This is a genomic window from Chlorogloea sp. CCALA 695 (assembly GCF_003003885.1).
Lineage (GTDB): Bacteria > Cyanobacteriota > Cyanobacteriia > Cyanobacteriales > Chroococcidiopsidaceae > Aliterella.
In genome coordinates this window covers 57,366-115,036 of the sequence record NZ_PVWN01000002.1, presented here as the reverse complement: position 1 = coordinate 115,036, position 57,671 = coordinate 57,366, and the positions used below count along the sequence as shown (strand labels likewise).

The following is a 57,671-nucleotide window of genomic DNA, read 5'->3' as shown; positions in this document are numbered from 1 at the left end:
GATTTGAGTTAACTATTGCTGTAACTGTATAACAGTTGGAGTCATTAGGATTACCAGAGAGAGTGCTAGAGGCATTTAAATCAGCGCCGTTATATATTTCTGTGTCAACCCCATTTACACGTTGCACCAGCTTAAAAGTTGCTCCACTAGCACCCGTCCACGTCCAAGCTAAGTTGAAGGTATCGGTGTTAGATCGCGTCCCCGATAGAGTCAAGGCAATATTAGTTGTACTACTAAGCCTAGAAACAGCTTTGCTGGCAATATTGTAAGCCGTTGCATTGTTGCCTCTACCACGCAAATAAAGGTCAATTTTTAGCCCTTCGGTACAAGCATAAAAGCCGCCACTACCAGAAAGTACGGCGGGTGGAGTGCAATTGGTAGGGTTGATATCAATATCAGAAATAGCATCAACAAAAATATCCTCAGCTACAGGGTTGCTACAAGGGTCTATAGTGCCTTTATTGTTAGGGATACGTCCGTAGCGGTGGATTGCTTGGGGGTCTAGCCATACCCCAGTATTGGCACGAATATCGTAGACAACGCGATCATAGTTGCTAGGCGCAGGCGGCGCTAACCCTGCATTTGGGCTACCAGCAGGACAAACCCCCGGAGGATCGCCCGTGGGTATTTCTAAATATAAAACCATATTGCCATAATTGCCTAGATCGGCAAGGTTCAGCCCAGAACTTGCCACTACATCATTAACGGTGACTGTTGTGCCATCAGCAACAGTAGTAGCTGTAGAATTGATTTTTTGTGCCATGCGGATTTCATTAGTCAAAAAATCAAAGGCACGGTTGAGGTCAACTTGTCTCTCAATGCTGGCTTCTGCTCTATTATTCATAGTCAAAATCGTTACTATACCAAAGCCAGCAATGCCAATAATAATTGTGCTAATTGTCATGGCTACTAATAATTCGATTAAGGTAAAGCCCCGATCGCGTTTTTGCCAGTTGGCTACTTTTTTTAATAACTTAAATAGTTTATTTTGCATCTAGTTAATGACCTAAGTTAATTTGAATTTAAAGAAAAAATAATTATTTTTCTAAGAGGCAGTACAAATACCTTCTTTAGTAAGTTTATAATTTTTCTTAATTTTGCCTGTGTAATTACCTATTCTGGTTAATCCTAGGGTATTAGATATAGCAATACATTTTTTAGTTAGAGAAGAATTATTGGCTATGGAAAAAACAATTTTGCCACTAGGATCTTTTGTTGGCTGGGGAGATTGCCAACTCATCTCCAAGTATTTTGTTTCTACTTTTGAAGATTTAATATCGTCTGGTTCGTCCAAGTCTTCGAGGATAAATTCGGCTGTTCCCAAAATACCAAAGTTGATTTCAACAGTTTTGTCAAGGGAGCTAGGCTTTTTACTTATATTAGTTGCCAACGCTACCCGCTCAGGCAAATTGCGATCGCCACTTAAGCAATAACCTGTGACTTTGCGCTCTGCGATACTTAAACCAATAGTACAAACTTGACTTCTCCGAATAGCCTCTCTTTGTCCTGTTTGCAAGGCCGATCTTACTTCAGTAACGGCATTGTTTAGATTTGCTTTATCGACAAGACCAATAAAACTAGGAATAGCGATCGCACTTAAAATTCCCCCAATTAAAATAATTACTAAAAGTTCAATTAAGGTAAAACCTAAAGTTTTTTTACGGGCATTTAAAAACGGCATTGGCTATTACCTCTGTACTAATAGTTACGATCGCTGCGCCACCATTGGCTGGCGCAACAGTATAATTTAGAGTCAGCAATTTAAACGGATCGAAAGAATTGGTATAATCTGCGGTACGTGTCATTGTAAAAGTTGTACCACCAATGCTTTTTGTACCAAAGTTTTTCGGCGTACCACCGATGCCGTGAGGATCTTCAAGCAAGCCCGCCGCCAGCCCAGAACTTGCTACGGTAGCATTGCATTTTAGCGAGTAGGGGGTAGCATCATGCTCGTATCCTTGGGCAATAAAAATCGTCTGTTCTAAGTCTTCTTGAATCCAAACTACTGCGCGATCGTATTGTTCGGCACGGGCTTTAAAAATAGATGCTATTACCATTAAGTGCATGGCAATTCCCAGAAACATGACTATTATTAGCATTGAAACTAATACTTCAATGAGCGTAAAACCTTTTTGATATGACTTTTTTGATGGCAGCATTTATTGTTGTTGTCGCTGCCAAGTTTTTACACTACCAAACTTTTTACTTCCAGGGAGACCTGTACTATTGGCAACATCTGACAGACTAGATATATCATCAGGTACAGCTATACCAAGATCGCTATCTGAATTATTAATAATTTCTTTTGCCCACACAACTCCATCAATATTTGAATTAAGATTACTTGGGCAACCATTGCCAGAACCCTCTAGCTGCAATTCGCCTTGGGGAGCATAGAAAAAAGCATTTTGAATACAAGCAGTATCTTTAATCTCTGTTTTATCGTTAGTAGAAATGATAATCCTCAAATCACCTACTCTTGGTGGTATGCCATCAGTGCGGACATTGCGGATCAGTGAATTTTTCTCAATTCTTATAGAGCCGTTAACGTAGATATAAACTGCTCCAGCAGTGGTATCAACCTCTACAGTTTTATTTTCTTTAAGCTGTATCTTTATTGCTTGATAGTAGCTAATCCCGTTTTTTGAGCCAAAAAGTTTCAAATTATAGTTAAGATTGCCTAAGTAATTTGTGCCTTGAAAAATGTAAGGAAAAGTAGGATTTATTTTGCACGCAACTATTTTTCCCTCTATATTATCGACACTATCACCATCATTAGGATAATCATCGTTACCAGATATAATGGCGTTTAAATAATCCGGTCTATTAGCATCGCCGGGAGCAGCAGATGCTATCAAGCTAGTATTAGTAGAAAAGGCAGGATCGTAGTAGACATTGCCATTGCTGCCAGTCACATCCCGCCCTCTCAGTTCCATTTTTTCAAAGGCAACAACACCAGGAAAATCGCCAGCAATTGAGTCAACGGTTACGATTACTTTAATCAGTGAAACTGAGGTTTTTCGTTTGCCCTCTATTAATAAAGTGCCAGTACCATTAGTATTGTTATAACGATAGGCTTTGAGCGTATAAGAGTTGCCATTACCAATGATGCCATTGTAGGTAGCATCAGGAGTTTCTGGAGTCGCACCGCAGGAGGCAACACTGCTTGCATTTGCCCACTCATCTACTAAAGTATTTTCTTCGTCACCATTATTTAAAATCCCATCGACTCCGAGATAAGTTTTATTAGTTTTGGGATTTATAGAATCATAATTTCTTGTTAGTAGTACACTATTATTAGCTTTAGTAAGTTGAGCCAAAGTTCTAGCTATACCTCCTTCCGCTACCGTTAAACTTCCCCCACCAGCAGTTTGCTTGCGGGCGATCGCATTAAGGAGAGTTTGTTGGGATCTAGCAACGGCTGCTACTCCTACTAAAATCATCACAGTTCCCATTGCTAAAGCAATCGGGAGAACAAAACCGCGATCGCTAAAAGAGTTTTTAAAAGCTAGTTTTAAACTATTCATATAGTTGTGTTGAGAAAGGCGATCGCTCTAAATCTCAGTAATTACGCTGGTTTTAGGCGATTGACGCAAAGATTTTGTACTTAAATCAATCAAGGTTAACATGGTTATTAGCGATTAGCCTCATTTTTATGGCTCCCGATGGCGCTAAAGTAATACCGCGACGTATAGGCTGCACTAGCTTAGTTTCAGCTAAATTCATTTGCCATTGCGATAAAACTTTTGCTAGTACAAGTTTCATTTCAAACATTGCAAACGCCATACCAATACAACGCCGATTGCTACCACCAAAAGGTAAAAACTCGTAAGGTGAGAATTGACGCTCTAAAAAACGTTCTGGTCTAAACTGTTTTGGTTCGGGATAAATATCCTCTCGGTGATGGGTTAAATATATACAAGGTGTTAATTGTGTCCCCTCAGCAAAGTCATAACCCATGATTTGCATGGGTGCTTTTAAAATGCGCGAGAAGGTAAACATTGCTATGGGATAAATTCGCAAAGTTTCTTGACAAACCGCCGTTAAATAAGGCAGTTTAACAACTACATTAGGATCGAAATTAGTACCAATAGTAGTTAGTTCTGCTAATAACTTTGACTTGACGTTTGGTAACTTATGAATCCAGTAAAAAGCCCAAGCTAAAGCTGAGGCTGTAGTTTCATGTCCTGCAAATAACAAAGTCATTAATTCATCGCGTAGTTCTACATCTGTCATTGATTGCCCATTTTCATCTTTTGCAGACATCATTAAGCTTAAAATGTCTTCGCCAAAAATATTATTATCAGTTTTACGGGTTTCAATTTCATCATAAATTAACCGATTTATTGCTCTTCTTTGGCGGACAAATTTACCCCAAGGACTCCAAGCACCTAAATCTTTTTGTAGTGCAGGGACAAATAACAAAGTAGAACTTAGGGGCGAACCTACCGCATCTAAAATTGAACTCAAAAGCTTTCTAAGTTGTTGAAATCGCTCCGTTTCATCTAAGCCAAATACGGCTCTTAAAATTATTTTTAAAGATATTTCTTGAGTAGCCGATCGCACAGAGAATATTTCACCAATTGGTTGCTGATTCATAACTTGTTCTGTAATTTCACAAATTAGCGTTCCGTAAGATTTCATGCGATCGCCATGAAAAGGCGGCGTAAGCAATTTGCGTTGGCGTTGATGGCTACTTCCATCTAATAGTAGTAACGAATAATCACCTACTAAAGGATGTAAGATTTGATTTGCTATTCCAGAATCAAATAGATTAGGATCGGCGGTAAGTATTTGTTGAATTGCTTGGGGATGGCTAAAAAGGACAAAAGGACGAAAGCCACTTAACTTAGAAACGAAAACATCGCCGTATTCTTTAGCATAGGCATCTAAACGCTGGGTAGGACGTGCGACAGCTTCTAGCAATTGGATAAATTGTGGTGAACTAGGGCCATTAATTACTTGCATAAATGTTTGAAAATTTGAGACTAAACGATCTTATAAGTTTTGCTATCAAAAATTACTAGCTAATTTTAAAAGCTGATAGAAATAATCAATACATTATTCGCCGAGTGCGGGACTAATTGAACTAATAAGCAAAAGTAAAGTATCTGAGCAACAGCACAACTGTAGAATAAACGTTAAATAATTAACTAAAAGGAAAGTAGACATGACGGCATCGACCCAAGAAATAAAAGTGTCAATTCCAGATTTTTGTCAAGGAATTCAGTATTTTGGCGAAGAATTGCCAGAATTTGAGACTTATGGCAAAGAATGTGCGATCGCTCCTAATCAAACAGCCATTACCGATCCAAAATCCCCCGATGCTGTATTTCAAACCTTACTTGCAGCAGATGCCTTGCGTTATCTAACATTGCAAGTTACAGCCAGCAAAGCATCAGGACATCCAGGAGGCTTTGCAAGTCAAGCGGAGGCTTACGCGGCTTTAGTTATGCTAGGGCATAAAAATATTATTACTGAAGTCGGACATCACGCCCCCGGTTTTTACAGCGCGATGTTTTTAGATAAATCTCTAGAAGACATGGGAATTGTCAACGTCCAACAATTGCGCGACAGATACCGCGAAAAACACGGGCTTTTAGGTCACTTGTCGGGACTTATCCCCGGCATTCTCGCCCCCGCAGGCCCGTTAGGACAAGGACAACACTTTGCCATGTCTGCGGCTAAACTGCATAGAGATAAGCTATTTCCCTTTACTGTCGGCGATGGTGGCTTAGGGGAGCCTTATATTGTAAGTTCGATGGCGCACTTCCACACCGCTTACCCTGATGTTACTAACTTTTTGCCTGTTTTAGTCTGGAACGGTTTTAGCCAAGAACATCACAGCATGGTTTCGACGAAATCGAATGCAGAGATGATTGCTTATTGGCAAGGTAACGGCTTTGAAGAAGTAATTTTAGTTAATGCCAAAGACTTTGACGACAAAAATCAACCAGGAGATTATGTTGATAGTACGGCTTTCTCTTTCGAGCATCGTTTAGAATTCACCAAAGCGGTACTTGTAGCCGCCGATAGCGCCGCTAAATTGGCTTTAGGGGGCAAATTAACGGTAATGATTATTAAGCAGCTAAAGGGCGCGGGAGTCCACGCTAAAGGGGCAAAATCTCATAACCTCTATGCCATGCACACTCTCGATAATGCAGACATTATCAATGCCCTAAAAACCCGTGCTTTAACCCCGGCGGCGTGGGAATTGGTGCGCAACAACTTTGAACGTTCTGGGGGTGGCTCGGCGGGGCGCACATCGGTTACAGAATCGGTTTATGAATTATCAGAATTGGGTGAACTGGGTTTAGAAGAATACTCTGTAGGTGGTGAGCCAAAAGTAGCTACAACTGCAATGGGTAAAATTGTGGGGATGGTGGGGAAAAGCGATCGCAATTTTATTGTTGCTAACGCTGATGGTAATGAAGCGTCAGGTATTGCCAACATTAACCAAGCTTTAAAAATTGTCCATCCCACTACCGACGATTTGTACAATCAAAACCCTACAGGGCAAGTTTATGAGCCTTTAAGTGAAGATGCTTGTGCGGGTTTAGCGGTGGGCTTATGTTTGATGGGTAGCCGGACTTTGTGGTGTTCTTACGAATCTTTTGCAATCAATGGTTTGCCCATTATGCAGACTGTAACTCAAGCGATGGCAGAATTGCGCCGTCCAACACCATCAATTGTTACTTTATTCACTGCGGGGGCTTTAGAGCAAGGGCGTAACGGTTGGACGCACCAACGCCCAGAAATTGAGGCTTATTTCGCCGCTATGATGCGAAATGGCAACGTTTTTCCTGTATTTCCCCCAGATGCGAATAGTATTCAAACTTGCTACGAGTGGGCGCTATCTACTAAAAATAAAGGGATTGTAATTACTGCTAGTAAGTCACCTTTACCGATTCGGACTACTTTTGAGCAAAGTAGACAAGCTTTAACCAAGGGCGCGATCGCACTACAAGACGTAAAAGGCACTAAAACTGTAGTATTTGCTGTAATTGGCGATATGGTACTTATGCCAGTTTTTGAAGCAGCGACTTATTTAGAAGCGCAAGAAATAGGTGTACGCATTGTCTCAGTTGTCAATCCTCGTCGTCTCTATCGTCCTACTGATTTAGCTTGGGATAGTTGCAGCGAACCAGATGGAGACTTTTTAAGCGATGCAGGATTTGAGGAGTTATTTGGCTGTGATGCCCTGATTGGCGTAACTGCTGGTGCAAGTGGAATGCTAGAACCAATTATGTTACGCAGCAACTCAAAGCGCGATACCTTTGCTTGGAAGCGGGGAGAAACTACCGCAAGTCCCGCCGAGCTGATGGCGTTTAATGGTTTAACGGCGGAAAACTTAGTTGAACGCGCGATGGAATTGCTTGGTTAGACTGAATATATTATGCCCCTACCTATAAAAAAGTATAGGTAGGGTTTATTTAATTGCTAAAGCAAAGTTTAATTATGAGTACAAAAATTGTCGAAAAAGTTGCTAAAGAACAGTATTTTGTTTTACCAGGCGATCGCAATTGGCAGCAATTTAAGGCTATTGAAGACTTAATGTCAGAAGTGCCAGGGTTGCGGATATCTTACCTTGATGGTTGTATAGAATTTATGACAATTAGCGAACAGCACGAACTCATTAAAAAAGCGATCGCTATTTTATTAGAAGCTTACTTTTTATACCTGAAAATTGAGTTCATTCCTGTAGGTAGCGCCACTCGTGCATCGGAAGTTAAAAGTGCTTCTTTTGAACCCGATGAATCCTATTATTTGCATGAAAAGAAGGAACATCTAGACTTAGCACTTGAAGTAGTTATAAGTAGTGGTAGTTCAAAAAAACTAGAGAAATATAAACGTTTTAATATTTCTGAAGTTTGGTTTTGGGAAAATAATCAACTTTCTTTATACCGATTACGTGACGATAATTATGAAACTATCTCGCGTAGCGAACTTTTGCCCGAATTAGACATAGACTTACTAGCGCGTTGCGTATTGATACCTTCACGACTTGAAGCAATGACACAGTTTATGGCTGGTATCACACAATAGTAAGCTTGAGTCTTTTACTAAAAAATACGAATTTTATTGACTAAATTTACTTTCCTTATAGCTATTAATTCTAAAATAAGTCCGTTTTGTAGTATTATTTATTAGCATGAATAATTAAAATATTCCCTCTTAAACTTATGGATGTTTCTTAGGAAAGAAGCAATAACTTGGTTTTGCTTGTAAATTTAATTGGGCGTTAGTAGTAATTACTAAAATTTTCTTTCCGTAACAGACAAAGGAAAATCGATGGCAAGTTCTATAGAGTTTAATTTATTTGCGCCACGCAATCAGCAAGCGGCTTTAATTGGCTCTTTTTCTAACTGGGAAGACGTACCAATGGAAAAAGGCGAAGATGGCTACTTTCGCACTAAAGTAGATTTGGCGGATGGAGTCTATCAATATAAGTTTCGGATTCAAACAAAAAGTCCGCAGTTTGAAGCCGATAGCTGGATAGATGTTATCGATCCTTACGCTACAGATGTGGATGACGAAAAGAAATATGCTTTAGTTAGGATCAAAGGTGGCGATCGCATAATCGATACCTACGTTTGGCAACACGACGATACACCATTGCCAGAAAATAAAGAATTAGTTATTTACGAACTGCATATAGCAGATTTTACAGGCGGTGAAGTAGATAGCGATCGCCAAGGAAAATATACAGATGCGATTTCTAAATTAGACTATTTGCGCGACTTAGGTATAAATGCAATTGAATTAATGCCCGTCAATGAGTATCCCGGCGATTATAGTTGGGGTTATAAAGTTCGTCACTTCTTTGCTACAGAGTCTAGCTATGGAACTACTGAAGAATTAAAGCAATTTATTGATGAATGTCATGGTAGAGGTATTCGCGTAATTATGGATGGTATTTATAACCATACTGACGAAGAATGTCCTTTAATGCAGATAGACCGAAATTACTGGTACTACGAGCATATGCACTACCCCGAAGATCCAGCAAATCATTGGGGGCCAGAATTTAATTACGACAACTACGACGAAAAGCTAGATGTTAAACCAGCTTGGAAGTATGTAGGGGATATAGTACGCTTTTGGGTGCAGGAATATCATATTGATGGGATTCGCTTTGATGCGGTGCGCCAATTAGCTAACAATGAATTTCTCGAATGGGTAGCTCATCAATCAAAGAAAAATACCGCCGATAAGCCCTTTTACAACATTGCCGAAAATATCCCTGATACCAGTACCATTACGGCTCCTAAAGGCCCTTTAGATGCTTGTTGGCATGAGAGTTTTCGTTACTTTATCATGCCTCATATTTGCGGCGAAACTTTTGAATTAGATAATCTCAAGCAAGTTTTAGATCCTAGACTACAAGGTTATGCAACCGCTATAAATGTAGTCAATTATTTAGCTACCCACGATCGCCAGCGTACCATGAGGGAATTAGGCGATCGCGGTATTTTTGATCGGGCAGCTTTTACAAGAGCTAAATTAGGCGCAGTATTGCTAATGACGGCTGTTGGCGTACCGATGTTGTGGATGGGAGAGGAGTTTGGCGAACACAAGCGCAAAAGTGAAACTGTAACTCAACCAAAAAAAATTGCTTGGCCGTTGTTAGAAAGAGAGGAAAATAAAGATTTATTTGCTTACTACCAGCAATTAATTACCTTACGCAAAGAAGGTAAAGCCTTGCAAAGCGACAACATTGAATTTTTCCACGAAAACCCAGAATCGAGAGTTTTTGCTTACAGGCGTTGGGATGATTCGGCACATGAAGTAGTTGTAATTATTAATTTAGGCGATCGCACTTTTGATACACACATAGTTCCTAATTTTCCGACGGGGGAATGGCGCGAATGGTTAGAATCGTCAGAAGTCAAAATTAGTAATGAAGGCTTAACAGTAGACTTACCAGCCTATACAGCAAAGATATTTGTAAGCAACTAACTAGAGCTTGGCATAGTTAAAGCTTTACTATCAAGACTTACGCCCAGATCCCCCAACCTGCTTAAAAATAGCTCTTTTATTTTCCCCCCTTTTTCAAGGGGGATCAAGCTTTTAAAGTAACAATTTACAACATGGCGCTCATTTGTTCTAAATTCAACACTTGGGCTAATTCTTCCTCTGTCATCAAATTGCGCTCTTTAACAATTTGCCGCAAAGATTTACCTGTTTCCAGTGATTCTTTAGCTACGGCGGCGGCGTTTAGATAGCCAATGTGAGGGTTTAAAGCGGTAACTAAAGCAAGACTACCTTCGGCGTAACTTCGACAGCGATCGCCATTAGCAGTAATTCCGACAATACAACTATCTGTCAGCGCCGCAATGGTATTACCCAAAATCTCAATCGAGTGGATTAAATCGTAAGCAATTAGAGGCATCATGACATTTAATTCTAATTGTCCTGCTTGGGCCGCTAAAGAAACCGCATTATCGTACCCCATCACCTGAAAACATACCATTGCTGTCATTTCTGCCATTACGGGGTTATATTTCCCTGGCATAATTGAAGATCCTGGCTGTACGGGTGGCAATTGAATTTCTTTTAACCCTGTTTTTGGGCCAGAATCCATTAAGCGCAAATCGTGGGAAATTTTAACCAAATCTTGAGCTAAGTTGCGAATTGCCCCCGAAACATTGACAAAAGGAGCCATACTTTGCATTGCAGCCATCATGTGAGGTGCGCTTTGCAGTGGTTGATTAAGTAGTTCCGATAACACTTCAGCGACGCGCGTTTTATAATCAGGATGAGTATTTAAGCCCGTACCTGCCGCACTGCCTCCCAATCCTAACCGGGTTAAATCTGTTTGTGCCAATTCTAAGCGGGTTTTGTGTTCAGTAAGGATTTGCGCCCACGCCCGGAAACTTTCGCCTAGTCTTACGGGAACCGCGTCTTGTAAGTGAGTTCGACCCGATTTGACTATATCAATAAATTCTTCAGCTTTAATATGCAGAGATGCGATTACTTTATCTAAAGCTGGGTATAAAGTGCGCCTTAGTGCCAACAATCCACCAATCCTAATCGCTGTAGGAATTACATCATTAGTAGACTGTCCGTAATTGACATGATCGTTGGGGCTAACTCTTTGATAATTGCCCTTTTCATCCCCTAAAATCTCCAAGGCGCGATTACTCAATACTTCGTTTACATTCATGTGGTGAGAAGTACCCGCCCCAGCTTGATAAATATCTACTACAAATTGATCGCGCAGATCCCCTCTAAGTATCTCCTCCGCCGCCTGGACAATCGCCTCAGCAATAGGTTGAGGTATACAGCCAAGCTCACCATTTACAAGGGCTGTGGCTTTTTTGATCGTTACGCAGGCATCGATATAAGTAGGTAAAGGTTTAATTCCACTAATTGGGAAATTCTCTATTGCTCGTAAGGTTTGGATGCCGTAGTAAGCACTACTAGGAATTTGTCGTTCGCCCATCGAATCGCGTTCGACACGAAACTCAATAATTTGTTGATTGATCTTCATCATTTTTTGGGAACTTTAAAGGTAATATCAGTCTTAGGTATGATGCCAAATATTATGATGTTAAAACCCAGCTTAGAAGCAGAATTTCTGTTTCACAAAGGATTACACCAAGTCAAGGCAGAAAAGTACGAAGCAGCGATCGCTAGTTTTACTCGCGCCTTGAGATATAAACCCGATTATAGCGAGGCGTTGTCGCAACGAGGTTTTGCTTTGGGTAGTTTAGGAAAACACAAGGATGCGATCGCAAGTTTTGATAGAGCATTGACAATTTGCCCCGATGCTTTCTGCCTGTGGCACAATCGCGGTATCGCCCTAGGTAAGTTGGGGCGCTATATTGAGGCAATTAATAGCTTTGAGCGAGCTTTAGAATTTAATCCTGATAGTCCTACAGTGTGGCACAATCGCGGCATTACTTGGAGTGAGTGCGGTATGTTTGAAAAAGCTGTTGCTAGTTTTGATCGAGCTTTGCAATTACAACCAAACGCTTATTGGGCATGGTACAACCGAGGTACAGCCTTAAAAAATTTGCAGCGTTACGAAGAAGCTTTAAATAGTTTTGATCGCTCGATTGAGTTTAAACCTGATGGCTTTTTAGCTTGGTATCACCGGGGTTTAATTTTAAGCGATTGGGGAAAGCATGAAAACGCTGTAGCTAGTTTTCACAAAGCTTTAAAAATTCAGCCAGAATGCGATCGCACTTGGTACAACTTGGCGTTATCTTTGGGAAAAATGAACCGCTACAATGATGCGATCGCGGCTTTCGATCGAGTATTAGAGTTAAACCCCAACGATTATTGGGGATGGTACAACCGAGGATTAGCTTTAGAACAGATAGGGCGCAAAGAAGAAGCGAACATTAGCCATAATAAAGCGATCGCAATTCAAGCCCAACAACAGCTAGAAACTTAAGCAAATCTAGCTTTCCATCAAAAATAGCCGCACGGGATCTAAGTATACAAGCCAAGGAAAAGGACGATCTTTTAACACAGCCCACTTTTCTTTAAAAACTTCTGCTTGCAGATGATAATCGTTAAGTTGAGTGGGCGAATTGTGTAGTTTAAGATAAATTGTCATGCGGTGGGGCGTTTCGCTCGTTTGGACAACCCAGCAAGGAAAGGTGTTTACAGTTGGGGTATCTGTAAAAATTAGTTGATGGGCGCGAATGCCTATATGTAGTGGATTAGAAATAGCCTTGGTTACGTACAAAGTACAATCCCAATCTATTGCTCGAACTTTTTGAGGTGAAATAACCTGAGCGCGAGAAAAGTTTTTACATCCGGTAATTTGAGCGGTGGTAAAGGTACGGGGATGCTCGAAAATGCTTTCTTTACTCTCATACGCCGCCGTTTTGCCTTCAGAGAGTACCAAAAGATTTTTACAAACTCGATAAACTTCTTCTAAATTATGGGTAACAAATAGCGTTACACCTTGGTAGTTATTCACAATCGCTATTAGCTGTTTTTCTAGTTGGCTGCGGAGGTGAGTATCTAAAGCTGAAAATGGCTCGTCTAATAAAAGTACCTCTGGTTGCATTGCCAAAGCCCTCGCTAAGGCTACTCGTTGCTGCTGTCCCCCCGATAAGTTCTTGGGATGGCGTGTTTGTAGTCCTTGCAGGTGCATTAGGGTTATTAGTTCGTTTACGCGCCGATTTCGTTCTAGAGGGGATAAGTTTTGTAGCCCAAAAGCAATGTTTTGAGCAACATTTAGGTGGGGAAACAAGGCATAATTTTGAAAGACAAAACCAATATGGCGATCGCGTACAGGTAAGTTAATTTGTTTTTGCTCGTCAAATAGCACTCGTCCATTAAGTACAATGCACCCCTTATTAGGCTTTTCTAACCCAGCGATACAGCGCAAAATCATACTTTTACCCGCGCCTGAAGCCCCTAATAATCCCAGGGGATAATTGTCAGCAGTAAAGCTAGTTATCAAAGTATAATTAGGCAAAGATTTTTGGATATCTACAAGCAAATTATTTTCACTTCTTTTAAAACTAAGAATCTGAGGAGTTAAATAATTTCTCTCTTGATAGTGGGGAGAAGTTTTAATTATCTCTGGCAAATCTGACCAATAATTTAATCCAAGCGTCGCTATTAGAGAAATTGCCACAATTACTACTATCCATAGCAAAGCGCTATCTATTTCTCCACCTTCGGCGGCAAAAAATATCGCAATAGGGATAGTTTGAGTTTCGCCGGGAATATTCCCCGCCAGCATCAAAGTTGCCCCAAATTCGCCCAAAGCACGAGCAAAAGTTAAAATTGTTCCGGCGATAATTCCTGACTTGCTTAGAGGTAAAGTTACTTGCCAAAATACTCGCCACTCGGATGCGCCTAAAGTCCGCGCTGCTGCAAGCAAGTTTGTATCTATTTGTTTAAATGTGCCTAATGCCGTTTTATACATTAGCGGGAAAGCAACTACAATAGCTGCAATTACAGTTGCATACCAAGTAAAAATTACTGTAATTCCCAAGGGTTGCAATAGTTGCCCTAAACCATTCTTGCCGAGTATTAATAATAAGAAAAAGCCTACTACTGTAGGAGGTAAAACGAGCGGAAGCGTAAGTAAACCATCGATTAAATTTTTACCTTTGCCGCGATAGTTAAATATCCACTGCGCCGCCGCAATCCCTAAAAAAAATGTAATTACTGTAGCTATAAAAGTAGTTTTAAAAGATATCAAAAGGGGAGATAAGTCTAGATTCATTGGATGGATGGTTTGTTAAATCCATATTTTCTATAAATATTATTAGCCTCCCTACTCAACAAAAAACCTGTAAAAATTCTAGCTTGAGCAACATTTTTACTGCTTTGGATAACTGCAACAGGATAAATTACGGGAGAATGAGATTTTACGGGAGCGATTGCAACAATTTTTACTAAACTTGACTGTTTAGCATCAGTAATATAAACAAAGCCTGCGTCAACATTTTCTGTTTCTACATAACTTAAGACTTGACGAACATCTTTAGCAAAAACAAACTTCGATTTAGTAGTTTCAAGTATTTTAAAATAACTTAAAACTTCTTGAGCATATTTTCCCGCAGGTACGCTTTTAGGTTCGCCTAGAGCAATTTTAGTAATGCGATCGCCCTTTAAATCTGCAAAGCTAGAAATCTCCTCGGCATTCTTCGGGACAATCAATACAATTTGATTGCCTAAAATATTTTTTCGAGTGTCAGTAATTAGTAATTTTTTACTTTCCAAAGCATCCATTTGTTTAGCAGCAGCAGAAACAAATATATCTACATCTGCGCCTTGCTCAATTTGTTGCTGTAAAGCTCCAGAAGCACCGAAATTGTAGTTAATTTTTACGTCTGGCTGAGATTTAGCATACTCTTGTTTTACTTCTTCTAGCACATTTCGCAAACTAGCCGCCGCCGATACAGTTAAAGAGCTTGATTGCTTTGGAGTGCAGCTTATTAGAAAGATAAATAGTAAGGCGATCGCGCCTAATTTAATTAGTGTAGAAACGTTGCAATGCAACGTTTCTACAAAGGTTTTTCGACCGCGTAAAATCATTTTATACCTAAATTCAGAACGCCAATTTTTGCAACAAACATCAATTTTTAATTGCAACTATACGCAAGCGGCGATAATCGGCAAACCAAGTAATATTTTTATATAATGTTGGACGCAACTGTTCTTCTACATTAGCCAAAATTCTAGCTTGCGTATCTTCAGAAAAAGCAGCTAATACACTATTTCTAAACATTTTCAGCCAATTAACCATTCCGCTTTCTCCATTTAAAGGAGTTAGCCGATCAAATAATGTCGCAAAAGTCAACTCAAAACCCTGTTTTTCTAATAAACTGCTATACTCCGCAATACTGGGAAAATAGTTAGGATTTGACACTTTCTCAAAAGCAGAACTTTCTTGACAAATTGCTCGTTCTAGTGCAGTTTGAATAGAATTAATATTTCCCTTTCCGCCAAATTCTGCCACAAAACGCCCCCCAGGTTTAAGCGACTTCCAAACCCCTGCAATAACTTTTTCTGGTTGCTTAATCCAGTGCAGCACAGCATTAGAAAAAACTGCGTCAAATTCTCCTGTAAATTCTAGGTTTATTGCGTCCATAACTGCAAATTGTAAATTAGGGTAATTTTGACGTGCTTGCCAAATCATCGTTTCCGCACTATCAACCCCTAAAACTTCCGCACCACAACTAGCAATGTGCTGAGTCAGATGTCCTGTACCGCAACCAATATCTAGGATGCGCTCTCCTACTTTTGGCGATAATAATTCAACGGTTTCTGTAGCCAGTGAAGAGACAAATTTATGCTTAGTATCGTATAAGTCGGCATTCCATTGTTGAACATTACTATTCATGTTGTTCTATGGGTACACATCTAATTTATGTATATCAGAAATGCGGTAGAAGCCGATTTAAGGGCGATCGTTACTATCTATAATTCTTCTATCCCTGGTCGTCTAGCAACGGCGGACTTAAACCCCGTATCGGTGGAAAGTCGCCTAGAGTGGTTTTATCAGCATTCTTCTACTAGCCGCCCAATCTTAGTAATGGAAACAGACAAAGTTATTCTAGGATGGCTGAGTTTTCAATCATTTTACGGACGACCAGCCTACCAAGCAACGGCAGAAATTAGTATTTATGTTTCCCCAGTCTATCAACGTCAGCGCGTGGCGTACAAGCTGCTAGAGAGCGCGGTTTCTCTTAGTCCCAGTTTAGGATTAAACACCCTTTTAGGTTTCATTTTTGCCCACAATCAGCCCAGCATAAAATTATTTGAGCTATTTGGCTTTCAAATTTGGGGACATTTGCCTCAAGTAGCCAATTTAGACGCAATTGAGCGCGATTTATTAATCATGGGTCGTAAAATAACTTAAAATAACTTAACAGAAGTTCTTTTTTAACTGATTACCTGTTTTAATTGCTGATTGGGGGTGTTGCTCCCCAGCTATAACTTGTGGTGGTTCACTTCAATTTGAAGCTTCTGTTAAAGCTAATATTATCAGCCAAGGACTTGAAAACAGGGACTTGCTTAAGGTGTTTTTTAGGGATTCATGACTACATCAGAAATCAATTTTCGGACACTACCATCTAGGTCGGATCTGACTCTCAAAGATATTATCAAAACTTTGCCCAAAGAGTGTTTTCAGCAAAATCAGCGCAAAGCCTGGTCAAGAGCGCTTGTAAACGTGCTGATGGTGGGCTTAGGCTATGCGGGACTTGCCTTAGCTCCTTGGTACTTCTTGCCTTTATTCTGGGTATTTACAGGTACGGGGTTAACAGGATTTTTTGTAATTGCTCACGATTGCGGACATCGTTCTTTTGCAAAACGGCGTTGGGTAAATGATTTGGTGGGGCATATATTTATGATGCCGTTAATTTACCCTTTTCACGGCTGGCGAATTAAGCATAACCATCACCATGTTTACACTAATCACCTGGAACAAGATAACGCCTGGCGACCAATTACCCCCGAAAGATACGAAGGTTGGGGAAGTTTTAGACAGTCAGTGTTTCAAGGATTTGCCAAAAATCGCTTTTGGTGGGTAGGATCTATTGCTCATTGGGCGGTAACGCACTTTGATTTGTCTAAATATCAGCCCAAAGAACGGTCTGATATCAAGCTTTCCGTTACGGTTGTAGTAGTTTTTGCAGCGATCGCTTTTCCCTTACTGTTTGCAACTACAGGTCTTTGGGGTGTAGTCAAGTTTTGGCTAATACCTTGGCTAATCTACCATTTCTGGATGAGTACCTTTACTTATTTTCACCATACAGCGTCGGATGTACCGTTTATGGAAGATAGTAAATGGCTTGCTGCGATCGCGCAATTATCAGGTACTATCCACTGCAACTATCCACGTTGGGTAGAATTTCTTTGTCACGATATCAACGTCCACGTACCCCACCATATTTCTACGGCGATTCCGTCTTACAATTTGCGGATGGCTTATCGCAGTATTCAAGAAAATTGGGCGGCGTATTTGCATAATGAATGTAATTTTTCTTGGGCTTTGATTAAAGACGTTACCGATAAATGTCATCTTTACGAAGAAAAAGATTGCTATCAATCCTTTTCGGAGTATCAGCAATCTAAGCGCTAAATCTGGGTTGTAGAGACGTTGCAGTGCAACGTCTCTACATTATTTGTGCCTCGATTTGTCTAACTACAGTCAAAGCCGAATAACTAACCCCGGCGGTTCCTTCTCCAGGATGAGTAGAATCGCCCACTAACCATAGATGCTTAATCGGGGTGCGGTTAGCAAAACCAAAAGGGCCAAAAGTAGGCACTCTTTGCCCAATTCCACCCACAACGCCCAAGTCACGGGCGGTATACCTGGCAAAAGTGCGGGGGGTTGCAGCTTCTTGAAAAGTAATTGTTTCGGGGGTGAGGTGGAAAAATTGAGCTAGTTTGGCGATCGCTTTTTCTGTATATTCTTGCTTCATTGTCTCGTAATCCCCACTCCACCAAGGGTTAGGATCTACAAAAGAAGACGCGATAATCGTTGCAAATCCATCGGGGGCGCGTCCATCGCCGGGGTGACTAACAGAAACAAATAAAGAATTATTTTCACCAATAACTCCTTCCTCGTCGTAGAGAAATTGCAAGTGTGGCGGACAATTAGCCGGAATCGCCTCTTGTTTTACACCCAAATACACAACAAAAGCCCCGGATGCTTGGGGGAGTTTTTCTACGCGGCGAGTGTAACCAGTGGGCGCATTTTCACCTAGTAGCTGTACCAAGTTCTGCACCGTGACATTAGCAACTATTTCATCGGCTGGTTGCGTCCAAACTTCACCATTTTTTTGATTGCGAATAACTACACCCGTAGGTTTACCATCTTTTAGTTGGATGCTTTCAACGGTATGACGCATCAACAGCTTACCGCCATCTTGTTCTAAAGCTTTTACTAATAAGTCACTCAATACCTGCATACTACCTTGCAAGTGAAACAATCCTTGGGGCAACTGCGAAACGTTTAACGCTGTTGCAGCGTACAGTAGCGCTGTTTCTTCCGCGTCTACTTGAGAATAAAGCTTGAGTTGCAAATCTAGAAAAGTTCGCAAACGGCGATCGCTTTCTAGTCCACAGCCCCGCAGCGCATCTCCTACAGTCATAAAGGTATAGGGCAAGGTAATCAAAGTTCCAGGGCGTACAGCCTGCGTTAGCTGCCACAGATCCCACAAATTCCGGGGAGGTAGTACCGGATCTCGCCCTTGAAACGCCCAACTAGCTTTAAATAAATCCTCTAACAATTTCCAAAAATCTTGACTACCGGGAAACTGTCTTAACCTTTCTTCTTGCCACTTTTCCCGGCTTCTCCATACATTAATTGGTTTGCTTTCCCCCGGTAAATATACCGCACAAGCTGGATCGCAGGGTGTAGACGCGGGTAAATCTATTTCTAATTCGGCAAATATACGATGATGAATCCCGCCAGGTTCTAAACCCGCTACTTGAGTTGCACCTACATCAAAGGTAAAGCCTTGACGTTTAAAGGTAGAAGCACAACCCCCAGGAACTATAGCTTGATCTAAAATTATGACTTCATAGCCGCGATGTGCTAGTAATGCCCCCGCCGTTAAACCGCCAATTCCCGCCCCAATAACGACAATGCGGGATTTATTACTTTTTGCTGGGCTAGGCATAGATGAATTATGAAAGCGTACTTTACATATTTTAATATTAATCTATATAGAATAAAAAGTTCCCAGCCAATTAATTATTAGATATTTCAGCAGTTGCTAAGATTAGAGGCAATTTTATAAAGCACTCGGTTATCTTGAAAACTAAGTTAACTCAAGCTAGAAAATTAAAGTTAATCTTAATAAAGCAATGGCGATAAATTTTGCACTTTCACAGGTTTAAATATGGCGAAGTTTCAATATGAAGGATATTGCCAAGGAGTACCTACAAGTTTAGTCAAAGAAAAATTTGGAGATGCCAATGTCTATGCCCAAGATGCTAAATCGATACTAACAAAAGCTAGTGGATTTATATCAGCTTACGATTTTACACTCAATCCCTATCGGGGTTGCCAATATGGATGTAGCTATTGTTATGCGGCGGCATTTAGTCCCAATAGTCAGATGCGTCAAGACTGGGGTAAGTGGGTAATTGTTAAGCAAAATGCGGCAGACATCTTAGCAAAAGAATTGGATAAATGGTATCAGAAAAATCCAGATAAGCCTCCTACTATTTATATGAGTAGTGTTACCGATCCTTATCAGCCAATCGAGTCAAAAACACAAATAACTCGCCAGTTGTTAGAGGTAATGCGTGAATATTGCCCCATACTTGTAATTCAAACTCGCAGTCCGATAATTATTAGAGACATTGATATTTTGCAGAGATTTAAGTATTTGCGGATCAATATGAGTGTTCCTACAGGTAGTGAATCTGTGAGAAAAGATTTTGAACCGCGATCGCCTAGTATTAAAGCTAGACTTAATGCCATAAAAGCAATCAGACAAAGAATCGATCCTTTAAAAGGCTATCAACCAAAAATTTCTATTACAATTACGCCTTTGCTTCCTACATTGCCATCTGATGAAGCCGCTTTTATTGACAAGCTAAAAATTGCTGATAGAATTGTTATTCAAGAATTTCACGCCAGTCATAGCCGCTCCCTTGTAGCAGGAACTCGCAAGGAAGCTGAAGAAATCAAGCAAAAATACTCTTGCTGGTATAACGACGAGCAATTAAGCTATATAATGTTCAAAGAAAAATTACTATCTCAACTTCCAGGCGTAGAAATTAAAGAAGGTAAAGAAGGATTTGGTTATGAGTAATCCGCTTACTAATTGGTTGCAAGGTCGCAAATTTAGGGCCGCACTTAATCAAAACAATATTCAAGTAGCTCAAGAATTATTAGAAAACAAACAAAGAGTAGGAGCAAAATTATCGCTTTTAGAAAAGGCTTTTAGAGATAAAACTCAGTCAGAAGAAAGTTCAAAAAACTATGAAAGAGAAGTCCTTGTTCTGCGCTCTCAAACAAGCCAAAATTTGGAACTTATTGAGCAATTGACTACTAAATATAAGCAACTTGAACAATCTATAGAATCTACACATAATCAAGTAAAGCATAAAGAAGAAGAATTTATTTTAATTCGACAGAAATTAAAAAACCTCGACAGAGAAAATGGTTCGCTTCAGAAAGAGTTAGCAATATCTATTGAACAAATAGAAGGTTTAGGCAACCAATTAAAGCATAAAGAATATGAAGTTATCTTGATTCAACAACAACTAGAAATCCGTAAACAAGAAAGCAGTTCAGTTCAAAAACAATTAGAAATATCTAGGCGGCAAACCGAAGATTTGCACGAGCAAGTAAAGCGTAAAGAACAACAAGCTATCTCAATTCAACAGCAAATAGAGGCTTATAAGCAAGAAAAACAGGTTTTACTTAATCAAATATCTAAACCGTTAGTTGATAATTCATTACTCGCTCAAAATAAAGATTTCAATGATTCAGTAAAAGCTAAATTTAAGTTTAACGAAATTAACGATAAATTGCTGCAATGTACTGGTATTGATAAAGAAATATTTTATGATTTAGAAGAAAATATTGTTAATTATTTGAAAGCGCAATTTGAACTTTATACGCCACAAGAAGAACTAAAACAACATTTAATAGGCACTTACAAAGATATTTCTTCGTTACAAAACGGTCGAGATCCCGAATACAACTCTTATTTAACTCCTCATGTATATTTTATGAGGTATTTTTTAGAAGGAGTATACAGTGCTTATTTAGCTTGGTTTTTAGTCTATGAATCTAAATTACTACAGACTAAAGTTAATATTTTGGATATTGGTGCGGGTTCTGGGGCAATGATTTATGGATTATTTTCATTGTTTAAAAGTGCTGGCAATTTTACTACATTGCCTGAAACCCATGTTTCTTACTGTTCTTTAGAGCAACAAAATTTATTACAGCATCACGGGTTAGAGTTTTGGAAACAATACATCGAAAAACAAAATATCAGTGCTGTTAATACCTACTACCGATTTAAGACAATTGATTTATTTAGCTATGGCGATAATGGCAATGAAAATAGAGAACTTCCTAATAAGTTTTTTGATTTTGTTGTAATTTCCCATTGTATTTTTGCAGATGAAAAACAGAGAATAAAATCCCATCAAGTGTATAAAAAAATATTTAGCGAAAGCCTGAAGGACGACGGATATATATTGATAATTGTTCAAGGAAGAAGATTGTTTCAAGCGTATAGTCGATATCAAACGGAAAATCAGGATCAAGAAGAGAGGTTAGTTAAAGATTTTATAAATGAGTTGGGTTTAAAGCTTGAGTGGTACAAATATATGACATCTACAGGTAAAAGAATACCTTCAGGAACTAACTTCGGAATTTTTGCTAAGGAAAATTTACACACACAAACACATATGAGTGTAATGCTACGTAAGTATTTGAATCAAGGACACGATTTACATTATGGATTGGATGATTATGCGATTTTGGCTAAAAAAGAATTATAGTTTTAAATTGCCAGGTGCTGGAGATTAATAACAATTTGTATACTAGCCTTATCAACCTTGGACGATACCCGCAGAAATTTAAGGTGACACCGCCGCACATACAGAGCTATTTTTATGAAAATTCCGCAAACAGTGGAAGCATTGGAAGAATTAGGTCGCGTTCAATTATCCAAAAGCTTTTTTATGCGGGAGTTTCTTTATTCAGAGATTTCTCAAATAGAAAACATTATTAACATTCCCGAAAATCCAGAACTTGCGATCGCCTCTGGCAAAAACTTATGTGAAAAAGTATTAGAACCAATTCAACAGCAGCTAGGAAGAATTAGCATTCGTTCGGCTTATCGTTCGCGGGAAGTGAACAATAAAGGCGCAGAAAAAGAATATAACTGTGCAAAAAATGAATCAAACTATGCAAAACATATTTGGGATGTACGAGACGCAGACGGTTATATGGGCGCGACAGCTTGCATTATTGTCACTTCGTTTATACCTTACTACGAAAAAACAGGAGATTGGACGGCTTTAGCTTGGTGGATTTGCGATCGCATTCCAGATTACGCCGACTTGACATTTTTTCCTAAATATGCAGCATTTAATGTTAGTTGGCATGAAAATCCAACCTATCCTAAGTCTATCTATAGCTACATAAAAGATCCGCACACCAATAAAAAAAGCGGATATTTAACAAAGGAAGGGATGAGCAATTTTACAGGTGATCATGCAGAGTTTTATCAAGACTTTATCAAAGGTCTGATAATCTAAAGCAAAATTATTTAATTGTGAGATAAGACAATTTTACCAGCCGCCGAACAAGGAATTATTTGTATTACCTTGTGCCAATCCTTAACGAATACCTTTATGCCTATCTTCGTTATCCGCCTAGATAAACGAACAGGTAATGTTTTTATTTTGGCTGGCGATAACATAGAGATAGAAATTTATCGCAACGGCTAGAGGAGGTTCTGAGAATGAATCCTGACTTTACTACAATGATTAAAGTGGAACTCCGGGCTTATGTAGTTGCGAATCCGGGCGATCGCTCTGCATTTTACGCCTTTGTTGATCGCTTTACAGCTAACTTATCCTCAGAAACCTTTACTTTACCTCAATCGCCCGACGAATTTGAGCAAGTTGCAAAATTAGTTAAACAGAAAGTTGAACAGATGAAAAAGAAGTAAGGTAATTATTGTGGCAAACTTGTTTTTCTAATGCTAATTCCAAATGCGGAGAATGCAATAGTAGATATTCGCAAGCTGCGCGATTATTGCCTGAATCCTGAGCATGATGAAGGAAAACACAAAGCTTTATTGTTTTCAAAAGTATTTGGAATGACGGCGGAAGATGCTGAAGATTTGCGCCAAATTATTCTAGAAGCTGTCAAAACTCATGAGGCTAAATTAGGGCGACAAGATGAATTTGGACAACGCTATACTCTAGATTTTAGGCTTGAATGGCAAGATAGAAGGGCAATCCTTCGTAGTGGCTGGATAATCGAACAGGGGTTTGATATTCCCAAATTAACTACCTGCTACCCTGTATAACTTTTGAGGTATAAAACTATGACAGTAAAGGAAATCAAATTATTAGATGTAGTTGCACTTACTGTTGATGTTCCCGAAGACAACTTGTGGCGCGGACAGGTTGGTACAGTAGTGGAGATATTAGCTAATGGCAATGCTTTTGAAGTAGAATTTAGCGATCGCAACGGACGCACCTACGAATCAATGGGTTTACGTTTAAATCAAATTATGGTTCTGCGTTTTGAGCCAGTATCTCCTAACTCAACCCCTGAAATGGTTACAGCGTAAGCATTCTACCTTTGCCATCTCAATATTTTTATTGTGAATAATTCTTGGAATGTTGAACAAAAATCTAATAACTGGCATGGCAACCTTAACTTAGTTTATGCCCAGCATCAGGGAAAAACTCAGATAATTCACAGTCAAATGAAAGCGCCGCTAAAAGTACAGCGCCCGTTTTATCCAGAAGGCGGGGTTTGCCATAGCGTAGTGTTGCACACGGCAGGGGGAATTGTGGGAGGCGATCGCAATCATCTATCTTTTCATCTCCGGCCCAACGCCCAAGCCTTAATTACAACCGCTACAGCAGGTAAAATTTATCGTAGTGATGGCTTGCAGGCAATTCAAAGTATGCAAATGCAAGTAGATACTAATGCTTGCTTAGAATGGTTGCCTCAAGAAACAATTGTATTTGATGGGGCAGTTTATCGGCAAGACTTGCACATTGAATTAGCACCAGGCGCTAAATGGTTAGGTTGGGAAATTACCCGATTTGGACGCACAGCTAGGGGGGAGAGGTTTTTAACTGGCGATTGGAAATCTTTTACAGAAGTTTGGCAGCAAGGCTTACCATTGTGGATAGACAGGCAATGGCTACCTGGGGGAAAAAATATTATTGATAGTCCTCATGGTTTAGCCAGACTTGCAATAGTGGGTAGTTTAGCTTGGATTGGGCAACCTGTAGAACCAGAAATAGTAGAGAAAGCAAGGGTTTTGTTTCCCAAACATAGTAGTAGCCAAGCAGGGGTAACTTGCTTACCCACAGGCTTATTGTGTCGTTATCGTGGATCTTCTACAACAGAAGTGCGAAACTGGTTTACGGAAGTTTGGCAGTTATTGCGATCGCACTATTTAAACCGATCTATTTGTCCGCCTAGAGTTTGGCAACTATAAAGAAATTATGCACCTTACACCCCAGGAAAAAGACAAATTACTTATTTTTACGGCAGCTTTAGTAGCCGAAAGACGCAAGCAAAGAGGTTTAAAGCTGAATTATCCCGAAACAGTGGCTTATCTTGCCGCCGCTATCTTAGAAGGCGCTAGAGACGGGCGTACAGTAGCAGAACTAATGAGTTATGGCACAACTTTATTAACACGAGACGAGGTAATGGAAGGAGTGCCAGAAATGATCGCCGATGTACAGGTAGAAGCTACTTTTCCTGATGGAACAAAATTAGTTACCGTTCATAATCCAATTTTGTAGCTTCAAACAAAGTTATGATTAAGGGCTAACTCTGGTTCGATTAAGCTGCGAGTTTCGTCATCCAGCACTTTGATTAAACGGTTATAAATCTCCTGTGCTTGTTGGGGAGAATCGCCAATACTTGTGACTCCAAGCTTGCCAAACTCCGAAAGGCAACCCATTAAGTGAAAAACTGTCCCAGTTTCTGTACCAGAGTCAAAATGCAGCCTGTGAGTAGCGATAATATCCATCAAATCATTGGGTAATAATCCCTTATAGCGTTCTTTTTGGAGGTTATCTGTTGCCGTGTAATATTTTTCGCGTCCTTGCTGGCTGTAAAATAATCCTGTAGAAAGGTCGTAACGTCCATTTGTTAGCAATTTTAAAGTCATAAATGGGTGAGTAGTGCCGCCTTTACGCAGATTAATTTCAATTGCCTGAATATCCCACTTATCGCCATCATTTCCAGGATGACGGACGGCAATAAAATCAACTCCAAATCTCTCTAATGCGCCTTTTGCTGCTAGTAGTCTCCCAACTTTCAACCCCAAGTCTTGAAGGCGCAAACGGTAAGCAATATCTGCGGGAAAACGGCAACCTAGATAAATTTGCCCGTCGGGGCCTCCTAAAATTTGGTCGTGGGTAGATAATATTTCTACTTCCCCATCGGGAGTTATTCTACCCTGAACGCTAGGACTTCGCTTTTCTTCGCCTTCGATAAATTCCTCAACTATTGCCCCTATTTCAGGAATCCGCCCCGAAAAATTATCCCAATTTTCCGATTTCGCTTGAAAGCGCATTTGCTGTAACTGCTGCTTGATTGCTGCTGGCTTTTCGATGGGATCAGATATATTTTGAATTGGTCTTAAATCAAATAAAGCATTAGCTTCGCCAGAAATTCCTTCGTTGAGTTTAACTACCAGGCGTTTCAATTGCGGCTTTTTTTCCCATAGTTCACCAATAGCTGAGACTAATTCCTCTACATTCCACAGGCTTTCGTTAGTGCCGTCTGGGTAAGGAATGCCACTTTCGGCAAAGATTTGTCTGCTACCGCTTTTTGTTCCCCAAATTTGTAAGCTGGGATCGCAACCATACAACGGTACGCCGATTTGTATAGATAAATCTCGCTCCCAAGACGAGGAGTTGTAACAAATCATAAAAGATTTTCCGGGGCGTAAAGCCTGACGTAGCCGCGCCATTAATCGGGGGCGTTCTAAGATTTTTTGGGTTAGGGGTTTGTGGGAAGAATCGTAAGTAGAAAGTAATAATAAGCGATCGCGCGCATGAGAAAAAGGTATCCCTGGTAATAATTGCAAATAGTAATCTACAACACTGGGATGCAGAGGTTGAGACGTAATATAAATTAGCCGCGTGCGGGGATTTTGCAGGCGAATCAAGGAAAAAAGTAGCCTTTCTTCGTAGTGGTGAACGCCGTCAATTTTTAGTAATTCCCGCCGATCTAAACTCAAGGAAGGAATTACTAAAATATCCCCATCACTGCGATCTAAGTCCTCTACTGTGTGCCAAAATTCGCGCAAATTTGCCTGCAACTGGCGAAATTCTAATTCTTGTGCTGATAAAAGAGAACTATCTATTATTTGCATCGCCTCAGTCCTGCCACGATCGCCTACCAATGAGATTTTACTGTGGCTACTGAGGCTTGCAACATACCTCTAGAGAACCATTGACGGAATGTCTTTCTTTATCTAAATAACTGTACCATCCTTGATTACAGCATTTTTTAGTACCACAACAATGCCACTACGAATGTAGAAACCCTGACTTTCTTTCTCGGCTTCTTGGACGCGATCTTTATTAATTATCTGTACGTCGCAGCCAATCCGAGCATTTTTATCAATGATCGCGCGGCGAATGGTACTATTTGCGCCGATTCCTAACGGAATTTGTGTACTTTCATGCTGAGATTTCTCCTCAGCAAAGGGTTGATAAAAATCCGCTCCCATAATTAAAGTATCGTCAATGGTACAACCTTCTTCAATGCGCGATCGCACTCCCAACACTGAATGCTGTATTCGACACCTTTTTAAAATACACCCCTCGCCAATAATTGATTCTGTCACCTGGCAATCTAGCAGCTTACTAGGGGGCAAATAACGCGAACGAGTGTAAATTGGGGCTTCCTCATCATAAAAGCTAAATGGGGGGTCGGGTTGCTTTGTCAGCGCCATATTAGCGTCATAAAACGCTTCAATCGTCCCGATATCTTCCCAATAGCCATTGAACAAGTAGGCTTGAACGTTAAGATCCTTTGCCGCCGCCGGAATAATCTCTTTACCAAAATCGGTTTGAGTCAAAGAGGATTTTAATAAGTTAATTAAAACTTGTTTTTTGAAGACATAAATCCCCATCGAAGCAATGTAGGGTTGTTGCTGCGCTTGTTCTTTAGTCAAGCCCAAGATTGTTGTATCAACCTGCATTTGCCGCAAATCGTCACCTTTGGGCTTTTCGCTAAAGTCGATTATGCGTCCAGCGTTGTCAATTTTCATCAACCCAAAGTCGGAAGCCAAACGTTCAGAAATGGGAACAACCGAAAGCGTGATATCTGCCCCGGTTTCGCGGTGGCGTTGCACGAATAAGCGATAATCCATGCGATAGAGATGATCTCCTGACAAAATCAGGTATTCGTCAACATCCCACTCCTCTAACAGCCAAATATACTGACGCACCGCATCGGCTGTACCTTGAAACCAATTCGGGTTTTCTGGAGTTTGTTGGGCGGCTAACACTTCCACAAATCCATCGGTAAAGCCCGGAAAAGTGTAAGCACGCGCAATGTGGCGATTAAGGGAAGCAGAGTTAAATTGCGTCAGTACATAAATTTTGTAAAGTTCTGAATTGATGCAATTACTAACAGGAATATCGATGAGGCGATATTTGCCTGCTAACGGTACGGCGGGCTTGGCGCGTTGCTTGGTGAGGGGGTAAAGCCGAGTGCCTGCACCGCCCCCTAAAATGATCGATAATACTCTTTTCATAAAAAACTGCTCTTACTGCCAATCAACTCCCAAGTTTAGTTTCTGACTGTGTGGAGCAGTTGGCAAGGGGGGAGAGAAATTTAGTATTTGTCAGTATTGAATAAACTCAGCTATTGGCGGCTTTGGGGTAGGCAATCCGCTTGTGGTGAAATTGCAACCAAACTTCAACAAAAATTTCGGCAATGCGAGACATTTGGGCGCGGGTTAATCCAGAATTTATCATTTGATTATCTTGCCAGCGCGATCGCAATATTTTATTAACCATTGCTAAAGCTTCTTCGTAAGTTGCCTCTTTAAGACTTCGTAACGCCGCTTCGCAAGCATCAGCTAACATCACAATTCCAGTTTCGGGGGATTGAGGAATTGGCCCATCGTAACGAAACTCTCTTTCGTCAACGACTATACCTGACGGGTTATCTACCTCAGCTAATTGCTGGGCTTGGTGGTGAAAATAAGCAACTAAAATCGTGCCTTGGTGTTCGGGAATAAATGCCCTAACAGCTTTGGGTAAATGATATTTCCGCGCCATTATTAAGCCTTCACTGACGTGCTTAATAATAATTTCTGCACTCAACCAGGGATTATTAATTTCATCGTGCTTATTTGGGCCGCCCCTTTGATTTTCAATAAATCCTTGGGGATCGTGTAATTTACCAATGTCATGATAAAACGTACCTGCTCTTACTAACTCTACATTTAAACAAAGTTCCTTAGCGGCGGCTTCTGCTAAAGTTGACACGAATAAAGTGTGTTGAAAAGTGCCAGGAGCATTCGTTGCTAGGCGTTTTAAGAGCGGTCGATTGGGGTTGGCAAGTTCTGCTAAACGAATCGGCGTTACTAGGTCAAATAGATACTCTAAATAAGGGCTTAAGCCGATCGCTATAATACTCCAAGCCACCCCCGAAAGCCCCACTAATCCAGCTTGTTGCCAATCGTACCAACCAATATTAGTGTGATTAATAATCAAATCTACGAGCAAAAATGTAATTGCTTCGACTGAACCAACTGCAACACCGAGTAAAGCTAATTCTTCGCGCGATCGCATTTTTCCGGCATAATTACTAGCAAGTAAGCCCCCAACCGCCCCTGCCAGCAAATACTCTATATTAATTCCCAAGCTTGCGGGTAATAGCACTATTACTAAAGCTATCACCGTAAATCCCAAGGAGGGAGCGTAAAAACTGCCTAAAAGCAAGCCAATTGCTGGCAAGCTGGTATAGTTGAATCTTAAAGTTGTGATTAAAATTGTACTCAAAGTTAGCAGCATAACTAAAATGCGATCGCGCTGCTTTAAAGTACAACCTAATTGTCTTTTGATTAAGACAAAAACCCCCAAACAACCCGTTACAAAAGTTCCTAGTTGTAGCAAGCTGTACCAGCGAATTTCTCGCCGACTCAAATCAAAACGATCTAGCAATAAAAAGGCTGCATGGTCGATTTCTTGCCCAGCTTTGACAATAGTTTCCCCTTGCTGCACTTCTAATGTTATGGGGTTGACAGAAGACGCGGCTTGTTCGGCTTGATATTTTGTTTTAGCAACGTCTTCAATCAAGTTTGGCTGCAAAAGGTTAATAAGTAGTGCTTTTACCCACGATTGAGCAGTTTTTGGTAAGGCACTATTAACATCAGGGGATTTCAGGTGTGTATCTACGGCAGTTTTAATAATATCTGGCGGTAGTCCTGGGGCAATTCCTTGAGTTAAAATCCGATCTTTGCTGCTATTGATTGTCGTTTGAGTTTTTTTCCATTCCTCCTCTGACAATTCCAGCACTAACTTGTCAATATTTCTAGGATTAAGGGCAAGTTTAGTTTTTGCTTGGGCGTATTGCTGCCGAATTTGCGTAATTTTATTAATTAATTTAGTAACATTTTCTGGTGAACGCCAACTCAAGGCTTGCAATTCTATGATTGCTTCGGCTGTGGAGTTATTTGCTGGGGTACTGGGCTTGTTTTTACTAGCTAATTGGGCTTTAAAAGTTTCTACTACTAATTTCCACTCCCATTCTGGGCAATTACGCAAATAACGTTGCGCGGAAATTGACAAAGTTGATGTTTCGACAAACGGAAAACTCCCAGCTATCCGTCGACTTTCGTTACTGGCAACCAGGATTTGTTGAAGCTGGGCTTCAACTTGTTGATTTACGACTTCGTTAATTTTTAATATAGGCGAAGCAACGGTACGGGCGGCTTTACGTTCGGCTTTTGTTGTTTCAATATCTTCTACACTTATGCTGTAAGGTGCGGTGATTGTCTGCGGCGCAATTGTACCTATAGCTAACCTTGGCTGATTATAGAATCTATGTCCTAAAACTGTAGTAAGTGCGATCGCAGTTAAACAAAAAATGGCTATAGAATGATACTTTTCTAGCCCCCTCCATAGTTTCAACCCTGATTTAATCACAGAAAACCCACCATCAGCCAATTTTTTTGTTTTTTGGCTGGCGGATGTTTGGCAAAACAACTCTTTTTGGCGTTTAGGCTTGGGAAAATCAAACAAGCGCAGCTTTTTCATTAACTACATTGGCTACAAAGTAAATAAAAAAACAATTTTCGGTGCTTTCCATCTAATTATCTACCTGTTGCGGATTCTCACGGGCCAATTTACAACTCTTTAAATTGTCTAACGCGAACGAATAACGCGGGGTGCAGCAACCGCCGTAGATAGTAGTTGGGCTTTGCTGTCGTACACTCCTGACCATACAGCAACTAAATCCTCGGATAATTGTAACATTTCTGCCCTTGGGCTAGTTTGCGAGTCGGCAACTATTTGCCAACTACTAGGAATATTGGCGGCGCTGTTGTAAGCGCCCGATAGTGCGCCCACAATTTCACTACTGGTAAAGGGCGATTGAATACTCCTTTTTACACTGAGGTTAATATCTTCTACGGTACTCAAAAAATAATAAAATGCTAAAGCCACAGAGTTTGTAACGCTACTTCCCTTAGCAATTATAGTTTTCTCTATCCCTGCTTTTTGCTCTAATAAAGTCTGCACTTGTTGCAATGCGTCAGTTAACTCTGTATTTGGCGCGTCTATAAAGCTAACTATTTGAGGAATTAACTTAGTGGGGTAAAGTTTTTCTGTCAAAGCTTGGGCGATCGCATACCCAATTGCTAATATACTTTCTTGAATAACTGGTTCATACTGCCAAATACTAGCTACAGATAGCAAATTTGAGCGCAAGTTAATTTTGTTATCGTGATAAAAAAGTGCCAATGGTAAAGTTGCTACCACTGCTTGCAACGGTGTTAATTCTAGGATTAAAAGCTTTTTTAGCCAGCTTTGCCGCTCAAATCTACCCAATTCTATCAAGCTTTGCGCCCCTGGAATTATTACTTTGGCGATCGCAGTAGAGTTTGATTGGCTGGGATTAGTAATTGTCTCGGCTATTGTTGCGCCTAATAAAGCACCGTGAAATCGGCTAGTTATTGAGTAGCGCATAGAATTAAATTACTAAACGTTGTAAGCAGCGCTCATTTCTTGCTGTGCAACTAAATGATGAATCAACGCCTGCAATCCTAAACGATAACTTTCTGCGCCAAACCCGCTAATTTGTCCAATAGCGACGGGTGCAATATACGAGTGATGGCGGAAGGCTTCGCGCTGATAAATGTTACTCAAATGCACTTCTACAGTAGGCAATTTAACCGCAGAAATTGCATCTCTAATTGCTATGCTCGTGTGAGTGTACGCCCCAGCATTAATTAAAATTCCTTGCTGTTCGCTGGCGTTATGAATAGTATCAATTAGTACGCCTTCATGGTTTGATTGCACCGCAAATACTTTCGCCCCTAACTTTGCAGCTTCTGCTTCTAAGGAGCGATTAATTTCATCCAAAGTCACAACGCCATAAATCCCTGGTTCGCGTTTCCCCAAAAGATTTAGATTTGGCCCATGCAGCACTAAAATACTAAACAGATTTAATGTCAGCACAATATTAAACTAACGACGACGATGGCGATCGTTAACAGGAATGGGGATAAGTTCTGGTTCTGGCTCCGCTTCTGGCCCTAACAAAGTTTCTATCAGCTTACGCGCCCAGTCTTTTAAATTTTCTAGTACCTTTTCAATGTAGTCCATTGAGCCAGTTGCTCCTACAATATCTGTTTAGTTTTCTACTGTACGTTAAAAATAACGAAATCTTGCGATACATTATATTGTCTTAAGCTTATATGCGACTCTAGAGCAGATTCATCCTACTAAAGAAAGGTAAATAAATTTAAAACTGAGTATTTTTAACATTTCTACATATATCTTAAACCATTGTGACCCATTACGTTGTTAATAGTTGCAGGCGCAGACAATCGAGGGCGCTACAAAGGCTGAGGTGACGAATCAAAGGGCGGTCTTTTGTTTGCCCGAAACGAAATTCAAAACTTTTGACTGCGCCATTTTCTTTGGCTACACCGATATAAACTAGACCTACAGGTTTATCATCGCTACCGCCATCGGGGCCAGCAATACCCGTAATACTTAAGCCCCAGGTAGTACCCAGCAGATTTTGAACTCCCACCGCCATTTGCTCGGCAATAACGGCACTCACAGCGCCTTTATGAGCCAAATCTTGACTGTCGACTTTGAGCAAATCAGTTTTTACCCGATTGTGGTAGGAAATTATGCCACCAAGAAAATATTGAGAGCTTCCAGATACAGTAGTTAGCATCTGTCCTAAGCCGCCGCCCGTGCAAGACTCCGCCACGCTGAGAGTTTGACTAGAGGCAAGTAGTAACTGTCCCACAACTGAAGCTAAGGTGTCATCGTCCGCGCCAAAGTAATGTTTCCCAGCAATTAGCTTTAACTTTTCGGCTACAGGCTGTACTATTTCCTGTGCTTGGGCGATAGAAGGAGCTAAAGCCGAAACCCGCAACTTGACTTCTCCCATACTGGCATAGGGCGCAACGGTGGGATTAGATAGGTCAAAAAAGGGCGCTACTTTTTCAGCCAAAGCCGACTCGCCAATTCCCCAAAACTTTAGAGTTTGGCTGTAGATAATTTGTTGTCCAAAGCCGAGACTTTGCAAGTAAGGTACAGCGCTTTGAGTCCACATCTGGTGCATTTCTGAAGGTACGCCAGGGAAGGTAAAAATAATTAATCCCGCTTGGGGTTCCCAGATGACTCCAGGGGCAGTGCCGCTCCCGTTGGGCAAAATCTTCGCACCTTGAGGTAGTAGCGCCTGCTTGCGATTGCTAGGGGTCATCAGGCGATCGCGTTGGGCATATTTGTTAGTAATATCGGCAATAATTTCGGGATGCTCTACTAAAGCTACACCAAAAAAATCTGCTAAAGTTTCGTGGGTAAGATCGTCAGGGGTAGGGCCAAGTCCACCAGTAAAAATTAGCACTTGGGCTTCTTTTGTAGCGTCTTCTGTCCTAGAAATCGCAATTTCTACAACTTGCTTAATTCTGCTAGGATTATCGCCAACAACCGTTTGATAGTAGTGACTAATCCCCAGAAGTGCTAATTGATTAGCTAAAAACTGAGCATTACTATTAAGTATGCTACCTAGCAATAACTCTGTTCCCACACAAATTATTTCTGCACTCATAAATATTTTTTAGCTTAATTACCAATTCCCAATTCCCAATTCCCAATTCCCAATTCCCAATTCCCAATTCCCAAGAGACGTTGCATTGCAACGTCTCTACAGTATTTAAACTAGGGCAGGTACAGGAATTGTCAGGTGGGGATACAAGGGAAAACGATCGCATAATGCCGCGACTCGAATTAGACAATCTTGAGCTACAGTTTCATCTTGAGGATTAAGCAAGCGATCACTAATTATATTGGCAATCTCGGTAAACTCAGTTGCTCCCATGCCTCTAGTTGTCATTGCTGGCGTACCTAGACGCAAGCCGCTAGTGACAAAAGGCGATTGTGGATCGAAGGGAACGGTATTTTTATTAGCAGTAATATTCACACCACTAACTAATCTATCGCCCTCTTTGCCAGTCATGCCGATGCAGCGCAGATCAACCAGCATCAAATGATTGTCCGTGCCATTAGAAACAATTTTAAAGCCTCTATTTTGCAATTGTGTTGCCATAGTTTGAGCATTAGCAATTACTTGCGCCGAATACGTTTTAAATTCTGGCTGCAAAGCTTCGCCAAAAGCTACCGCTTTCCCGGCAATAACGTGTTCTAAAGGGCCGCCCTGAGTCCCAGGAAAAACGGATTTATCAAACTTTTTGCCCAATTCTTCGTCGCCCGTAAAAATAAAACCGCCTCTAGGCCCGCGCAAAGTCTTATGAGTAGTGGTTGTAACTACATGACAATGAGGCAGTGGGTTAGGATGCAGCCCAGTAGCTACTAAGCCAGCAATATGAGCAATGTCTGCGAGTAAATACGCGCCTACTTCGTCAGCTATTTGTCTAAACTTGGCAAAATCTATAATGCGCGGATAAGCCGAATAACCACAAATTAATAGTTTGGGACGATGTTGCAGGGCTAATTCCCGGATTTGTGCGTAATCTAGCTGCTCAGTTTCTTGGTTAACGCCATAGTGACAAGCTTTAAACCACTTTCCCGATACGTTGACAGGAGAGCCATGAGTCAGGTGTCCGCCATGAGACAAGTCCATACCCATAATTGTATCTCCAGGCTCTAGCAGCGTCAGGAAGACGGCAAAATTAGCCTGCGCTCCTGAATGAGGCTGCACGTTGGCATGAGCCGCGCCAAATAGCTGTTTGGCGCGCTCAATAGCTATTTGTTCAATTTTATCTACATACTCGCAACCGCCGTAGTAGCGCTTCCCTGGTAAGCCTTCGGCGTATTTGTTCGTCAGTACCGAACCTTGGGCAGCAAGTACCGCCGATGAGGTAAAGTTTTCACTAGCAATTAGTTCTAAATGGTCGCGCTGACGTTGGAGTTCTTCGTTGATTAAATTGGCGATCGCGCTATCAGTTTGGGCAAGAATATCTAAGTTATTTAGGCTCACTTTGGGCTATCCCTATAAATTTCACAAAAGAATAAATTTTTTAGCAAGGTAAAAAGTAATTGCCATCAACTACCGCTCTGCATTGCCGAATAATTCATCATAACCTGTTAACTTGGGATGTTTTGGGCGATTACTTCATTAAACTATGTATTTTTTCTCACAATCTGTTATAAGTAGTAGTCTAAAATAGAATTGACTGAAATCAAGGCACTTACCGGAGAAATTAGGATGTTAATGATTTTGATGGAAAATCAAATCCTTGCTCCTCAGCAGGTTTGTCCAAGTTGTCTACTTGCTGATCGCACGGGTCAACCCCGTTGGAGTAAGGGTAAATTGCGTTGCGGCCTTGCAATTAGCAATTTTGCCATTGAGCAACCAGAACAGTATCAGTGTTTGATGGGTTTTCGCGTTGCCAATATTGAGTAAAGCTCCTTAGTATCTGCGTTATCCTAAAATTATTAGACCTAGTTTCAGGAGAACGCAACAATGAGTTTGCGCGGATCTACAACAATCAAAGAGCGAATTTTTGCTTGCTTACCTTATTTGCTACCCTTAATTGAAGGATTAGCTTTTGGCACTTATCTATTTCAACAAGTTCCGGCGCTGGGTTTAGCCTTTACGCCCCTATTCCCGTTGATTCAAATCTATACAAGCGTTCCTTTTGCTGGCTTAATCGTATTTTTTGCCTTGTTTTTCTTAGTAGTCAGAAACGAATCTATTGCTCACTTTATTCGTTTTAATACAATGCAAGCAATTTTGATCGATATTGTTTTAGTTTTGTGTAGCTTTGGCTTACAAATTTTTGGGGCTAGTTTTGCTGGCGAAATCCTCAGCAATACAGTATTTATCGGTTTAGTTGCAGCCGTTGGTTATTCGGTCATTCAGTCGGCTTTAGGGCGTTATGCGGAAGTTCCAGTAATCTCGGAAGCAGTTTATATGCAGGTGCGCTAACTAATAACTGTGGCAGGAGCAACTACAGTGTTTTCTAAGCGCCCAATGCCTTCAATTTCTACACGAATGCGATCGCCTATTTGTAATGCTCCAACTCCCGAAGGCGTACCCGTAAGGATTACATCTCCCGGCAGTAGCGTCATAATCTGACTAATATAGGCAACCAAAAAGTTAGGCGAAAATACCATCCGCTCAATGGAAGTTGATTGTACAGGTACTATATTGTCGTTAAGAAAAGTTTGTAAAGTAGCGGCGGCGTTTAACTCGCGGACAATCCAAGGGCCCAAAGGACAAAAAGTATCAAAACCTTTAGCCCTCGTCCATTGGTTGTCTTTTTGTTGCAAATCTCTGGCGGTGACATCGTTAGCAATGGTATAGCCCCAAATTTTATTATCAGCTTCTTGGGGAGTACAGTTTGATGTGCGATCGCCAATTATTAGCGCCAACTCTCCCTCGTAGTCTACCCTTTGAGATTGAGGGGGATACACAATAGCTGTAGAAGTAGAAATAATCGCTGTAGATGGCTTTAAAAATAACAAAGGTTCTTTGGGGACAGGCGTACCCATTTCGGCGGCGTGGTCTACATAATTTTTGCCGACAGCAACAATTTTTGAAGGCGCGCAAGGAGCTAGAAGTTGATAGCACTCTGGTGCTAATTCTAAGTCCATCGGTTGTCCTTGCAACCAGGGGGGAGCGTCTAATACTTGAACATTTTGGTTAAGTTGCAGCAAACCGTAATAAATTCTTCCCTGCAAGTCTTGAACTCGGACGTAGCGTTGCGCCATAAATCATCTTCCTACTTAAAGGTTAGTTTTAATTGTTTAGTCATAAACTTGCCTATTTGATTATTTACTTTAAGAGTCAATCAACTTACAATATGCCACTAAAGTTGATAATTACTTAAATTCAATATTTTAGAGTGCAATCTGATAGAATAGAAAATCCTTGTTGCTTTATTAGCGTTGAAGCAGCCAAATTGTCCATAAGGAGACTAAGACCTGTGCAGATCGTTTACGAAACAATGTATATTTTGCGTCCCGACTTAAGAGAGGAGCAAATAGAGCAAGCTGTTAACAAATATCAAACCTTTATTCAAGATCAAGGTGCGGAGCAAATCGAAATCCAAAATCGGGGTAAGCGTCGCCTTGCTTACGAGATTGGCAAGCAAAGAGAAGGCATTTATATTCAAATGAACTACCAGGGGCCGGGAACTGTAATTGCTCCCTTAGAGCGCTCAATGCGGTTAAGTGAAGAAGTCATCCGCTACTTAACTATCAAGCAAGAAGTTTCCGAGAAATTAACCCCTGAAGACGATGAGGTTGAAGGGGAAGAATAACCGCTCTTTGCTAAACCAATAGTTTTCAAAGGCAAAAGATAAATCTTTTGCCTTTCAATTCCCAATTAAATAGTTTACTTAGGCAACTAAAACAGCTTTTTCAACTGTTGCTTTAGCCGCAGCACAGGTATCAAATATTTCAAATACTGAATCTAGTTGAGTTAATTCAAAGATTAGCTTAACTGAAGGTTGCAAGTTACATAATACAAGTCTACAGCCACTTGTTCGAGCATTTTTTAAGGCTCTTGCTAGAGATATTAACCCCGAACTACTCATAAATTCAACTTGCTCTAAGTTAACAATTAAAAGCGTTTGAGGATTAGTGGCTAAATTTACTAATTGCTTTTCTAAAGCTCTACCTCCCTGTGTGTCTAAGCGTCCCTGTGGTTGAACCAGAATTGATTGATATTGCTGTGTATTATTCATAACTTTTACCTAATAGTTAATATATTCAATGAGACTAATCTTAGCTAAATCGAACAAAGTAATCTTTCTTACAACCGGGCGATGTAGTAATTGACGACTAACAGTTAGTTTGTTTAACAAACTAATAAAACGTAATTAAACTTTCCAATGATTTAACAGAACTACGAAAATAATTTGTATGCTGTTAAAACGCATTTTTACAATTAGGTAAAATAGACGGAGCTATAAAGAGTTTCTCGGGGGTAACTGTAAATGTTTTAAGCCTCTGTATCAATTACCTTAATGTAAACATACCCCTGAAGCTAAGTCAGTAATTTCCGATGTGTTTATTGAAACTTTATCGCTGTAAGGAGCTTTTGTAAAGTTTGTGTAAAGAAAGCAAGCTCCGTCTCTGTTGAATTGCCTATTACTTTGGAAGCATAAGCCACCGAAGCAGTTTTGGAGCCAATTTCAAGATTTTTTTGTCTATGTTCTTACTTACAAAAAAAGTTGAAAGGATGAGTGCGATCGCACTTACTGATAATTAAGTTTGACACTCTCGATCGAATCGCGCCAAGATAAAGAAAGGTAAAACTTTGTAAAGGCAGCGAGTGAATGTTGGCTGAAGTCATCTCACTAGAAACAATCCAAGACATTGCTCAACATTACGGCTATTGGGCGGTTTTCGGGGGAATACTTCTAGAAAATCTTGGTATTCCTCTCCCTGGCGAAACCGTCACCCTAGTAGGAGGGTTTTTAGCAGGTAGCGGTCAATTAAGCTACTGGTTTGTATTGGGTAGCGCTATTTTGGGGGCGGTAATTGGCGGTACGTGTGGTTACTGGATAGGAAGGTATGCGGGATGGTCATTTTTGCTCAAACTCGGTAAGTTTCTCCGTATCCCAGAAACAAAATTAGAACAAATTAAAGCTCAGTTTAGTGAAAATGCGGGTAAGGCGGTATTTTTTGGACGTTTTGTTGCTTTACTTAGAGTTTTTTCGGGTTTACTTGCGGGAATTGCCGAAATGCCTTTTGGACAATTCTTTTTGTATAACCTTGTGGGTGCGATCGCTTGGGCTTCAGTAATGGTAACTTTAGCGTTTTTTGTCGGGCGAGTTGTTGCTTTAGAACAATTAATTGCTTGGGTTGGTCAATTTACACTTGTAGCCTTTGGCTTGGTTGCGGCTTGGCTGTTTATCCCGCCTTGGCTAGAAGCTCGTAAAACTAAGGAGTTAGAAAGTGGAGAGTAGAGGCGCAACTTACGCCTCTACAGGTTTTTAGGAGTTTTGTTGCGACCAAATTCGCGTTGGTAGTCCCCAAACGTAGATAAAGCCTTCGGCGGCTCTATGATCGAATTTGTCATCGGCTCCGTAGGTGGCTAAATCGGGGGTATACAGCGATTGCGCGGAGGAGCGTCCAACAATGGTGGCATTACCCTTAAATAGCTTGATCCGGACGCTTCCAGTTACTCGCTCTTGAGTTTTTTGGACAAAGGCATCTAAGGCAGATTTTAAGGGACTGTACCACAGCCCGTTGTAGATAATTTGGCTATAAGTTTCCTCAATACCGCGTTTGTAATGGGTTACATCGGCAGTTAAAGTCAAGCTTTCTAAGTCGCGGTGAGCTTGAATTAATACTATTAGCGCTGGGACTTCGTATATTTCCCGCGATTTGATGCCAACTAAACGGTTTTCGATCATGTCGATGCGTCCGACTCCGTGACTACCTACAAGCTCGTTTAGCTGCTTGATTAGTTCTACTGGAGCAACGTTTTGTCCGTTTAAGGCAGTGGGAATACCACGCTCGAAGCCAATCTCTACGTATTCTGGCTCGTTTGGGGTATCGGCGATCGCTTTAGTCATTAAATAAATTTCTTCTAATGGCTCGTAGCTAGGATCTTCTAGGGGCCCAGCTTCAATACTTCGTCCTAATAGATTGCGATCAATACTATAGGGAGAAGATTTTTTAACTGGGGAAGGAATACCAAATTTTTCCCCGTAGGCGATCGTTTCTTCCCGACTCATTCCCCATTCTCGCGCTGGTGCTAAAACTTTGAGGTTGGGGTTAAGCGCGGCGATAGAGACATCAAAACGCACTTGATCGTTACCTTTGCCAGTACATCCATGAGCTACCGCATCCGCGCCGTATTCTTTGGCTGCATCTACTAAAAGTTTAGCGATCAAAGGACGAGCTAAGGCTGTGGAAAGAGGATAACGGTTTTCGTATAAAGCGTTTGCTTGTAGGGCTGCAAAGGCGTAGTCTTTAACAAAATTTTCTGTAGCATCAATAACTAAAGACTTACTCGCCCCTGATTTTAGCGCTTTTTCCCGGACTGGTTCTAATTCATCTCCCTGTCCTAAATCTGCGGCGAGGGTAATTATTTCTTCAACTCCCCATTCTTGTTTGAGGTAAGGAATGCAGACAGATGTATCTACTCCACCAGAATAAGCTAGTACAACTTTTTTAGCACGACCCATTAATTTTTACTTCCCGCAAAACAACGAGTCAATATTATCTACCTAATTACGCCCTATTCACAGTTAGCAATGGTACAGAATTTGTGGCAATGAATAAATTGGTAATGGGTAATGGATAAATTGGTCATGGGTAATTGGTAATTGAAAGTAGTTTCAGTAAGTAATTTTCATTGAGGAAGATACAGGAAAGTTGCGCAAGGTAAAAATCATCACACTTTCGGCAACGCCCATAAAATTAACTCACCAGGCTCTGTTTTTCAAGTGACATACTAGAACTAAGTGGGTTTAATTAGGGGGAGATGGTGTTTTTTAGTATTGTTATTCCAACTTACGATCGCTTACCAATTTTACAAAAATGTCTTAAAGCGCTAGAAAATCAACGTATTCCGGCTCAAAGTGCTATCAGTGGCTATGAAATTGTGCTTGTAGATGATGGCTCTACTGATGGTACTTTAGACTGGTTGCAAGCATCGGCGGCGGATTTTCCCCATGTAAAATCTTACTTGCAAAACCACCAAGGCCCTGCGGCGGCACGTAATTTAGGTGTAGAGAAGGCGTTGGGCGATACAATTATTTTTATTGATAGCGATTTAGTTGTGACTGAAACCTTCTTAGTTGCTCACTTTGAAGCTCTAACTAATGCTGAGAGCGATCGCATTTTTACCTACGGGCGCGTAATCAATACTTGTAACTTCGATTCCCCTACTTCTGAACCTTATAAACTGACAGACTTTTCGGCGGCTTATTTTGCTACCGGAAATGTAGCGATTGCGCGTCACTGGCTGGATAAAGCGGGTTTATTCGATAGGCGCTTTCAACTCTACGGCTGGGAAGACTTGGAATTGGGGGTAAGACTTAAAAAATTGGGCTTAAAATTAATTAAGTGTCCTGATGCTGTAGGCTACCATTGGCATCCTCCTTTTGCTTTAGCTCAAATTCCTAACCTAATTGATAAAGAAATCCAACGGGGACGAATGGGGGTTTTATTCTATCAAAAGCATCCTACTTGGGATGTCAGGATGATGATTCAAATGACCCCGTTGCATAAGGTTTTGTGGAGCATCTTATCTGTAAATGGATTACTAAACGAAAAAACGATGGCTCCCTTTTTGCAGTGGCTAATTAACCAAAATAAACCCCAACTAGCTTTAGAAATTGCCCGGATTTTTCTTAACTGGTACAACGTTAAGGGCGTTTATGCTGCCTACGCTCAAATGCGTCAAACATCGCCGATTACGTAATGATTTTAATTCCCAATTACCAATTACCAATTACCCATTACCCATTTGTGATACACTAGAAGGGTTGTCTAAACTCACACATCCAGTTTTTTCGGGTGTTTCTTAATTAGAAATGCGCCTGGATGGAGGATTAACCCGAATAGGAGCAAAAAATATGCCAGTAGTTTCATTGGCTCAAATGATGGAGTCGGGAGTTCACTTCGGGCATCAAACCCGGCGGTGGAATCCAAAAATGGATCGTTACATTTACACTTCCCGCAATGGCGTTCATATCATTGACTTGGTGCAAACAGCCCAATTGATGGACAATGCCTACAACTATATGCGGACAGCCGCAGAGCAAGGCAAGAAATTTCTATTTGTTGGCACTAAGCGCCAAGCTGCGGGGATTATTGCCCAAGAAGCTACTCGTTGTGGCTCTCACTACATTAACCAACGGTGGCTAGGTGGGATGTTGACAAACTGGGCAACCATCAAAACTCGCGCCGAACGGTTGAAAGACTTAGAACGCCGGGAAGAAACTGGGGCCTTAGATTTATTACCCAAAAAAGAAGCTTCCATGTTGCGCCGGGAAATGACTAAGTTGCAAAAATACCTTGGTGGTATTAAAACAATGCGGAAAATCCCCGACATAGTGGTAATTGTAGACCAACGCCGGGAATACAACGCCGTTCAAGAATGCCAAAAGCTAGGGATTGAGATTGTATCAATGTTAGATACAAATTGCGATCCTGATGTCGTAGATGTGCCAATTCCTGCTAACGATGATGCGATTCGCTCCATTAAGTTGATAGTAGGTAAGTTGGCTGATGCGATTTATGAAGGGCATCACGGTCAAGTCCCAGAAGATGGAGACTACCCAGACTACGATGGCGCAGAAGACTTTGAGGATGAGGAAAGCGGATATACAGATTCGTTACCTCCCACGGAAGAAGAAGCCGGAGCATAGCTTTATTGGGGAAATTCAATCGGTGATTAATTTGAGGTTTGAAACTCTAGGAATTTAGAGAATTGAACGCGAGATGAATTTTTGAATGATTTGGTAAGTGTTTTAGGGCAAACTTTGAGTTTGCCTTAAAGCCCTTGAAGCACAAAGATAACTGTAATTCAAGTAGGGATTAAGGCAAGATGGCGGACATATCTGCACAAGCTGTCAAACAACTGCGCGAAAAAACTGGCGCGGGGATGATGGACTGTAAAAAAGCACTAAAAGAAACTGACGGCGACCTCACCCAAGCAATGGACTGGCTGCGGAAAAAGGGGATGGCTTCGGCGGCAAATAAAGGTACAAGGGTTGCCGCCGAGGGCTTGGTAGACAGTTACATTCACACGGGCGGTAGAGTCGGTGTACTTGTAGAAGTAAACTGCGAGACGGACTTTGTAGCGCGTGGAGATGCGTTTAAAAAACTGGTACAAGATATTGCCAAGCAAGTAGCAGCTTGTCCTAATGTTGAGTATATTTCTGTCGCAGACATCCCCGCCGAAATTTCTGAAAAAGAAAAAGAAATTGAGATGGGTAAGGATGATTTGGGCAATAAGCCAGCAAATATTAAAGAAAAAATTGTTCAAGGTCGAATTGAAAAGCGCTTGAAAGAAATGACTTTGATGGATCAGCCCTTTATCCGCGATCAAAGTATTAATGTGGAAGAATTGGTAAAACAAAGTATTGCGACTTTGGGCGAAAACATTAAAGTCCGGCGCTTTGCTCGGTTTGTATTGGGTGAAGGCATTGAAAAGCAAGAAAGCAACTTTGCTGATGAAGTAGCCGCACAAATGGGCAAAAACTAATTTTTAAAGGCTGATGGCTCGGTGTTTTAGGCAGGTCAAGCACGAATTAAAGCTGACCTGTCTTTATTTTGAGTAGCTATTTTAAAATATGAAAAGTACAAATGTACCTAAGTCTAGCTTGGCGCTGTGGTAGTTATGGTTGAACAAATTAATCGGGATATTGCGGCGCTAGAAGAAAAGGTAAAAGTAATCGCCACCGAACTTGAAAATGCTTATATTAGTTATCTCACTGCTTTGGGGCAAGGGGTGTCAAAACAGCTAATGTTGGCAACTTATCACCTGTGTACTCAGGGCTACCCACAAGAGTTTGTTAGGTTGTCAATGAGCCAAAGACAGCAATTACAGCAAGAGATTCGTCAATTGACACAGCAAGCCGCCGCCCAGTTGCTTAGGCATACTCAAACAGAAGATAGTTTAGAGTTTTCTTTTTTGGCAGAAGAAGAAACCGCACCAATTAGCTTTTCTGACCCTGTGGAGTTGATGAAATGGCAGTTTCAGGTAGAAAATGCGATCGCACATACGCTCAAAACTCTCTCTAGCAAAACTAATAGCGTTCTCCAGAAAGCGGAAATATTACCAAACAATTTACCCCTTGCGCCCTTGCTAGAAGCGGCTACCAGTGCCTCGGATGGTGCGCCAGAAATGATGAGCGGCTCATCGCCAAATCTATTAAACTTATTAATAGAAACCGATAGCGATAGTGAGTCTTCTGAATCTCATGTTACTCATATTATTGCTATTCATCTGCGACTAATAGAGATTGAATTTGCCGATACTACCGTTCGGGCTAAACGCAATCAAATTCGTAGTATATCGGGGAAAGTAGGCAAGCTAGAGCGCGAGTATCAAAAAAAGCAGCGCGAAAGAGATGTAGCCCAAGCTGAAGCCGCATGGCGCGCAAGTTGGTTTGAATCCTAGTTTTAAAGTTTGAACATCAATGTACATTACTGACTCACCCGATTGGTTGCGCTTGCAAAAAGCCTTAGCAGTAGAGGCAGAAAGGGGCTTTGTTGACCTGATGGGGAAACAGTACCGTTTTAGTGAGTTTCTCAGTCTCAGCTTTGGTAAATCGCCGGATGGGTTGCCTTTTGAGGAGCGCCAACGCTGGCAATCAATGGCATTAGAATTTGCTAACTATCCCCAATTAACTCTTGAGGAGCGCCAGAGTTTAGTAGCTACCACACGCCGATATATTTATAATACTTTTCAAGCCACACCGGGAGAGGAGCAGCCTTACACGCCCAAGGTAAAGTTAGCAAAAACAACTCCTTTAGCGGCAGAAATAAATGAACGCCTTCTTCCCACTCTTGACCAATCTTTGACTAGCTTGCCCGAAATTGGCGCTAGGAGAGCAAGTTATTTAACTCGTTTGGGTTTGTCTACGGTGCGAGACGTGCTGTTTTACTATCCCCGTGACCATATTGATTATGCGCGTCAGGTTAATATTCGGGAATTGGCGGAAGGGGAAACGGTAACAATTGTTGGTAGAGTTCATCGTTGCAGTTGCTTTAGCAGTCCCCGCAATCCTAAGTTGACGATTTTGGAAGTGATTTTAAAAGACAATACCGGACAAATTAAACTCAACCGTTTTTTTGCTGGTAGTCGTTACTCAAATCGCGGTTGGCACGAACAGCAAAAACGCCACTATCCAGTAGATGCAACGGTTGCGGCTTCAGGATTAGTTAAAAAGAATAAGTATGGCGTAACTTTAGACGACTTAGAATTAGAAGTTTTGGCTAGTCCCGGAGATGGGATTGATTCGCTAACTATTGGGCGAGTAGTGCCGATATACGCGCTTACAGAGGGGGTGAGTGCGGATATGGTCAGACAAGCAGTAATTGCGGCTTTGCCTTGCGCTAGTCAACTAAAAGACCCGTTACCTGCGGCGCTGCGTAAGCATTACGAGCTAGATAAATTGAGTAATGCGATCGCAAATATCCATTTTCCCGCCGATGATACTGCTTTAGCTGTTGCTAGGAGACGGTTAGTTTTTGATGAATTTTTTTATTTACAACTAGGTTTACTGCAACGTCAATACAAAGCTAAACAAATTCAAACTAGCGCTATTATTGCTCGAACGGGGCAGCTAATTGAGCAGTTTTACGAAGTATTGCCTTTTAAAATGACGGGCGCTCAATCGCGGGTAATTAACGATGTTCTCAACGATTTACAAAAATCTTCTCCCATGAACCGTTTAATTCAAGGGGATGTAGGTTCGGGAAAAACCGTTGTGGCTGTAGTTGCCATTCTCGCGGCGATTCAATCGGGTTACCAGGCGGCTTTGATGGCTCCTACAGAAGTTTTGGCAGAGCAGCATTATCGTAAATTAGTTAGCTGGCTCAATTTACTGCATTTGCCTGTAGAATTGCTCACGGGTTCTACTAAAGCTGCTAAACGGCGACAAATTCACGCGCAGTTAGAAACCGCCGAATTGCCGCTACTCGTAGGAACTCATGCTTTAATTCAAGACCCGGTAAATTTTCAAAGGTTGGGTTTAGTAGTTATTGACGAACAACACCGTTTTGGGGTGGGACAACGGGCGGCGTTGCAGCAAAAAGGGGAAGCGCCCCACGTATTAACTATGACTGCAACCCCGATTCCGCGCTCTTTAGCGCTGACGTTGCACGGCGATTTGGATGTTAGCCAGATTGACGAATTGCCCCCCGGACGGCAAAAGATTCATACTACAGTTTTGACAGGGAAAGAACGCGCTAACGCCTACGATTTAATTAGCCGTGAAGTCGCCCAAGGACGACAAGCTTATATTGTTTTCCCTTTAATAGAAGAATCAGAAAAATTAGATGTTCGGGCGGCGGTTGAGGAACATCAAAGGTTGCAAGAAAGTGTTTTTCCGCAGTTTCAAGTCGGATTGCTACATGGTCGGATGAGTTCGGCGGATAAGGATGCGGCGTTAACTCAATTTCGGGACAATCAGACGCAAATTATTGTTTCGACGACGGTAATTGAGGTTGGGGTCGATGTCCCCAATGCTACGGTGATGTTGATTGAAAATGCCGAACGTTTTGGTTTATCTCAGTTGCACCAATTGCGGGGACGAGTAGGACGCGGTGCGGCGCAATCTTACTGTTTATTGATGAGTAGTTCTAAGGCTGAAACGGCGCGTCAACGGTTGCAAGTTTTGGAACAGTCGCAAGATGGGTTTTTTATCTCTGAGATGGATATGCGGTTTCGCGGGCCTGGGGAAGTGATTGGGACTCGTCAATCGGGGGTCGCAGATTTTACTTTAGCAAGTTTGGTAGAAGATCGAGAAATTTTAGAATTGGCTAGGCAAGCGGCGGAAAAGGTGATTGAAAAAGATCCTTTGTTAACTCGTTGGTCGTTGATGCGGAAGGAGTTGGAGTATCGTTATCAAAGGCTGATGGGTGGGGCAATTTTGACTTAGGAAGAAGTTAGACTTAGGAGAGTTTTTAAAATATCTTTTTACTTCATCCGTGTATTCTTTTACGATAAAGCGGTCGCTGATTTTTTGAGATATTAACTGATTCATAATGTACAGAAAGCAATATTAGTAATATTAGTAAGGATTATTAAATGACAAAGATTTATTTACAAACTCATAAAGTTGAATTATGGGGATTACCTAGCACCGAAGGAGAGGGCGGAATCTATACTAATAAAAGCTGGATTGAAAAACAAGAGAACTGGGGTTTAGTTTTTTTAGTAGTTACAGGAACTCCTAAGCAATATCGTGAGGTAGGATTTGAACAAAAACTACCCGAAATAACGCTCTCCTCAAAACGAATATATTTTCTTTGGGAAAAATTTGAGATCGAACAAGTTAAGCAATGCAGCGATGGACAGTTTCTTGCTACTGGAAACAAGCGTCATCAAATTTTTACTCCATCTCTACTACTGAACAACACTATTGGATTTGAGGAATTTCGCAAGCACTATATGACCAGTGGTCTAATCAACCTTGCTAAAAACTGTCCCCCTTACTTACAAACTTTGCTGGAACTTAGCGACAAAGCATAACGAAAATGCTTCATGCGATCGCAAGTAAGATCAAATCTTCAATCTTTTTTATGTTGGGATCCCCTGCTAAGTAGCCAATCCCGCGATGCAGATGGAGGCGAAATTGCGTTGCTAGGGTTTCTTTGTCTGTGCCTAAATTGTCGTTGTAGCAGCGCTGTTTGAGGGCAATCAGGAGGATATCGGACATTTCACCGCCGAAGACTCGCCAAGTCATTTCGACGTTGCTATCGGCGGGTATTGGTACGGGTGAAGGAATAGTTGGTTCGGCTAAAGAACGACAAAACGCCCAGCGACAAAGAATATTCCATTGCTCGATTTTGGTGCTGCGCTTGAGTTTGGTTAATTGATCTTTAGCCGTTTGAGATAGTTGGATTCGTGTTAGTGGAGGTTCCATTGCTAAAGTAGCCGGGTTCTATGGTGGTTTGTCTGGTGCTTGGAGAGTATTTTAGGAGATATTCACGCGCGATCGCTTTATTATCCCGCAACTGTTGAACTTCGGTTTGCCCAATTTCAGTATCAGTAGATAGTAATATTACTTGGTGGCTGGCGTTGGGAAAGTAGCGTTCTATCAGGTTGTTGCGGTGGGATGAATCTAATCTACCTAACGGCGTGTCGATGGCTACAGGCAAGTTGCGCCCAGAGACACGGGCTAATCCCCACAAAAATGCGATCGCTAGTAGTTGTTTTTCTCCCGCCGATAAGCGATGTTTGAGTACGGGTTTTCCTGAATAATCGTACAAAGATAAGGTAAAAGTATGAGCATCAATAGCGATCCGATGTACCAAATCTGATTTATGTAGCAGATATAGGAAGCATTCTGTAACTACGGTTTCTAGCTGATTGAGTTTCCTTAATGTTAGTTTTTCCCGAAATAATTTAAGAGTATTTTGAACTTTTGCCGATGCTTTGATAATATGTTCATCGTTTTTGCGATCAATATTTTGATCGCCAAACTGTGATAGTTCTTTGATAGTTTTGTCAACGAATCTACCTAATTCTTCACAGTGCTTTCTAGTAGTTTCATAATTAGATTTTGCTTGGACTAATTGCGATTGAGAAACTTTAACAGCATCGGCGAGTTTCTCGTATCTTTCTGGGGCGGCGGCGGCGGATAATTGTCTTTCAATAGCGGTGGTTTCTTCTTCTTTATTTTTTAAGTTAAGTAATTGTTCTTTTGCTTTCTTTATCTGGTTTGGTAAGTCACGACCAATATTATTAGTTAATTGATTGCTTGTTTCAGAATCTCCAGCTAAATAGAGGTTTTCAGTTAAGTTAATATCTTGCTCTAAAGCTTTGTTTTCTTCTTCAATGAAAAGGTTTATTTGCTCAACTTGTTCTGGTAATAATGCAAGAGTTTCAATACAACTTAAAAAACGATTGTCTCTAGCTTTTACCACATCTTGAGCAATCTTTGCTTGCAAGTGTTTAGATTCTTTTTGTGCTTGGGTTTGCGCCTGATTTAAAAGGGTTGAAATTAAAGCTAGGGGAATAACATCCGCCGCTACTTCAGATAAGTCTTTGCGAAGATGTGCGATCGCTTCATTCCCATAACTTAGCTGCGTTTCTAGCTGGCTACGGTTCTTGGCAATTTTACCACCTTCAGATAAGAATTTTTCTGAGGTTTCATCGTAATGTTTTTGAGCTTTTTCTATATCTTTTTGAGTTATTTTTAACTGCTCTTTTGCCGCTTCAAACTTATCTTTTTGCAAATTTAGTTTTTGTTCAATTTTTTCTAAATTTGCCAAGTCTTGAGTATCCGCCACAGCTTTACGCTTGCGGTTAACTAAAATCTCAATATCACCTGCTAAACGTTCAGCTAATTCTAAGCCCAAAAGTGTTTTTATGGCGTTAGTTACGTCAATAGTAGGGGTTTCTTGTTCGGCTAATTCTTTTACTTGTTCGCCATCAAAAAGAAACAAATTAGAAATGCCTAAAGGTAACAAATCTTCAATGCGTTCATCCCAAATTTGAGTAAGGGCTAAATCTTGATAGTTGTCAATAGAAACGCCTAAACTATCTTTACCGCTTTTAGAGTTTTTCGTCCAAACTCTTTCGATTTTAAACTCTACTTGAACGTTGTTTAAAATATGTTCAAAAGTTAACTCAATCCGAGTTTGATCGCCGGGAGGTGTATGGCGATTGACAGATTGATTTAAAAATTCGCTATACCCTAAATTATTGCGAGTAGAACATTGCGCCCGATGTCCGTAAAGTGCTAGACGAATAGCATCCATTAGCGTTGTTTTACCGCCGCCATTCATTCCACCTAATAAAATAATTGGTGGAGAATCCTGATCTTGCGGACGCAAATTTAACACCTGTCTGCCACAATAAGGGCCAAAGTTTTGAATTACAAGTTCAAGAAATATCATTTTTTGCCTGAAACTTTAAATCTGCCCAAGTTAGTTGTTTAACAGTTTCCACATTTCCATCACCCGCAGCAGTTTTTAAATCGCGCTTGTAATGGGCATTTGCGATCGCATCCGTCGGGGATCTAGAACTTGTTTCAAAGCACTTTTCTAATTTACTATAGATACCTGTACGACTGGTCATTGTCCGATATTGGCGTTCTGTATCGAGCAATTTTGCCATCAATTCTAGGTGCATAGCATCGCCCTGGCAGAGTTCTTCTAGTACCGTCCACTCATCTGCACCTAAAAGACTATTATCAGCCCCAGGGCGCGGATCTAGGAAAATTTCCCCCGTAACTTCTTGATAAATGCGCGGTAAGCTATCATCAAACTCGTGTTTTTCTTCTAACCAAATGCGTCTAATTTCGCTAAGTTCTTCCGCCGTTATTAGAGTAATATCGCGCATTTGTAATGGTGCGGTGCGGCGAATTTGCGTTTGGGCGGATAGTAGCTTCCTTAGCCAAGTTTCCCGCCACTCTTTAGTATAAGGGCCTGGTATGGGTTCTACAGATATTTCACCATCGATATTACGCTCAAATAATTGTACATTACCAGTTAGACGGCGAAAATCGCGGCGATCGCGATCGTTTTCTACATCTAATTCATTGCGTATATCTAGCAAAGGCTGCATCCATTCTTTTTCTTCATCATTTTGGATCATTGCCTCCATCGATTTATCTTTACTAACCATTGTGCAAACCCAGCACCCAAAACGAGAACTACCACAGCTAGGGGTAGAAGTATCGACTACTAAAGGACATTCATTATCTTCTGTAGCGCCCCGATACATGGCAAATAAGTCTTTGTTACTTTGTCCCCAAGGATTTTCGTACTGATTGAGGTAAAGCCACACTTCATCATTACGCCAGTCTTCTATGGGGCTGTAAATTAGGGAGTTAGGTAGGCTTGAGTTAGGGCTGAGGCGATTGCGTAATCTACCCTCTTCATGCTTCTCCATTGTTGCCGCTCGTTTAATGCTTTCAGCTTTACGAGTACCTAAGACAAGTATTGTTTCACCGTTAGCTCGAACTACCTCACGGGTAAAGTGGTTAGCAGGATTAATTTTGAGACGTGATGTACACCACCGAAATTGTAATCTAGGCGCTGGGTATCCTTTCCCTATAAGATTTACCCAAAAAGTGTCCTGGATTTGTGGTTGCAGTAGATGAGGCTCTATTGGTAGTTGTTGTTCTTGAGCAGCAACTTTCATCCATTCTAAGGATCTACTTACCCATGCAGATACTATAGGATTTTCTACTAGCGTATCTGTTGAAATTACATATATTGTCTTGCGGCGCTTTTTTATTGGAAGGGCTGCGATCGCATTCCAGATTAATTGCAATACTGTTGTACTGTCTTTTCCTCCCGAAAACCCAATAATCCAGGGGATAGAATCTAAGCAATATAGCTCTTGAATTTCAGTAGTAAGAGCTTGGATGTCTTCTACAAGCTCTCCAACAGTACGTTGATATTGACTATCAATATTAGACTTTGGAGCAGTTGTCATCTCTTACTTACCAGTATAAAATTGTACATAATATGAACTTAATAAATTTTTCTAAAACTTAATTGATTTATGTATAACTCCCACGATCTTAGTACCAACGGTGTCCAATCAGAGAATAACCAACGTATTGACTCTATTGTTGAGCCACATTTTTCAGCAAACTGTCGAGATCGGTGCTATTTAGGATTAATATTTAGGCAAGGAAAGCGGCAGATGCTACAAATTAATGTCCCTGCTAGAGATTTGCCTACTCTACTTCAAGCGAAACCCTCCACTGGCAACGATCCTGATTCAGGAAAAAATCGCCCAGAAGTAAAAGGTCACGCGGATGAAGTCAAAGAATATATTATTGATCGTGTGACAAAAGGAAAGCCTTGGATTTTAGGTACACTGACGGCGAATGTATCGCCAGACGAAATTAAGATTATTGAATTAGGTCAGAGGGGTATTTGCATAGTTGTTATTCCTGGAAAAGTTAAACTGGATATTACTGATGGGCAGCACCGTAAAAAGGCTATTCATGATTTGATTGAGAGTGCTGATGGTGAATTGATCGGGGATGACGATTTTCCCATTACCTTAGTTTTAGAAGGGGACTTTCATCAATGTCAGACAGATTTTAGAGACATGGCTCAAACAAGACAACTTGATAAATCATTATTAGTCTCTTTTGGGGAATTTGAAGGTCGAGTTGGTATAACTAAAAATTTAGTAAAACAAGTGCCAATGTTTCAAGGTAAGACAGAAAAAATTAAAGCATCTCCTGCAACTAAAAATAAATTAATTTACACAAATAACTACATTGCTAGGGCTGTAAGTTGTGCTTTTTCTGAAAATCCTGATGACAAGCTTCAAAACTACGATGTTACTGAATCATCTCAAGCTCTTATTAATTGCTTAAATGAATTATTTGCTGAATGCAAGCAAACAGAGAAAATTTTTAATACAAACGTTGAAGCTCTTACAATTGAACAGGTAGATACTTTTAAGCAAGAATGTTTGCTAGGTGTAAGTGTTGGACTAGAGATTTTAGGAAGATTGTTGTACTGTACCTATGAACAAGAAAATTATTGTTTTAACTCTGAAAAAGTATTGCAGATTGCTCAACTTGATTGGTCACGAGAAAGTCATCTGTGGCAGGATAGTGTGATTAGAATCGATCCTAATTGTACAAATCCTGCTAAAAAATACAAAATATCTGCGGTAGCAAGTGCAGTAAGAATAGCAGTCAGTGTCGCAAAAGCACAACTAGGTTGGACATAGGAGTTTATTTATAATTACAAGCTAGTTTAAGAGAGGAATCTAGTTAAATCAAATTCCTCCCCCGGCGATTCTGGTTTAAATCGTTCATAACTAAGAATTAGCAACATTTGTTCTGAATAATCTACGGCTCCACGCAATTCTTGCTGTAATACCTCAAGTCCGCCATTTGCGTATTCTTCAAATATGTTAATACGCTGGTCATCTGATTGTTCATCATCTGATAAAATACTTTGATTTTGACTTTCAGAAAGTGCCAGCAAATTTATAAGTAACTCACATCTATTATTGCTAAAATAATCTCGTCTAATTGGATCTAAGTCCTTAGCAATTTCAACTAAAGGAACTCTTTTTTTTCTACTGATTCCTATCGCCGCCGCAAATACCATTATATCTACGTAAGTTTGAAAAACTCCACTTACCGTATCTGAAATTTTCAATGCTTTGACTAAGTTAGCTTTATCTTTAGCAATTTTAATTCTATTTTCAGCCATTATTTTTATACGTAATCTAAACTTTTTACCTTGCAAGCGATCGCACACACCTAAACAAGCAAATCATCTACTGCCATTACCCACCCTGGCAAAGCGCTTTGGGCTTCCGCCATCTCACCACAACGATATATTTGCGGATGTTCGGGATTATTAGCACTATAAACTCTAACAACTTCCTCTTTCAGAACATCCACATCCCACACAACTAAAGTACCTGCGGCAAAATAATCTTTACGCTTAGAAGCCATTGCTTTTTCTGCGGCTTCACCATAATCATTTTCGCTTCTTACTTCGGCGGCAAAAACTGGCGCACCTTCAAGGAATTTTCCCCCGGTAGGTTTACCCCTATAAAAGGCTGCATCAGGGCTAAAAGAGCGGCGGTTGGGCAAATTCACGATAAAACCAACATTATCCGGTAAAGCGTACCCTGCCCTAGTACGGCGTTCGTAATCGCGCAAGCTGACATATATCTCACCGCTTGCCCTTCCCGGCATGAAACCCGTTGCAGCCATCAATACCAATTCTCCATTCACCAGTTCCGCTTTGCCGTCTTCTGGCACTCTATAAAGGTTTTCTATAATTGCTTGGGCTTTTGTATTCATAATACTTACAGCAGTTAATCTCCCCATTATCCATAGTTTAACTGCGTTTCCAGGCTTTTTTATGTAAAGGTGCGATAGCGCTAGCGCGCCCGCAGAGCTTCGCATTAAACTTTGGTTTGCTGACGAATAAAGCCGCCAACTTCCGCTAAAGTGTACAAAGGTCTACCCTTAACTTCTTCGTAAATCCGCCCAATATATTCGCCCAAAATCCCAATAGAGACTAGCTGCACCGCACCAAGGAAGAATATTGCCATTAACACCATTGTGAACCCTGTTAAAGGCGAATTAGGGACAAAAATCCGCCAATATAAAACTAATAAAGCCATTAAAATAGATGCGATCGCTGCCAACAATCCTACATAAGTAGATATACGCAACGGCACTGTAGAGAATGATACTAAACCATTGATTGCTAAAGCCAAAGACTTACGGAAAGTATACTTAACTTCTCCAGCGAAGCGAGGATCGCGCTCAAATCGAATTGCAGTTTGACGAAAACCAATCCACGATCGCAATCCCCTAATATAACGGTTGCGTTCTGGCATCGCATTTAGCACCTCTACAACCTGTCGATCCAGCAAACAAAAATCCCCCGTATCTGTCGGAATATCTACATCAGCCAGTTGCTTAAGCAATCGATAGAAACTGTAAGCAGTAAATCGTTTAAACCAGCCTTCTTGACGGCGTTGGGTGCGTTGGGCGTAGACTACTTGATAACCTTGCTTCCACTTTTCTACCATGTCAGGGATAAGTTCGGGAGGATCTTGCAAGTCTGCGTCTAAAATAACAACAACTTGACCTCTAGCAAAGTTTAAACCCGCAGTCACAGCAATTTGGTGTCCAAAATTACGCGCCAAACTAAGATAGCAAACGCGAGAGTCTTGATCGTGTAAATCCCGTAGTAAATGGATTGAGCGATCGCGGCTACCATCATTGATTAAAATTAATTCTACCGCCCCATCCATCCGATCCATTACTGCACTCATCCGGCGGTACATTTCTAAAATTGTTTCTTCTTCGTTATAAATTGGAATGATAAAAGAATATTTAGGAGACATTTGGCGTTGCTGGATTGGTAATGGGTAATTGGTAATTGGTAGTAATTCCAAGGAAAAATTATCATACTTTCAGCAACACCACGTACTTTAGCGTTCCTTCAAGTCTTCATTGCTAAGTTCTTTTTGTTGCAAGGCTTTTGCGGTTTTACTCAGCAAGATGCGACGACGATACCATGTAGAACCTCCCACAAGAATACCTGTAAGTGCCAAAGCTCCCACTAAAGGTAAAATATCTCCCGTATGCAATGCCTTTAACCCTGAACTACCCAAAAGTACAAAAGGTAAAACACTAGGTACTGTACCCATAGTTGTACCCAAAACATAATCTTTAAAACTAATTGATGTTAACCCCGCCGCAAAATTGACCAAGCCGTAGGGCATAATTGGCACTAACCGGATGGCAAACATATAAAATAGTCCCCCCTGGCGTACTTCTGCATCCATCGCTTGCCAACGTCCAGAAAGTCTTTCAGCGATAATTTCCCTTCCCACCGTGCGAGTAAAAGTAAAAGCAACAATTGCCGCAATAATTGCCGCCAAGCTAGTCCACAAAGTCCCCCATACGGCTCCGAAAACTGCTCCACCAGTGAGATTAAGTACCGTTGAAGGTAAAACTAACACTGTTGCTAATACATACAGCGCAATATAAATAACTGGCGACCAAATACCTACAGAATTTAACCAAGCTCTAATTTGAGCGCTTTCTATGCCCCCAAGTAAATAAATTACTCCACCCGTAGCCACAATACAGATAATTGCTAGTAGTAAAATACCTGTTTTCATTTTTCTAACTTGCTGACAATACCTTCGCAGCCGCCAGGAATCGTTGCTCTAGTTTGTTCGCCACCCCACGTACAGCAGTAGTAACGCACGGGTTCAGACATCCTCTGTACGTCGCTAAAATCGGCATCTTCAACTACTGCTCCGGTATATTCTCCGGTTTGGTAGTTGGGCCCAGATGTACGACTACGAGGACTAGCTACTTCCGCCTTGCCATAAAATAACCGAGTTCCTTTAAAGTCTGCGCCAACCAACTTAGCATCATACAAAATAGTCCGAGCTAAGTTAGTTTTAACCAAATCGCATTTACTCAAGTTAGCGCGAACTAAGTTAGCTTCGCTGAGGTCTGTCCAGCGCAAATCTGTATTAGAAAGATCCGCCCCTGCTAACATTACACCTAAGTCTATTACCCGCACTCCATAGAGGCGATCTTCGGCGTAACCACCATTACCATTTAGAATAGCTCTACCTAAGCGAGAATCGCGTTGCAACGGGGTAAGGAGCTTAGAACGAGATAGAAACCGGATTATCTTGGCTTTACCACTGCCATCAACACTACTAAATATAGCGGCGGTGCGTCCTTCAGCGATCGCTCTTTCTTGGGGCCAATCTTCTAATAATCCTTGCTCATCTAACACTAAGTCAGATACACCTTGAAAATAAGCATCAATGGTTTGCTGTTGAGTAATTAAGTTTTGTTGGACGGTGAGCAAATTTTGCTGAATAGTCAAGTCTTTAGAAATCACGTACTGTCGCCAAGCCACATAAACCGCAATTACAGCAATTAAAATTTGTCCCAAAGCCCCAAACCACTCGGCTAATGTCCCAAAGGCATCCCAGTTAATTTGTTCGCCCCAAGCATAAATTTGGGTGTTGATGCCTGTGAAGTTAAATAAACCCACAATTGCGGCGGCAGCGCCCAAAAAAGCCACAAATAATGACCTTTCTTGAGGCGATACCATTTCACTAACTACCGCTTGCAACCAAGGTAAAATCACTGCTCCCGAAAGTAGCAAAGCCAGCAGCGTACCTACAATGCCAATTAAAAAGTTATTTACAGCTACGCCAATAATTACTAAAATAATTGCAATCAAAGTTACAACTATTGCTCGCGGGCTACCTGTACGAAACTTTGTATTGTCTTGGTTAGTAGATCGAGATTGAGTTAAAGTAGCGAGATTCTGCGGCGATGATTGCAGGGATGACAAAGCAGCTAAAGCCTGTTTGGTTGCCAAATCTGCTGTACTAATGCCGAGATCGTTATTATTGCGATCGTCGCTGGAGTTTTCAGGGCTAGAATCGGGGTGAGAAGAATTTGAATCAATCGTCATGCTTCTATTTTGACTGTGGGCTGCTTCCAATAAAATAATTTAAGCATTGACAATTTGTTAGGAGTCTTTAATTACCCCAATTTTAGGATGAAAGTACAGGAAACGTCAGAATTATCTAAGCAGTATAGTAAAGATTTTTTGTGGTCTTTTTGGTTTACCTTGCCAATTTACCCTTTTAGCCAACGGCAAACAATCCGCACTGAGGTTGTAAAAAATACTGTTTGGACTTTCGATCAACTTCAGGGCATCTTTTATGTTGTCGTACCTATTCGTATGAGCGTTGTAAAGCTTGATACTGGCGGTTTGCTCGTTTACGCACCAGTTGCCCCAACTCCAGAATGTATCAGGCTTCTAAATGAATTAGTTATTGAACATGGTGATGTTAAATATATCATTTTGCCTACTAGCTCTGGGTTAGAACATAAAGTATTTGTCGGCCCTTTTGCTAGATACTTTCGCCATGCCCAAATATTTGTAGCGCCTAAGCAGTGGAGTTTTCCGCTTAATTTGCCGCTTAGTTGGCTTGGTTTGCCCTTTAAAAGAACTCAGGTACTTTCAGCAGATATTAGCCAAACTCCCTTTGCTCAAGAGTTTGACTATGCTATTCTGGGCGCGATTGAACTGGGATTAGGTAGATTTACTGAAGTTGCTTTTTTTCACAAAAAATCGCGTACTTTATTAGTGACAGATACGATCGTTTCCGTGCCAGCTTCGCCACCTGCCATTGTGCAGTTAGATCCTTATCCTTTGCTGTTTCATGCCAAAGATAAAGCCACCGATGTAGTTGCAGATACTTATGACAATCGCTGCAAAGGATGGCAACGTATCTCTTTGTTTGCCTTGTATTTTAGTCCTAGCGTTTTAGAAGTACCGAGGTTAAAAGACCTATTGGGCAATGCTTTTAAAGCCAAAAACCGCTCAAAAAAGGCTTATTTTGGGTTATTTCCATTCCAATGGCGGCTTAATTGGCAGCGCTCGTTTGAGGCGCTACGAGATCGCAAATTATTTGTTGCTCCTGTATTACAAACTTTAATTCTCAACCGCGCTCCTACGGAAACTCTTGCTTGGGCGGATATTGTAGCCTGTTGGAATTTTGAACGAATTATTCCCTGTCATTTTGATGCGCCAATTATTGCCCAACCCCAGCAATTTCGCCAAGC

The 57,671-nt window shown here is 41.0% G+C and carries 55 protein-coding genes (2 of these 55 cut by a window edge); 26 read left to right on the top strand and 29 right to left on the bottom strand.

Going from position 1 to position 57,671, the window contains the following annotated elements:
- The 5 genes from C7B70_RS01940 to C7B70_RS01920 form a co-directional block, all read right to left on the bottom strand.
- On the bottom strand, positions 1–994 hold the 5' portion of the coding sequence (locus tag C7B70_RS01940; RefSeq protein ID WP_106367385.1) for a type II secretion system protein J. It extends 38 nt beyond the left edge of the window; the window shows 994 of its 1,032 coding nt (coding positions 1–994); its start codon is at positions 992–994; its stop codon lies beyond the left edge, outside the window.
- A 51-nt stretch (positions 995–1,045) separates the two neighbouring features.
- Positions 1,046–1,681 carry a Tfp pilus assembly protein FimT/FimU gene (locus C7B70_RS01935; RefSeq protein WP_106367384.1) on the bottom strand — a complete coding sequence of 212 codons (636 nt, stop codon included), beginning with the start codon at positions 1,679–1,681 and terminating at the stop codon, positions 1,046–1,048.
- Positions 1,659–2,159, bottom strand: coding sequence for a prepilin-type N-terminal cleavage/methylation domain-containing protein (locus C7B70_RS01930; RefSeq protein WP_106367383.1), 501 nt, complete (start codon positions 2,157–2,159; stop codon positions 1,659–1,661). Before C7B70_RS01930 ends, C7B70_RS01935 begins: the two co-directional genes overlap by 23 nt.
- The gene (locus tag C7B70_RS01925) at positions 2,160–3,527 is read right to left on the bottom strand and encodes a hypothetical protein (protein ID WP_106367382.1); all 1,368 of its coding nucleotides are present in this window, start codon (positions 3,525–3,527) and stop codon (positions 2,160–2,162) included.
- A gap of 85 nt (positions 3,528–3,612) precedes the next feature.
- The gene (locus tag C7B70_RS01920) at positions 3,613–4,968 is read right to left on the bottom strand and encodes a cytochrome P450 (RefSeq protein ID WP_106367381.1); all 1,356 of its coding nucleotides are present in this window, start codon (positions 4,966–4,968) and stop codon (positions 3,613–3,615) included.
- A gap of 202 nt (positions 4,969–5,170) precedes the next feature.
- Here C7B70_RS01920 and C7B70_RS01915 point away from each other — a divergent pair, with 202 nt between their 5' ends.
- The 3 genes from C7B70_RS01915 to C7B70_RS01905 all read left to right on the top strand — a co-directional run bounded on the left by C7B70_RS01915 (position 5,171) and on the right by C7B70_RS01905 (position 9,960).
- A complete protein-coding gene (locus C7B70_RS01915; protein WP_106367380.1) occupies positions 5,171–7,384 on the top strand; it encodes a transketolase in 2,214 nt (737 codons plus the stop codon).
- Between the two features lie 74 nt (positions 7,385–7,458).
- Positions 7,459–8,046, top strand: a complete 588-nt coding sequence (locus tag C7B70_RS01910) for a Uma2 family endonuclease (protein WP_106367379.1) — start codon at positions 7,459–7,461, stop codon at positions 8,044–8,046.
- Between the two features lie 246 nt (positions 8,047–8,292).
- Complete coding sequence (locus C7B70_RS01905; protein ID WP_106367378.1) at positions 8,293–9,960, top strand: alpha-amylase family glycosyl hydrolase; 1,668 nt, start codon at positions 8,293–8,295, stop codon at positions 9,958–9,960.
- Positions 9,961–10,084: 124 nt separating this feature from the next.
- On the opposite strand, the gene C7B70_RS01900 is transcribed toward C7B70_RS01905, so the two are convergent.
- Entirely contained in the window at positions 10,085–11,497 is a 1,413-nt protein-coding gene (locus C7B70_RS01900) for an aspartate ammonia-lyase (protein ID WP_106367377.1), read from the bottom strand.
- Positions 11,498–11,533: 36 nt separating this feature from the next.
- Here C7B70_RS01900 and C7B70_RS01895 point away from each other — a divergent pair, with 36 nt between their 5' ends.
- On the top strand, positions 11,534–12,403 hold the full coding sequence (locus tag C7B70_RS01895; RefSeq protein WP_199191997.1) for a tetratricopeptide repeat protein: 870 nt from the start codon (positions 11,534–11,536) through the stop codon (positions 12,401–12,403).
- Between the two features lie 6 nt (positions 12,404–12,409).
- Here C7B70_RS01895 and modB read toward each other — a convergent pair whose 3' ends face one another.
- Genes modB through C7B70_RS01880 form a run of 3 tightly spaced genes read right to left on the bottom strand, consistent with a single transcriptional unit; the run spans position 12,410 to position 15,823 of the window.
- Entirely contained in the window at positions 12,410–14,200 is a 1,791-nt protein-coding gene (gene modB / locus C7B70_RS01890; RefSeq protein ID WP_106367376.1) for a molybdate ABC transporter permease subunit, read from the bottom strand.
- Complete coding sequence (gene modA / locus C7B70_RS01885; RefSeq protein ID WP_106367489.1) at positions 14,197–15,015, bottom strand: molybdate ABC transporter substrate-binding protein; 819 nt, start codon at positions 15,013–15,015, stop codon at positions 14,197–14,199. Before modA ends, modB begins: the two co-directional genes overlap by 4 nt.
- 40 nt (positions 15,016–15,055) lie before the next feature.
- A complete protein-coding gene (locus C7B70_RS01880) occupies positions 15,056–15,823 on the bottom strand; it encodes a class I SAM-dependent methyltransferase (RefSeq protein WP_106367375.1) in 768 nt (255 codons plus the stop codon).
- Between the two features lie 27 nt (positions 15,824–15,850).
- Between C7B70_RS01880 and C7B70_RS01875 the strand changes: the two genes are divergently transcribed.
- Together C7B70_RS01875 and C7B70_RS01870 are read left to right on the top strand one after the other, a co-directional pair.
- On the top strand, positions 15,851–16,342 hold the full coding sequence (locus C7B70_RS01875; protein ID WP_106367374.1) for a GNAT family N-acetyltransferase: 492 nt from the start codon (positions 15,851–15,853) through the stop codon (positions 16,340–16,342).
- A 177-nt stretch (positions 16,343–16,519) separates the two neighbouring features.
- A complete protein-coding gene (locus C7B70_RS01870) occupies positions 16,520–17,566 on the top strand; it encodes a fatty acid desaturase (RefSeq protein WP_106367373.1) in 1,047 nt (348 codons plus the stop codon).
- Between the two features lie 34 nt (positions 17,567–17,600).
- Here C7B70_RS01870 and crtD read toward each other — a convergent pair whose 3' ends face one another.
- Positions 17,601–19,112 (bottom strand): C-3',4' desaturase CrtD, encoded by a 1,512-nt coding sequence (crtD, locus tag C7B70_RS01865; RefSeq protein WP_106367372.1) that lies wholly within the window; start codon positions 19,110–19,112, stop codon positions 17,601–17,603.
- 222 nt (positions 19,113–19,334) lie between these two features.
- Here crtD and C7B70_RS01860 point away from each other — a divergent pair, with 222 nt between their 5' ends.
- From C7B70_RS01860 to ureA, 8 genes are all read left to right on the top strand, one after another.
- A complete protein-coding gene (locus tag C7B70_RS01860; RefSeq protein ID WP_106367371.1) occupies positions 19,335–20,255 on the top strand; it encodes a radical SAM protein in 921 nt (306 codons plus the stop codon).
- Positions 20,248–21,963, top strand: a complete 1,716-nt coding sequence (locus C7B70_RS26780; RefSeq protein WP_199191996.1) for a hypothetical protein — start codon at positions 20,248–20,250, stop codon at positions 21,961–21,963. Before C7B70_RS01860 ends, C7B70_RS26780 begins: the two co-directional genes overlap by 8 nt.
- 114 nt (positions 21,964–22,077) lie before the next feature.
- Positions 22,078–22,725 (top strand): peptidase M15, encoded by a 648-nt coding sequence (locus tag C7B70_RS01850; RefSeq protein ID WP_106367370.1) that lies wholly within the window; start codon positions 22,078–22,080, stop codon positions 22,723–22,725.
- Positions 22,726–22,931: 206 nt separating this feature from the next.
- Positions 22,932–23,141: a hypothetical protein gene (locus tag C7B70_RS01845; protein WP_106367369.1), complete on the top strand. Its 210-nt coding sequence runs from the start codon at positions 22,932–22,934 to the stop codon at positions 23,139–23,141.
- A gap of 30 nt (positions 23,142–23,171) precedes the next feature.
- Entirely contained in the window at positions 23,172–23,504 is a 333-nt protein-coding gene (locus C7B70_RS01840; protein ID WP_106367368.1) for a DUF6883 domain-containing protein, read from the top strand.
- Positions 23,505–23,522: 18 nt separating this feature from the next.
- Entirely contained in the window at positions 23,523–23,771 is a 249-nt protein-coding gene (locus C7B70_RS01835; RefSeq protein ID WP_106367367.1) for a DUF4926 domain-containing protein, read from the top strand.
- Between the two features lie 33 nt (positions 23,772–23,804).
- Positions 23,805–24,656 carry an urease accessory protein UreD gene (locus C7B70_RS01830; protein ID WP_233220790.1) on the top strand — a complete coding sequence of 284 codons (852 nt, stop codon included), beginning with the start codon at positions 23,805–23,807 and terminating at the stop codon, positions 24,654–24,656.
- Positions 24,657–24,663: 7 nt separating this feature from the next.
- Positions 24,664–24,966 (top strand): urease subunit gamma, encoded by a 303-nt coding sequence (ureA, locus tag C7B70_RS01825; protein WP_106367365.1) that lies wholly within the window; start codon positions 24,664–24,666, stop codon positions 24,964–24,966.
- A gap of 2 nt (positions 24,967–24,968) precedes the next feature.
- On the opposite strand, the gene C7B70_RS01820 is transcribed toward ureA, so the two are convergent.
- The 8 genes from C7B70_RS01820 to glyA form a co-directional block, all read right to left on the bottom strand.
- A complete protein-coding gene (locus C7B70_RS01820; RefSeq protein ID WP_106367364.1) occupies positions 24,969–26,549 on the bottom strand; it encodes a peptide ligase PGM1-related protein in 1,581 nt (526 codons plus the stop codon).
- Between the two features lie 102 nt (positions 26,550–26,651).
- Positions 26,652–27,941 carry a glucose-1-phosphate adenylyltransferase gene (locus C7B70_RS01815; protein WP_106367363.1) on the bottom strand — a complete coding sequence of 430 codons (1,290 nt, stop codon included), beginning with the start codon at positions 27,939–27,941 and terminating at the stop codon, positions 26,652–26,654.
- Between the two features lie 106 nt (positions 27,942–28,047).
- The gene (locus C7B70_RS01810; protein ID WP_106367362.1) at positions 28,048–30,453 is read right to left on the bottom strand and encodes an HD family phosphohydrolase; all 2,406 of its coding nucleotides are present in this window, start codon (positions 30,451–30,453) and stop codon (positions 28,048–28,050) included.
- Between the two features lie 108 nt (positions 30,454–30,561).
- Complete coding sequence (locus C7B70_RS01805; RefSeq protein WP_106367361.1) at positions 30,562–31,383, bottom strand: ADP-ribosylglycohydrolase family protein; 822 nt, start codon at positions 31,381–31,383, stop codon at positions 30,562–30,564.
- Positions 31,384–31,395: 12 nt separating this feature from the next.
- Complete coding sequence (aroQ, locus tag C7B70_RS01800) at positions 31,396–31,875, bottom strand: type II 3-dehydroquinate dehydratase (RefSeq protein ID WP_233220789.1); 480 nt, start codon at positions 31,873–31,875, stop codon at positions 31,396–31,398.
- Positions 31,876–31,884: 9 nt separating this feature from the next.
- Positions 31,885–32,022 carry a hypothetical protein gene (locus C7B70_RS26775; RefSeq protein ID WP_199191995.1) on the bottom strand — a complete coding sequence of 46 codons (138 nt, stop codon included), beginning with the start codon at positions 32,020–32,022 and terminating at the stop codon, positions 31,885–31,887.
- Between the two features lie 193 nt (positions 32,023–32,215).
- A complete protein-coding gene (locus C7B70_RS01795) occupies positions 32,216–33,487 on the bottom strand; it encodes a competence/damage-inducible protein A (RefSeq protein WP_106367359.1) in 1,272 nt (423 codons plus the stop codon).
- Positions 33,488–33,592: 105 nt separating this feature from the next.
- Positions 33,593–34,876, bottom strand: coding sequence for a serine hydroxymethyltransferase (gene glyA, locus C7B70_RS01790; RefSeq protein ID WP_106367358.1), 1,284 nt, complete (start codon positions 34,874–34,876; stop codon positions 33,593–33,595).
- 228 nt (positions 34,877–35,104) lie between these two features.
- Here glyA and C7B70_RS01785 point away from each other — a divergent pair, with 228 nt between their 5' ends.
- Complete coding sequence (locus C7B70_RS01785) at positions 35,105–35,302, top strand: hypothetical protein (RefSeq protein ID WP_106367357.1); 198 nt, start codon at positions 35,105–35,107, stop codon at positions 35,300–35,302.
- 60 nt (positions 35,303–35,362) lie between these two features.
- Positions 35,363–35,827, top strand: a complete 465-nt coding sequence (locus C7B70_RS01780; protein ID WP_106367356.1) for a Tic20 family protein — start codon at positions 35,363–35,365, stop codon at positions 35,825–35,827.
- Here C7B70_RS01780 and C7B70_RS01775 read toward each other — a convergent pair.
- A complete protein-coding gene (locus C7B70_RS01775) occupies positions 35,824–36,612 on the bottom strand; it encodes a fumarylacetoacetate hydrolase family protein (protein ID WP_106367355.1) in 789 nt (262 codons plus the stop codon). The two genes, C7B70_RS01780 and C7B70_RS01775, sit on opposite strands and share 4 nt — an antisense overlap.
- Before the next feature lie 236 nt (positions 36,613–36,848).
- On the opposite strand from C7B70_RS01775, the gene rpsF reads away from it, so the two are divergent.
- Positions 36,849–37,163: a 30S ribosomal protein S6 gene (rpsF, locus tag C7B70_RS01770; protein ID WP_199192005.1), complete on the top strand. Its 315-nt coding sequence runs from the start codon at positions 36,849–36,851 to the stop codon at positions 37,161–37,163.
- A gap of 78 nt (positions 37,164–37,241) precedes the next feature.
- On the opposite strand, the gene C7B70_RS01765 is transcribed toward rpsF, so the two are convergent.
- On the bottom strand, positions 37,242–37,589 hold the full coding sequence (locus tag C7B70_RS01765) for an STAS domain-containing protein (protein WP_106367353.1): 348 nt from the start codon (positions 37,587–37,589) through the stop codon (positions 37,242–37,244).
- A 594-nt stretch (positions 37,590–38,183) separates the two neighbouring features.
- Here C7B70_RS01765 and C7B70_RS01760 point away from each other — a divergent pair.
- The gene (locus tag C7B70_RS01760) at positions 38,184–38,816 is read left to right on the top strand and encodes a DedA family protein (protein ID WP_106367352.1); all 633 of its coding nucleotides are present in this window, start codon (positions 38,184–38,186) and stop codon (positions 38,814–38,816) included.
- 27 nt (positions 38,817–38,843) lie between these two features.
- On the opposite strand, the gene C7B70_RS01755 is transcribed toward C7B70_RS01760, so the two are convergent.
- Positions 38,844–40,043: an argininosuccinate synthase gene (locus tag C7B70_RS01755; protein ID WP_106367351.1), complete on the bottom strand. Its 1,200-nt coding sequence runs from the start codon at positions 40,041–40,043 to the stop codon at positions 38,844–38,846.
- Between the two features lie 299 nt (positions 40,044–40,342).
- On the opposite strand from C7B70_RS01755, the gene C7B70_RS01750 reads away from it, so the two are divergent.
- From C7B70_RS01750 to C7B70_RS01725, 6 genes are all read left to right on the top strand, one after another.
- Positions 40,343–41,284, top strand: coding sequence for a glycosyltransferase family 2 protein (locus C7B70_RS01750; RefSeq protein ID WP_106367350.1), 942 nt, complete (start codon positions 40,343–40,345; stop codon positions 41,282–41,284).
- A gap of 154 nt (positions 41,285–41,438) precedes the next feature.
- Positions 41,439–42,233: a 30S ribosomal protein S2 gene (gene rpsB, locus C7B70_RS01745; RefSeq protein WP_106367349.1), complete on the top strand. Its 795-nt coding sequence runs from the start codon at positions 41,439–41,441 to the stop codon at positions 42,231–42,233.
- Positions 42,234–42,412: 179 nt separating this feature from the next.
- A complete protein-coding gene (gene tsf / locus C7B70_RS01740; protein ID WP_106367348.1) occupies positions 42,413–43,072 on the top strand; it encodes a translation elongation factor Ts in 660 nt (219 codons plus the stop codon).
- Between the two features lie 135 nt (positions 43,073–43,207).
- Positions 43,208–43,990 (top strand): hypothetical protein, encoded by a 783-nt coding sequence (locus C7B70_RS01735; RefSeq protein ID WP_199191994.1) that lies wholly within the window; start codon positions 43,208–43,210, stop codon positions 43,988–43,990.
- 19 nt (positions 43,991–44,009) lie between these two features.
- Positions 44,010–46,475: an ATP-dependent DNA helicase RecG gene (gene recG / locus C7B70_RS01730; protein ID WP_106367346.1), complete on the top strand. Its 2,466-nt coding sequence runs from the start codon at positions 44,010–44,012 to the stop codon at positions 46,473–46,475.
- A 149-nt stretch (positions 46,476–46,624) separates the two neighbouring features.
- On the top strand, positions 46,625–47,068 hold the full coding sequence (locus tag C7B70_RS01725; protein ID WP_106367345.1) for a hypothetical protein: 444 nt from the start codon (positions 46,625–46,627) through the stop codon (positions 47,066–47,068).
- Between the two features lie 10 nt (positions 47,069–47,078).
- Here C7B70_RS01725 and dndE read toward each other — a convergent pair whose 3' ends face one another.
- Genes dndE through dndC form a run of 3 tightly spaced genes read right to left on the bottom strand, consistent with a single transcriptional unit; the run spans position 47,079 to position 50,986 of the window.
- Complete coding sequence (gene dndE / locus C7B70_RS01720; RefSeq protein ID WP_106367344.1) at positions 47,079–47,462, bottom strand: DNA sulfur modification protein DndE; 384 nt, start codon at positions 47,460–47,462, stop codon at positions 47,079–47,081.
- Positions 47,419–49,440, bottom strand: a complete 2,022-nt coding sequence (gene dndD / locus C7B70_RS01715; RefSeq protein WP_106367343.1) for a DNA sulfur modification protein DndD — start codon at positions 49,438–49,440, stop codon at positions 47,419–47,421. The genes dndE and dndD overlap by 44 nt, the downstream gene beginning before the upstream one ends.
- Positions 49,427–50,986: a DNA phosphorothioation system sulfurtransferase DndC gene (gene dndC, locus C7B70_RS01710; protein ID WP_106367342.1), complete on the bottom strand. Its 1,560-nt coding sequence runs from the start codon at positions 50,984–50,986 to the stop codon at positions 49,427–49,429. The genes dndD and dndC overlap by 14 nt, the downstream gene beginning before the upstream one ends.
- Before the next feature lie 69 nt (positions 50,987–51,055).
- Here dndC and C7B70_RS01705 point away from each other — a divergent pair, with 69 nt between their 5' ends.
- A complete protein-coding gene (locus tag C7B70_RS01705) occupies positions 51,056–52,249 on the top strand; it encodes a DNA sulfur modification protein DndB (RefSeq protein ID WP_106367341.1) in 1,194 nt (397 codons plus the stop codon).
- 26 nt (positions 52,250–52,275) lie between these two features.
- Here the strand turns inward: C7B70_RS01705 and C7B70_RS01700 are convergent, their stop codons facing one another.
- From C7B70_RS01700 to C7B70_RS01680, 5 genes are all read right to left on the bottom strand, one after another.
- Positions 52,276–52,740, bottom strand: a complete 465-nt coding sequence (locus C7B70_RS01700; RefSeq protein WP_106367487.1) for a DNA phosphorothioation-associated protein 4 — start codon at positions 52,738–52,740, stop codon at positions 52,276–52,278.
- A 50-nt stretch (positions 52,741–52,790) separates the two neighbouring features.
- Positions 52,791–53,342 carry a Uma2 family endonuclease gene (locus C7B70_RS01695; protein ID WP_106367486.1) on the bottom strand — a complete coding sequence of 184 codons (552 nt, stop codon included), beginning with the start codon at positions 53,340–53,342 and terminating at the stop codon, positions 52,791–52,793.
- A 104-nt stretch (positions 53,343–53,446) separates the two neighbouring features.
- Positions 53,447–54,400 carry a glycosyltransferase family 2 protein gene (locus C7B70_RS01690; protein WP_106367485.1) on the bottom strand — a complete coding sequence of 318 codons (954 nt, stop codon included), beginning with the start codon at positions 54,398–54,400 and terminating at the stop codon, positions 53,447–53,449.
- Between the two features lie 87 nt (positions 54,401–54,487).
- Positions 54,488–55,183 (bottom strand): TVP38/TMEM64 family protein, encoded by a 696-nt coding sequence (locus C7B70_RS01685; RefSeq protein WP_106367340.1) that lies wholly within the window; start codon positions 55,181–55,183, stop codon positions 54,488–54,490.
- Complete coding sequence (locus C7B70_RS01680) at positions 55,180–56,511, bottom strand: pentapeptide repeat-containing protein (protein ID WP_106367339.1); 1,332 nt, start codon at positions 56,509–56,511, stop codon at positions 55,180–55,182. The genes C7B70_RS01685 and C7B70_RS01680 overlap by 4 nt, the downstream gene beginning before the upstream one ends.
- Positions 56,512–56,598: 87 nt before the next feature.
- Between C7B70_RS01680 and C7B70_RS01675 the strand changes: the two genes are divergently transcribed.
- Positions 56,599–57,671, top strand: partial view of a DUF4336 domain-containing protein gene (locus C7B70_RS01675; protein WP_106367338.1) — the 5' portion only. 130 nt of this gene lie beyond the right edge of the window; 1,073 of the gene's 1,203 nt are visible here — the first part of the coding sequence; its start codon is at positions 56,599–56,601; its stop codon lies off the right edge, out of view.

Excerpts from the sequence above, each read along its gene's own strand:
- C7B70_RS01935 (WP_106367384.1), bottom strand. The coding sequence starts at position 1,681 with ATGCCGTTTTTAAATGCCCGTAAAAAAACTTTAGGTTTTACCTTAATT.
- C7B70_RS01930 (WP_106367383.1), bottom strand. The coding sequence starts at position 2,159 with ATGCTGCCATCAAAAAAGTCATATCAAAAAGGTTTTACGCTCATTGAA.
- C7B70_RS01925 (WP_106367382.1), bottom strand. The coding sequence starts at position 3,527 with ATGAATAGTTTAAAACTAGCTTTTAAAAACTCTTTTAGCGATCGCGGT.
- C7B70_RS01920 (WP_106367381.1), bottom strand. The coding sequence starts at position 4,968 with ATGCAAGTAATTAATGGCCCTAGTTCACCACAATTTATCCAATTGCTA.
- C7B70_RS01915 (WP_106367380.1), top strand. The coding sequence starts at position 5,171 with ATGACGGCATCGACCCAAGAAATAAAAGTGTCAATTCCAGATTTTTGT.
- C7B70_RS01910 (WP_106367379.1), top strand. The coding sequence starts at position 7,459 with ATGAGTACAAAAATTGTCGAAAAAGTTGCTAAAGAACAGTATTTTGTT.
- C7B70_RS01905 (WP_106367378.1), top strand. The coding sequence starts at position 8,293 with ATGGCAAGTTCTATAGAGTTTAATTTATTTGCGCCACGCAATCAGCAA.
- C7B70_RS01900 (WP_106367377.1), bottom strand. The coding sequence starts at position 11,497 with ATGATGAAGATCAATCAACAAATTATTGAGTTTCGTGTCGAACGCGAT.
- C7B70_RS01895 (WP_199191997.1), top strand. The coding sequence starts at position 11,534 with ATGATGCCAAATATTATGATGTTAAAACCCAGCTTAGAAGCAGAATTT.
- modB (WP_106367376.1), bottom strand. The coding sequence starts at position 14,200 with ATGAATCTAGACTTATCTCCCCTTTTGATATCTTTTAAAACTACTTTT.
- modA (WP_106367489.1), bottom strand. The coding sequence starts at position 15,015 with ATGATTTTACGCGGTCGAAAAACCTTTGTAGAAACGTTGCATTGCAAC.
- C7B70_RS01880 (WP_106367375.1), bottom strand. The coding sequence starts at position 15,823 with ATGAATAGTAATGTTCAACAATGGAATGCCGACTTATACGATACTAAG.
- C7B70_RS01875 (WP_106367374.1), top strand. The coding sequence starts at position 15,851 with ATGTATATCAGAAATGCGGTAGAAGCCGATTTAAGGGCGATCGTTACT.
- C7B70_RS01870 (WP_106367373.1), top strand. The coding sequence starts at position 16,520 with ATGACTACATCAGAAATCAATTTTCGGACACTACCATCTAGGTCGGAT.
- crtD (WP_106367372.1), bottom strand. The coding sequence starts at position 19,112 with ATGCCTAGCCCAGCAAAAAGTAATAAATCCCGCATTGTCGTTATTGGG.
- C7B70_RS01860 (WP_106367371.1), top strand. The coding sequence starts at position 19,335 with ATGGCGAAGTTTCAATATGAAGGATATTGCCAAGGAGTACCTACAAGT.
- C7B70_RS26780 (WP_199191996.1), top strand. The coding sequence starts at position 20,248 with ATGAGTAATCCGCTTACTAATTGGTTGCAAGGTCGCAAATTTAGGGCC.
- C7B70_RS01850 (WP_106367370.1), top strand. The coding sequence starts at position 22,078 with ATGAAAATTCCGCAAACAGTGGAAGCATTGGAAGAATTAGGTCGCGTT.
- C7B70_RS01845 (WP_106367369.1), top strand. The coding sequence starts at position 22,932 with ATGAATCCTGACTTTACTACAATGATTAAAGTGGAACTCCGGGCTTAT.
- C7B70_RS01840 (WP_106367368.1), top strand. The coding sequence starts at position 23,172 with ATGCTAATTCCAAATGCGGAGAATGCAATAGTAGATATTCGCAAGCTG.
- C7B70_RS01835 (WP_106367367.1), top strand. The coding sequence starts at position 23,523 with ATGACAGTAAAGGAAATCAAATTATTAGATGTAGTTGCACTTACTGTT.
- ureA (WP_106367365.1), top strand. The coding sequence starts at position 24,664 with ATGCACCTTACACCCCAGGAAAAAGACAAATTACTTATTTTTACGGCA.
- C7B70_RS01820 (WP_106367364.1), bottom strand. The coding sequence starts at position 26,549 with ATGCAAATAATAGATAGTTCTCTTTTATCAGCACAAGAATTAGAATTT.
- C7B70_RS01815 (WP_106367363.1), bottom strand. The coding sequence starts at position 27,941 with ATGAAAAGAGTATTATCGATCATTTTAGGGGGCGGTGCAGGCACTCGG.
- C7B70_RS01810 (WP_106367362.1), bottom strand. The coding sequence starts at position 30,453 with ATGAAAAAGCTGCGCTTGTTTGATTTTCCCAAGCCTAAACGCCAAAAA.
- C7B70_RS01805 (WP_106367361.1), bottom strand. The coding sequence starts at position 31,383 with ATGCGCTACTCAATAACTAGCCGATTTCACGGTGCTTTATTAGGCGCA.
- C7B70_RS26775 (WP_199191995.1), bottom strand. The coding sequence starts at position 32,022 with ATGGACTACATTGAAAAGGTACTAGAAAATTTAAAAGACTGGGCGCGT.
- C7B70_RS01795 (WP_106367359.1), bottom strand. The coding sequence starts at position 33,487 with ATGAGTGCAGAAATAATTTGTGTGGGAACAGAGTTATTGCTAGGTAGC.
- C7B70_RS01785 (WP_106367357.1), top strand. The coding sequence starts at position 35,105 with ATGTTAATGATTTTGATGGAAAATCAAATCCTTGCTCCTCAGCAGGTT.
- C7B70_RS01780 (WP_106367356.1), top strand. The coding sequence starts at position 35,363 with ATGAGTTTGCGCGGATCTACAACAATCAAAGAGCGAATTTTTGCTTGC.
- C7B70_RS01775 (WP_106367355.1), bottom strand. The coding sequence starts at position 36,612 with ATGGCGCAACGCTACGTCCGAGTTCAAGACTTGCAGGGAAGAATTTAT.
- rpsF (WP_199192005.1), top strand. The coding sequence starts at position 36,849 with ATGTATATTTTGCGTCCCGACTTAAGAGAGGAGCAAATAGAGCAAGCT.
- C7B70_RS01765 (WP_106367353.1), bottom strand. The coding sequence starts at position 37,589 with ATGAATAATACACAGCAATATCAATCAATTCTGGTTCAACCACAGGGA.
- C7B70_RS01760 (WP_106367352.1), top strand. The coding sequence starts at position 38,184 with ATGTTGGCTGAAGTCATCTCACTAGAAACAATCCAAGACATTGCTCAA.
- C7B70_RS01755 (WP_106367351.1), bottom strand. The coding sequence starts at position 40,043 with ATGGGTCGTGCTAAAAAAGTTGTACTAGCTTATTCTGGTGGAGTAGAT.
- C7B70_RS01750 (WP_106367350.1), top strand. The coding sequence starts at position 40,343 with ATGGTGTTTTTTAGTATTGTTATTCCAACTTACGATCGCTTACCAATT.
- rpsB (WP_106367349.1), top strand. The coding sequence starts at position 41,439 with ATGCCAGTAGTTTCATTGGCTCAAATGATGGAGTCGGGAGTTCACTTC.
- tsf (WP_106367348.1), top strand. The coding sequence starts at position 42,413 with ATGGCGGACATATCTGCACAAGCTGTCAAACAACTGCGCGAAAAAACT.
- C7B70_RS01735 (WP_199191994.1), top strand. The coding sequence starts at position 43,208 with ATGGTTGAACAAATTAATCGGGATATTGCGGCGCTAGAAGAAAAGGTA.
- recG (WP_106367346.1), top strand. The coding sequence starts at position 44,010 with ATGTACATTACTGACTCACCCGATTGGTTGCGCTTGCAAAAAGCCTTA.
- C7B70_RS01725 (WP_106367345.1), top strand. The coding sequence starts at position 46,625 with ATGACAAAGATTTATTTACAAACTCATAAAGTTGAATTATGGGGATTA.
- dndE (WP_106367344.1), bottom strand. The coding sequence starts at position 47,462 with ATGGAACCTCCACTAACACGAATCCAACTATCTCAAACGGCTAAAGAT.
- dndD (WP_106367343.1), bottom strand. The coding sequence starts at position 49,440 with ATGATATTTCTTGAACTTGTAATTCAAAACTTTGGCCCTTATTGTGGC.
- dndC (WP_106367342.1), bottom strand. The coding sequence starts at position 50,986 with ATGACAACTGCTCCAAAGTCTAATATTGATAGTCAATATCAACGTACT.
- C7B70_RS01705 (WP_106367341.1), top strand. The coding sequence starts at position 51,056 with ATGTATAACTCCCACGATCTTAGTACCAACGGTGTCCAATCAGAGAAT.
- C7B70_RS01700 (WP_106367487.1), bottom strand. The coding sequence starts at position 52,740 with ATGGCTGAAAATAGAATTAAAATTGCTAAAGATAAAGCTAACTTAGTC.
- C7B70_RS01695 (WP_106367486.1), bottom strand. The coding sequence starts at position 53,342 with ATGAATACAAAAGCCCAAGCAATTATAGAAAACCTTTATAGAGTGCCA.
- C7B70_RS01690 (WP_106367485.1), bottom strand. The coding sequence starts at position 54,400 with ATGTCTCCTAAATATTCTTTTATCATTCCAATTTATAACGAAGAAGAA.
- C7B70_RS01685 (WP_106367340.1), bottom strand. The coding sequence starts at position 55,183 with ATGAAAACAGGTATTTTACTACTAGCAATTATCTGTATTGTGGCTACG.
- C7B70_RS01680 (WP_106367339.1), bottom strand. The coding sequence starts at position 56,511 with ATGACGATTGATTCAAATTCTTCTCACCCCGATTCTAGCCCTGAAAAC.